This is a genomic window from Streptomyces sp. NPDC050658, assembly GCF_044457025.1.
In the GTDB taxonomy this organism is placed as follows: domain Bacteria; phylum Actinomycetota; class Actinomycetes; order Streptomycetales; family Streptomycetaceae; genus Streptomyces.
Window position 1 is genome coordinate 226564 of sequence record NZ_JBITGM010000006.1, and the last position, 56539, is coordinate 283102.

Annotated in this window: 53 protein-coding genes and 3 tRNA genes (2 of these 56 running past the window's edge); 32 read left to right on the forward strand and 24 right to left on the reverse strand. The window is 69.1% G+C overall.

Going from position 1 to position 56539, the window contains the following annotated elements; genetic code table 11:
- Window positions 1–217: the 5' portion of a ribonuclease P protein component gene (gene rnpA / locus ACIBKX_RS22310; RefSeq protein WP_363270316.1), read on the reverse strand. Its footprint begins 155 nt before the window's first position; 217 of the gene's 372 nt are visible here — the first part of the coding sequence; the start codon lies at window positions 215–217; the stop codon falls past the left edge of the window.
- A 21-nt stretch (window positions 218–238) separates the two neighbouring features.
- A complete protein-coding gene (gene rpmH / locus ACIBKX_RS22315) occupies window positions 239–376 on the reverse strand; it encodes a 50S ribosomal protein L34 (RefSeq protein ID WP_003949374.1) in 138 nt (45 codons plus the stop codon).
- Between the two features lie 367 nt (window positions 377–743).
- On the opposite strand from rpmH, the gene dnaA reads away from it, so the two are divergent.
- The 11 genes from dnaA (at window position 744) to ACIBKX_RS22370 (ending at window position 14304) form a co-directional block, all read left to right on the forward strand.
- Window positions 744–2627: a chromosomal replication initiator protein DnaA gene (gene dnaA, locus ACIBKX_RS22320; RefSeq protein ID WP_363270315.1), complete on the forward strand. Its 1884-nt coding sequence runs from the start codon at window positions 744–746 to the stop codon at window positions 2625–2627.
- Window positions 2628–3511: 884 nt separating this feature from the next.
- The gene (dnaN, locus tag ACIBKX_RS22325) at window positions 3512–4642 is read left to right on the forward strand and encodes a DNA polymerase III subunit beta (protein ID WP_363270314.1); all 1131 of its coding nucleotides are present in this window, start codon (window positions 3512–3514) and stop codon (window positions 4640–4642) included.
- Between the two features lie 89 nt (window positions 4643–4731).
- The gene (gene gnd / locus ACIBKX_RS22330) at window positions 4732–5607 is read left to right on the forward strand and encodes a phosphogluconate dehydrogenase (NAD(+)-dependent, decarboxylating) (RefSeq protein ID WP_363270313.1); all 876 of its coding nucleotides are present in this window, start codon (window positions 4732–4734) and stop codon (window positions 5605–5607) included.
- Between the two features lie 52 nt (window positions 5608–5659).
- Window positions 5660–6781 carry a DNA replication/repair protein RecF gene (gene recF / locus ACIBKX_RS22335; RefSeq protein WP_363270312.1) on the forward strand — a complete coding sequence of 374 codons (1122 nt, stop codon included), beginning with the start codon at window positions 5660–5662 and terminating at the stop codon, window positions 6779–6781.
- A 25-nt stretch (window positions 6782–6806) separates the two neighbouring features.
- Entirely contained in the window at window positions 6807–7379 is a 573-nt protein-coding gene (locus ACIBKX_RS22340; protein ID WP_363270311.1) for a DciA family protein, read from the forward strand.
- A gap of 265 nt (window positions 7380–7644) precedes the next feature.
- Window positions 7645–9714, forward strand: coding sequence for a DNA topoisomerase (ATP-hydrolyzing) subunit B (gene gyrB, locus ACIBKX_RS22345; protein WP_363270310.1), 2070 nt, complete (start codon window positions 7645–7647; stop codon window positions 9712–9714).
- 42 nt (window positions 9715–9756) lie between these two features.
- The gene (gene gyrA / locus ACIBKX_RS22350; protein WP_363270308.1) at window positions 9757–12357 is read left to right on the forward strand and encodes a DNA gyrase subunit A; all 2601 of its coding nucleotides are present in this window, start codon (window positions 9757–9759) and stop codon (window positions 12355–12357) included.
- A gap of 18 nt (window positions 12358–12375) precedes the next feature.
- The gene (locus ACIBKX_RS22355) at window positions 12376–13068 is read left to right on the forward strand and encodes a DUF3566 domain-containing protein (RefSeq protein WP_363270306.1); all 693 of its coding nucleotides are present in this window, start codon (window positions 12376–12378) and stop codon (window positions 13066–13068) included.
- A 106-nt stretch (window positions 13069–13174) separates the two neighbouring features.
- Window positions 13175–13248 (forward strand) — tRNA-Ile (locus ACIBKX_RS22360).
- Between the two features lie 109 nt (window positions 13249–13357).
- A complete protein-coding gene (locus tag ACIBKX_RS22365; RefSeq protein WP_363270305.1) occupies window positions 13358–13825 on the forward strand; it encodes a hypothetical protein in 468 nt (155 codons plus the stop codon).
- A 113-nt stretch (window positions 13826–13938) separates the two neighbouring features.
- A complete protein-coding gene (locus ACIBKX_RS22370; protein WP_363270303.1) occupies window positions 13939–14304 on the forward strand; it encodes a cupin domain-containing protein in 366 nt (121 codons plus the stop codon).
- 171 nt (window positions 14305–14475) lie between these two features.
- Here ACIBKX_RS22370 and ACIBKX_RS22375 read toward each other — a convergent pair whose 3' ends face one another.
- Window positions 14476–14817 carry a DUF6344 domain-containing protein gene (locus tag ACIBKX_RS22375; RefSeq protein WP_363270302.1) on the reverse strand — a complete coding sequence of 114 codons (342 nt, stop codon included), beginning with the start codon at window positions 14815–14817 and terminating at the stop codon, window positions 14476–14478.
- A gap of 337 nt (window positions 14818–15154) precedes the next feature.
- Here ACIBKX_RS22375 and ACIBKX_RS22380 point away from each other — a divergent pair, with 337 nt between their 5' ends.
- Both ACIBKX_RS22380 and ACIBKX_RS22385 read left to right on the forward strand, forming a co-directional pair.
- Window positions 15155–15283, forward strand: coding sequence for a DLW-39 family protein (locus ACIBKX_RS22380; protein WP_003999697.1), 129 nt, complete (start codon window positions 15155–15157; stop codon window positions 15281–15283).
- A 199-nt stretch (window positions 15284–15482) separates the two neighbouring features.
- Window positions 15483–16817, forward strand: a complete 1335-nt coding sequence (locus tag ACIBKX_RS22385) for a hypothetical protein (RefSeq protein WP_363270301.1) — start codon at window positions 15483–15485, stop codon at window positions 16815–16817.
- Here the strand turns inward: ACIBKX_RS22385 and ACIBKX_RS22390 are convergent.
- Together ACIBKX_RS22390 and ACIBKX_RS22395 are read right to left on the reverse strand one after the other, a co-directional pair.
- Window positions 16804–18291: a serine/threonine-protein kinase gene (locus ACIBKX_RS22390; protein ID WP_363270300.1), complete on the reverse strand. Its 1488-nt coding sequence runs from the start codon at window positions 18289–18291 to the stop codon at window positions 16804–16806. The genes ACIBKX_RS22385 and ACIBKX_RS22390 overlap by 14 nt on opposite strands.
- Window positions 18292–18340: 49 nt before the next feature.
- Complete coding sequence (locus ACIBKX_RS22395; RefSeq protein ID WP_360775623.1) at window positions 18341–18889, reverse strand: DNA-binding protein; 549 nt, start codon at window positions 18887–18889, stop codon at window positions 18341–18343.
- Between the two features lie 182 nt (window positions 18890–19071).
- Here ACIBKX_RS22395 and ACIBKX_RS22400 point away from each other — a divergent pair.
- Window positions 19072–19144: transfer RNA gene (locus ACIBKX_RS22400), tRNA-Ala, on the forward strand.
- Window positions 19145–19266: 122 nt separating this feature from the next.
- Here the strand turns inward: ACIBKX_RS22400 and ACIBKX_RS22405 are convergent.
- Complete coding sequence (locus ACIBKX_RS22405; RefSeq protein ID WP_363270299.1) at window positions 19267–20001, reverse strand: DUF5324 family protein; 735 nt, start codon at window positions 19999–20001, stop codon at window positions 19267–19269.
- A 250-nt stretch (window positions 20002–20251) separates the two neighbouring features.
- On the opposite strand from ACIBKX_RS22405, the gene ACIBKX_RS22410 reads away from it, so the two are divergent.
- Together ACIBKX_RS22410 and ACIBKX_RS22415 are read left to right on the forward strand one after the other, a co-directional pair.
- Entirely contained in the window at window positions 20252–20785 is a 534-nt protein-coding gene (locus ACIBKX_RS22410) for a peptidylprolyl isomerase (protein ID WP_363270298.1), read from the forward strand.
- A 156-nt stretch (window positions 20786–20941) separates the two neighbouring features.
- Window positions 20942–21838: a rhomboid family intramembrane serine protease gene (locus ACIBKX_RS22415; protein ID WP_363270297.1), complete on the forward strand. Its 897-nt coding sequence runs from the start codon at window positions 20942–20944 to the stop codon at window positions 21836–21838.
- Window positions 21839–22083: 245 nt separating this feature from the next.
- Here the strand turns inward: ACIBKX_RS22415 and crgA are convergent, their stop codons facing one another.
- Window positions 22084–22341 (reverse strand): cell division protein CrgA, encoded by a 258-nt coding sequence (crgA, locus tag ACIBKX_RS22420; RefSeq protein WP_135332242.1) that lies wholly within the window; start codon window positions 22339–22341, stop codon window positions 22084–22086.
- Between the two features lie 92 nt (window positions 22342–22433).
- Between crgA and ACIBKX_RS22425 the strand changes: the two genes are divergently transcribed.
- The 6 genes from ACIBKX_RS22425 (at window position 22434) to ACIBKX_RS22450 (ending at window position 26921) form a co-directional block, all read left to right on the forward strand.
- On the forward strand, window positions 22434–23204 hold the full coding sequence (locus ACIBKX_RS22425) for a DUF881 domain-containing protein (RefSeq protein WP_363270296.1): 771 nt from the start codon (window positions 22434–22436) through the stop codon (window positions 23202–23204).
- Between the two features lie 40 nt (window positions 23205–23244).
- Window positions 23245–23943 carry a class E sortase gene (locus ACIBKX_RS22430; protein WP_363270295.1) on the forward strand — a complete coding sequence of 233 codons (699 nt, stop codon included), beginning with the start codon at window positions 23245–23247 and terminating at the stop codon, window positions 23941–23943.
- On the forward strand, window positions 23894–24136 hold the full coding sequence (locus ACIBKX_RS22435) for a hypothetical protein (protein WP_363270294.1): 243 nt from the start codon (window positions 23894–23896) through the stop codon (window positions 24134–24136). The genes ACIBKX_RS22430 and ACIBKX_RS22435 overlap by 50 nt, the downstream gene beginning before the upstream one ends.
- 2 nt (window positions 24137–24138) lie before the next feature.
- A complete protein-coding gene (locus ACIBKX_RS22440; protein WP_363270509.1) occupies window positions 24139–24786 on the forward strand; it encodes an aminodeoxychorismate/anthranilate synthase component II in 648 nt (215 codons plus the stop codon).
- Between the two features lie 200 nt (window positions 24787–24986).
- Window positions 24987–26153, forward strand: a complete 1167-nt coding sequence (locus ACIBKX_RS22445) for a class E sortase (RefSeq protein ID WP_363270508.1) — start codon at window positions 24987–24989, stop codon at window positions 26151–26153.
- 24 nt (window positions 26154–26177) lie between these two features.
- Window positions 26178–26921, forward strand: a complete 744-nt coding sequence (locus ACIBKX_RS22450) for a class E sortase (RefSeq protein WP_363270293.1) — start codon at window positions 26178–26180, stop codon at window positions 26919–26921.
- An 82-nt stretch (window positions 26922–27003) separates the two neighbouring features.
- Here ACIBKX_RS22450 and ACIBKX_RS22455 read toward each other — a convergent pair whose 3' ends face one another.
- From ACIBKX_RS22455 to ACIBKX_RS22490, 8 genes are all read right to left on the reverse strand, one after another.
- Window positions 27004–28044: a restriction endonuclease gene (locus ACIBKX_RS22455; RefSeq protein WP_363270292.1), complete on the reverse strand. Its 1041-nt coding sequence runs from the start codon at window positions 28042–28044 to the stop codon at window positions 27004–27006.
- A gap of 421 nt (window positions 28045–28465) precedes the next feature.
- Window positions 28466–28693, reverse strand: a complete 228-nt coding sequence (locus tag ACIBKX_RS22460; protein ID WP_363270291.1) for a hypothetical protein — start codon at window positions 28691–28693, stop codon at window positions 28466–28468.
- Between the two features lie 941 nt (window positions 28694–29634).
- Complete coding sequence (gene pknB / locus ACIBKX_RS22465; RefSeq protein WP_363270290.1) at window positions 29635–31635, reverse strand: Stk1 family PASTA domain-containing Ser/Thr kinase; 2001 nt, start codon at window positions 31633–31635, stop codon at window positions 29635–29637.
- Between the two features lie 168 nt (window positions 31636–31803).
- Entirely contained in the window at window positions 31804–33267 is a 1464-nt protein-coding gene (locus tag ACIBKX_RS22470; RefSeq protein ID WP_363270289.1) for a penicillin-binding protein 2, read from the reverse strand.
- A complete protein-coding gene (locus ACIBKX_RS22475) occupies window positions 33264–34685 on the reverse strand; it encodes an FtsW/RodA/SpoVE family cell cycle protein (RefSeq protein WP_363270288.1) in 1422 nt (473 codons plus the stop codon). Before ACIBKX_RS22475 ends, ACIBKX_RS22470 begins: the two co-directional genes overlap by 4 nt.
- A gap of 26 nt (window positions 34686–34711) precedes the next feature.
- Window positions 34712–36322 (reverse strand): Stp1/IreP family PP2C-type Ser/Thr phosphatase, encoded by a 1611-nt coding sequence (locus ACIBKX_RS22480; RefSeq protein ID WP_363270287.1) that lies wholly within the window; start codon window positions 36320–36322, stop codon window positions 34712–34714.
- Between the two features lie 120 nt (window positions 36323–36442).
- A complete protein-coding gene (locus tag ACIBKX_RS22485; RefSeq protein WP_363270286.1) occupies window positions 36443–36964 on the reverse strand; it encodes an FHA domain-containing protein in 522 nt (173 codons plus the stop codon).
- A gap of 10 nt (window positions 36965–36974) precedes the next feature.
- Window positions 36975–37838 carry a DUF3662 and FHA domain-containing protein gene (locus tag ACIBKX_RS22490; protein ID WP_363270285.1) on the reverse strand — a complete coding sequence of 288 codons (864 nt, stop codon included), beginning with the start codon at window positions 37836–37838 and terminating at the stop codon, window positions 36975–36977.
- 398 nt (window positions 37839–38236) lie between these two features.
- On the opposite strand from ACIBKX_RS22490, the gene ACIBKX_RS22495 reads away from it, so the two are divergent.
- A tRNA-Leu gene (locus ACIBKX_RS22495) sits at window positions 38237–38323 on the forward strand.
- 180 nt (window positions 38324–38503) lie between these two features.
- Here the strand turns inward: ACIBKX_RS22495 and ACIBKX_RS22500 are convergent.
- Both ACIBKX_RS22500 and ACIBKX_RS22505 read right to left on the reverse strand, forming a co-directional pair.
- Entirely contained in the window at window positions 38504–39919 is a 1416-nt protein-coding gene (locus ACIBKX_RS22500) for an MFS transporter (RefSeq protein WP_363270284.1), read from the reverse strand.
- Between the two features lie 279 nt (window positions 39920–40198).
- Window positions 40199–40792, reverse strand: a complete 594-nt coding sequence (locus ACIBKX_RS22505; RefSeq protein ID WP_363270283.1) for a malonic semialdehyde reductase — start codon at window positions 40790–40792, stop codon at window positions 40199–40201.
- A gap of 251 nt (window positions 40793–41043) precedes the next feature.
- On the opposite strand from ACIBKX_RS22505, the gene ACIBKX_RS22510 reads away from it, so the two are divergent.
- The 4 genes from ACIBKX_RS22510 to ACIBKX_RS22525 all read left to right on the forward strand — a co-directional run bounded on the left by ACIBKX_RS22510 (window position 41044) and on the right by ACIBKX_RS22525 (window position 44750).
- Complete coding sequence (locus ACIBKX_RS22510) at window positions 41044–41550, forward strand: MarR family transcriptional regulator (protein ID WP_363270282.1); 507 nt, start codon at window positions 41044–41046, stop codon at window positions 41548–41550.
- 193 nt (window positions 41551–41743) lie between these two features.
- Window positions 41744–43222, forward strand: coding sequence for a DUF2252 domain-containing protein (locus ACIBKX_RS22515; protein WP_363270281.1), 1479 nt, complete (start codon window positions 41744–41746; stop codon window positions 43220–43222).
- Window positions 43223–43351: 129 nt separating this feature from the next.
- Entirely contained in the window at window positions 43352–44206 is an 855-nt protein-coding gene (locus ACIBKX_RS22520; protein ID WP_363270280.1) for a J domain-containing protein, read from the forward strand.
- Between the two features lie 214 nt (window positions 44207–44420).
- Entirely contained in the window at window positions 44421–44750 is a 330-nt protein-coding gene (locus ACIBKX_RS22525) for a rhodanese-like domain-containing protein (protein ID WP_363270507.1), read from the forward strand.
- A gap of 30 nt (window positions 44751–44780) precedes the next feature.
- Here the strand turns inward: ACIBKX_RS22525 and ACIBKX_RS22530 are convergent, their stop codons facing one another.
- The 6 genes from ACIBKX_RS22530 to paaA all read right to left on the reverse strand — a co-directional run bounded on the left by ACIBKX_RS22530 (window position 44781) and on the right by paaA (window position 49677).
- The gene (locus ACIBKX_RS22530; protein ID WP_363270279.1) at window positions 44781–45914 is read right to left on the reverse strand and encodes an acyl-CoA dehydrogenase family protein; all 1134 of its coding nucleotides are present in this window, start codon (window positions 45912–45914) and stop codon (window positions 44781–44783) included.
- A gap of 161 nt (window positions 45915–46075) precedes the next feature.
- The gene (locus ACIBKX_RS22535; RefSeq protein ID WP_363270278.1) at window positions 46076–47146 is read right to left on the reverse strand and encodes a 2Fe-2S iron-sulfur cluster-binding protein; all 1071 of its coding nucleotides are present in this window, start codon (window positions 47144–47146) and stop codon (window positions 46076–46078) included.
- A complete protein-coding gene (gene paaD / locus ACIBKX_RS22540) occupies window positions 47146–47661 on the reverse strand; it encodes a 1,2-phenylacetyl-CoA epoxidase subunit PaaD (RefSeq protein WP_363270277.1) in 516 nt (171 codons plus the stop codon). The genes ACIBKX_RS22535 and paaD overlap by 1 nt, the downstream gene beginning before the upstream one ends.
- On the reverse strand, window positions 47655–48395 hold the full coding sequence (paaC, locus tag ACIBKX_RS22545) for a 1,2-phenylacetyl-CoA epoxidase subunit PaaC (RefSeq protein WP_363270276.1): 741 nt from the start codon (window positions 48393–48395) through the stop codon (window positions 47655–47657). The genes paaD and paaC overlap by 7 nt, the downstream gene beginning before the upstream one ends.
- Window positions 48392–48682, reverse strand: a complete 291-nt coding sequence (gene paaB, locus ACIBKX_RS22550) for a 1,2-phenylacetyl-CoA epoxidase subunit PaaB (RefSeq protein WP_363270275.1) — start codon at window positions 48680–48682, stop codon at window positions 48392–48394. The genes paaC and paaB overlap by 4 nt, the downstream gene beginning before the upstream one ends.
- Window positions 48679–49677: a 1,2-phenylacetyl-CoA epoxidase subunit PaaA gene (gene paaA / locus ACIBKX_RS22555; RefSeq protein ID WP_363270274.1), complete on the reverse strand. Its 999-nt coding sequence runs from the start codon at window positions 49675–49677 to the stop codon at window positions 48679–48681. The genes paaB and paaA overlap by 4 nt, the downstream gene beginning before the upstream one ends.
- A 225-nt stretch (window positions 49678–49902) precedes the next feature.
- Between paaA and ACIBKX_RS22560 the strand changes: the two genes are divergently transcribed.
- From ACIBKX_RS22560 to ACIBKX_RS22570, 3 genes are read left to right on the forward strand one after another with little or no spacing between them, the layout of a single operon-like run.
- Window positions 49903–50688 carry a DUF5819 family protein gene (locus ACIBKX_RS22560; RefSeq protein WP_363270273.1) on the forward strand — a complete coding sequence of 262 codons (786 nt, stop codon included), beginning with the start codon at window positions 49903–49905 and terminating at the stop codon, window positions 50686–50688.
- Window positions 50685–51905: an HTTM domain-containing protein gene (locus ACIBKX_RS22565; RefSeq protein WP_363270271.1), complete on the forward strand. Its 1221-nt coding sequence runs from the start codon at window positions 50685–50687 to the stop codon at window positions 51903–51905. Before ACIBKX_RS22560 ends, ACIBKX_RS22565 begins: the two co-directional genes overlap by 4 nt.
- Window positions 51902–52690, forward strand: coding sequence for a TrmH family RNA methyltransferase (locus ACIBKX_RS22570; RefSeq protein WP_363270270.1), 789 nt, complete (start codon window positions 51902–51904; stop codon window positions 52688–52690). The genes ACIBKX_RS22565 and ACIBKX_RS22570 overlap by 4 nt, the downstream gene beginning before the upstream one ends.
- A 15-nt stretch (window positions 52691–52705) precedes the next feature.
- On the opposite strand, the gene paaN is transcribed toward ACIBKX_RS22570, so the two are convergent.
- Window positions 52706–54397: a phenylacetic acid degradation protein PaaN gene (paaN, locus tag ACIBKX_RS22575; RefSeq protein ID WP_363270269.1), complete on the reverse strand. Its 1692-nt coding sequence runs from the start codon at window positions 54395–54397 to the stop codon at window positions 52706–52708.
- Between the two features lie 195 nt (window positions 54398–54592).
- On the opposite strand from paaN, the gene ACIBKX_RS22580 reads away from it, so the two are divergent.
- A complete protein-coding gene (locus tag ACIBKX_RS22580; protein ID WP_363270268.1) occupies window positions 54593–56104 on the forward strand; it encodes a 3-hydroxyacyl-CoA dehydrogenase in 1512 nt (503 codons plus the stop codon).
- On the forward strand, window positions 56101–56539 hold the 5' portion of the coding sequence (locus ACIBKX_RS22585) for a TetR/AcrR family transcriptional regulator (RefSeq protein ID WP_363270267.1). Its footprint extends 149 nt past the window's final position; 439 of the gene's 588 nt are visible here — the first part of the coding sequence; its start codon is at window positions 56101–56103; its stop codon lies off the right edge, out of view. The genes ACIBKX_RS22580 and ACIBKX_RS22585 overlap by 4 nt, the downstream gene beginning before the upstream one ends.

Consider the following 56539-nt stretch of genomic DNA (forward strand, 5'->3'; position numbering starts at 1 on the left):
GCCTGCGCTTCACCGCGTTGCGTACGACCGCTCCGCCCACGGCCTTGCTCACGACGAAACCCGCACGCGTCGGGGAAACGCTCTCCCCAGGCGCGTGCGGGTCCGTTGCACCGCTACGTAGATGGACGACGAGAAGCGGGCGTCCGGCCCGGCGTCCTCGGCGTACCGCGGTCGCGAAGTCTTCGCGCCGCCTCAGCCGATGCTCGGTAGGCAGCACGACGTCATGACCTGACTGCGATCAGGCGGACAGGCGGGCGCGACCCTTGCCACGGCGGGACGCGAGAATCGCGCGGCCGGCACGGGTGCGCATGCGCAGCCGGAAGCCGTGGGTCTTGGCGCGACGACGGTTGTTCGGCTGGAAGGTGCGCTTGCTCACTCGGGGGCTCCAGAAATGATCGTGTAGTGGCGGGACATCGCCTGGCTGTCACCGTGCGCCCACGAGAAGCTCGCGAATACGCACCGAGTGCACCGCTTCACAATCACTGATCGTGATCTTTGCCCATCGGAGGCAGGCGGCAGCAGCCATCGACAACTCGACCTGGTCACGGTACGCGGGGCTACGCCATCCGGTCAAACCGGCCGTCAGGGAGAGACACTGTGCACAGCCTGTGGACAACAACTTGAACCGCAGCCGTTGCCCTGACTACCGTGGCTGAACTCCGATTCATTCCCTTCTCCCTGCCGATCCCGATTTCGGTCCCCAGAACCACACCTTCGTGGGACCCCGTGAGAGAGCGTGCCCTGTGGCTGACGTACCTGCCGATCTTGCCGCAGTGTGGCCACGAGTGCTGGAACAGCTGCTGGGTGAGGGGCGTGGGAACGGTGTGGAGGCGAAGGACGAGCGCTGGATCAAGCGCTGCCAGCCGCTGGCGCTGGTCGCCGACACCGCACTGCTCGCCGTGCCGAACGAGTTTGCCAAGGGTGTGCTCGAGGGGCGACTCGCCCCCATCGTCAGCGAGTCGCTGAGCCGCGAGTGCGGCCGCCCGATCCGCATCGCCATCACGGTCGACGACTCCGTGGGCGAGCCCGTGGGCCCGCCGGCACCGCCGGTCCAGCAGCAGCCCGGACAGCAGCAGCCCCAGCAGCAGCGCTACGAGGACGAGCCGCACCCCGGCTCCGGTCAGGGACATGAGTCGTACGACGGCTACGGCCGCCGTGGCCCGGAGGACCACTCCCAGGGCTCCCGGCCCGACCAGCTGCCGACCGCCCGTCCCGCGTACCCGGAGTACCAGCGCCCCGCACCGGGCGCCTGGCCGCAGCCGCCCCAGCAGGACGACTACGGCTGGCAGCAGCCCCGCCTCGGCTTCCCCGAGCGCGACCCGTACGCGACGCCCGTGCAGCAGCCCCAGCACGACTACCGGACGCAGCCGCCGCAGAGCCACTCCCCGTACGAGCAGCACCGCTCCGACCACCAGGACCAGCAGGAGCGCCACGACCGGCGTGAGCGGCACGAGCTTCCCGAGCCGTCCGCCCCCGGCTCCGGCGGCCACTCCGGCCCCCGAGGCGGCGGCCACAGCAACGGCCACGGCGTGCATGGCGGCGCCCCCGGCCCGCTGGCCGCGCAGCCGGCGCCCGCGTCGGCGCCCGGCGAGCCCACCGCGCGCCTCAACCCCAAGTACCTCTTCGACACGTTCGTCATCGGCGCCTCGAACCGCTTCGCGCACGCGGCCGCGGTCGCCGTCGCCGAGGCACCGGCCAAGGCGTACAACCCCCTCTTCATCTATGGGGAGTCGGGGCTTGGCAAAACGCATCTGCTGCACGCGATCGGGCACTACGCCCGCAGCCTCTACCCCGGTACGCGCGTGCGGTACGTGAGCTCCGAGGAGTTCACCAACGAGTTCATCAACTCCATCCGCGACGGCAAGGGCGACACCTTCCGCAAGCGCTACCGCGAGATGGACATCCTCCTTGTCGACGACATCCAGTTCCTCGCGAGCAAGGAGTCGACGCAGGAGGAGTTCTTCCACACCTTCAATACACTCCACAACGCGAACAAGCAGATCGTGCTCTCCAGCGACCGGCCGCCCAAGCAGCTGGTGACCCTGGAGGACCGGCTGCGCAACCGCTTCGAGTGGGGACTGATCACCGACGTCCAGCCGCCAGAGCTGGAGACGCGTATCGCCATCCTTCGTAAGAAGGCGGTGCAGGAGCAGCTGAACGCTCCTCCGGAGGTCCTGGAGTTCATCGCGTCCCGCATCTCGCGCAACATCCGCGAGCTCGAGGGCGCGCTGATCCGGGTCACGGCCTTCGCCTCGCTCAATCGACAGCCTGTGGACCTCGGTCTGACGGAGATCGTCCTCAAGGACCTGATCCCGGGCGGCGAGGACGCGGCTCCGGAGATCACGGCGACGGCCATCATGGCGGCGACGGCGGACTACTTCGGTCTGACGGTGGACGACCTGTGCGGATCGTCGCGCAGCCGCGTCCTGGTGACGGCCCGGCAGATCGCGATGTACCTCTGCCGTGAGCTGACGGACCTCTCGCTGCCCAAGATCGGTGCGCAGTTCGGCGGCCGCGACCATACGACGGTGATGCACGCCGACCGCAAGATCCGCGCGCTGATGGCGGAGCGCCGCTCCATCTACAACCAGGTCACCGAGCTGACCAACCGCATCAAGAACGGCTGAGGACTTCTCCCAACTCTCCCGGTCCCCTTCAGCTCTCCCAGCTCTCCCAGTTCCCTCAGACGCGCTCAGCGCCACTGAGGCATGCCTCCTAAGGGCGCCCCGGAACGACTTCCGGGGCGCCCTTCGCCGTTCCGGAAGCCTCTCCACGCGCGCGTGAGCAGTGCCCGCTGTTCGATTTCCGCAGCTGAGCGGCCTGTTCTCCACAGATCTGCGGACTTTTCCCCTTCCACACCCTGGGGACCGGGAAGTTGTCCAGACGCTGTCCACAGGGGAACCTGCTGAGGGATCATCAAGCCAGGTCAGGTGGTTGTGGATTCGTGGATGAACGATCTCCACACCCTGTGGATGAAAATCTCGTCCACAGGGTGTGCATGACGTTGTCCACCGGCAACCCACAGACTCAGGCCGGTTGTCCCCAGCTTTCCCCAGCTTCTCCACACCGCTGTCCACTGTTCGGCAACGCAACGCGCCCTCTCACCGGGTCGAGTGAAAGCCGTCACACCAAGGGGGTCGGTTGGCCTGTGGGGAAGGTGGGTAAAGCTGGGGACAGGGCTGGGGAGAAGTACCCCTCTCCTGTGCATCGGGTGTGTGTAACTTCCGCCCGTCCACAGAAACCCCCGGTTGTCCACCGGTCCCGCCCACAGGCGCAGTGGATAAAAAACCGGGCCTGACCTGCGCATTCGCGGTTATCCACGGTATCCACAGGCCCTACTACTACTCCCACTTAGAGTCACCGGGGAATTCGCTTGGAAGGGGGGCCTGTGCACAACTCGCTCTCCGGTCGCCGACCGCCGCTCGTCACGACTTGACCCCGAGAGGCACCCACTGTCAGTGCGGTGCGTCAGACTGGTCCCCAGTGCCAGCAACAGCAGGAGGGCGGCTAAGTGAAGATCCGGGTGGAACGCGACGTACTCGCGGAGGCAGTGGCGTGGGCGGCACGCAGCCTCCCGGCCCGGCCGCCGGCTCCTGTCCTCGCGGGCCTGCTGCTGAAGGCCGAGGAAGGCGCACTGAGCCTGTCCAGCTTCGACTACGAGGTCTCGGCGCGGGTCTCCGTCGACGCGGAGGTCGACGAGGAGGGCACGGTGCTCGTCTCCGGCCGCCTGCTCGCCGACATCTGCCGCGCCCTGCCGAACCGTCCGGTGGAGATCTCCACAGACGGTGTGCGCGCCACAGTGGTCTGCGGCTCCTCACGATTCACACTCCACACACTGCCTGTGGAGGAGTACCCCGCGCTGCCGCAGATGCCCACCGCCACGGGCACCGTCCCCGGTGAGGTCTTCGCCGCCGCCGCCAACCAGGTGGCCATCGCGGCCGGCCGCGACGACACGCTGCCCGTGCTGACCGGCGTACGCATCGAGATCGAGGGCGACACGGTCACCCTGGCCTCGACCGACCGCTACCGCTTCGCGGTCCGTGAGTTCCTGTGGAAGCCGGAGGACCCCGAGGCGTCCGCGGTCGCCCTGGTGCCCGCCAAGACGCTCCAGGACACCGCCAAGGCGCTCACGAGCGGCGACACGGTGACGATCGCGCTCTCGGGCTCCGGTGCCGGTGAGGGCCTGATCGGCTTCGAGGGCGCGGGACGTCGTACGACGACGCGACTGCTCGAGGGCGACCTGCCGAAGTACCGCACGCTGTTCCCGACGGAGTTCAACTCCATCGCCGTCATCGAGACCGCCCCCTTCGTGGAGGCCGTCAAGCGCGTCGCGCTCGTGGCCGAGCGGAACACCCCGGTGCGGCTCAGCTTCGAGCAGGGCGTGCTCATTCTCGAAGCCGGTTCCAGCGACGACGCACAGGCTGTGGAGAGGGTCGACGCCCAGCTCGACGGGGACGACATCTCGATCGCCTTCAACCCGACGTTCCTGCTCGACGGCCTGAGCGCGATCGACTCCCCGGTCGCCCAGCTGTCGTTCACGACGTCGACGAAGCCCGCGCTCCTGAGCGGCAAGCCCGCCCTGGATGCCGAGGCGGACGAGGCGTACAAGTACCTGATCATGCCCGTACGTCTGAGCGGCTGAGCCCACAGGTGTGTGCGAGGGTCCGGGCGTAGGCTCGGACGCGGGTACGAAGGTGCCTCCACGCCACATCGCTACTTAAGGAACCACTGATGGAGCTCGGTCTCGTCGGCCTCGGCAAGATGGGCGGCAACATGCGCGAGCGCATCCGCCGCGCAGGCCACACCGTCATCGGATACGACCGCAACCCGGACATCGCGGATGTCCACAGCCTCGAAGAGCTTGTGGGCAAGCTCAAGGGCCCGCGCGTCGTATGGGTGATGGTCCCGGCCGGGGCCGCGACCCAGTCGACCGTCGACGAGCTGGCCGAGCTGCTGCAGCCGGGCGATGTCGTCGTGGACGGCGGAAACTCCCGCTGGACGGACGACGAGAAGCACGCCGAGGAGCTCGCGGCCAAGGGCATCGGCTTCGTGGACTGCGGTGTCTCCGGTGGCGTCTGGGGCCTGGAGAACGGCTACGCGCTGATGTACGGCGGCGACACCGAGAACATCGCGAAGGTCCAGCCGGTCTTCGACGCCCTCAAGCCCGAGGGCGAGTTCGGCTCGGTCCACGCGGGCAAGGTCGGCGCGGGCCACTTCTCCAAGATGGTCCACAACGGCATCGAGTACGCGATGATGCAGGCCTACGCCGAGGGCTGGGAGCTCCTGGAGGCGGTGGACTCGGTCACCGACGTCCGCGAGGTCTTCCGCTCCTGGCAGGAGGGCACGGTCATCCGCTCCTGGCTGCTCGACCTCGCGGTCAACGCCCTCGACGAGGACGAGCACCTGGACAAGCTGCGCGGCTACGCACAGGACTCCGGCGAGGGCCGGTGGACCGTGGAGGCCGCCATCGACAACGCCGTGCCGCTGCCCGCGATCACCGCGTCGCTCTTCGCGCGCTTCGCCTCGCGGCAGGACGACTCGCCGCAGATGAAGATGATCGCGGCGCTGCGCAACCAGTTCGGCGGTCACGCCGTGGAGAAGAAGTAATCCACAGCCTGTGCGTTGAGCACGGGCTTGCCGGGGGAGGTCGGCGCCAACCATGCACGTCACGCATCTGTCGCTGGCCGACTTCCGCTCGTACGCCCGGGTCGAGGTCCCTCTCGATCCGGGCGTCACCGCGTTCGTGGGGCCCAACGGCCAGGGCAAGACGAACCTCGTCGAGGCGGTCGGCTATCTCGCCACCCTCGGCAGCCACCGGGTCTCGTCGGACGCCCCGCTGGTGCGGATGGGCGCCGAGCGTGCCGTCATCAGGGCCGCGGTCCGGCAGGGCGAGCGACAGCAGCTCGTCGAGCTCGAACTCAACCCGGGGAAGTCGAACCGCGCCCGTATCAACAGGTCCTCGCAGGTCAGACCGCGTGACGTACTCGGAATCGTCCGTACGGTGCTGTTCGCGCCCGAGGACCTGGCGCTGATCAAGGGCGACCCCGGAGAGCGCCGCCGCTTCCTCGACGAGCTGATCACGGCCCGCTCCCCGCGCATGGCGGGCGTGCGCTCCGACTACGACCGCGTACTGAAGCAGCGCAACACCCTCCTGAAGTCGGCGGCCCTCGCACGGCGGCACGGCGGCCGTTCCATGGACCTGTCGACGCTCGACGTCTGGGACCAGCACCTCGCGCGCGCGGGCGCGGAACTGCTCGCGCAGCGGCTCGACCTGATCGCCACGCTGCAGCCGCTGGCCGACAAGGCGTACGAGCAGCTGGCACCCGGAGGCGGCCCGGTCACGCTGGAGTACAAGCCGTCGGCGCCGGGCGAAGGGCACACCCGCGAGGCCCTGTACGAGCAGCTGATCGCCGCCCTCGAAGACGTGCGCAAGCAGGAGATCGAGCGGGGCGTGACGCTGGTCGGCCCGCACCGCGACGACCTGCTCCTGAAGCTGGGCCAGCTCCCCGCGAAGGGGTACGCGAGCCACGGCGAGTCCTGGTCGTACGCCCTGGCGCTGCGGCTCGCCTCGTACGACCTGCTGCGCGCCGAGGGCAACGAACCGGTGCTCGTCCTGGACGACGTGTTCGCCGAGCTGGACGCGCGGCGCAGGGAGCGCCTCGCCGAGCTGGTGGCCCCCGGCGAGCAGGTCCTGGTCACCGCCGCCGTGGACGACGACGTACCGGATGTGCTCGTCGGCACGCGGTACACGGTGTCGGACGGCACGGTGGAGCGGGCATGAGCGCCCAGGAAGCAGTGGAGCGGGCATGAGCACCGAAGAGCCCGCCAAGGGCACCCCCGACAGCCCCGGCAACACCTCGAAGGACACTCCGAAGACGCCCGAGCCGTCCGGCGTCGACCTCGCGCGGGTCGCCCTGCGCGCCGCCAAGGAACAGGCACGCGCGCGTGGCGACGCCGCGCAGCAGAAGAAGCAGGCCCGGCGCGGCGGACTGCGCTCCGGCGCGCGCGCCGACGGACGCGACCCGCTGCCCCTGGGCTCCGCGATCAACCGGCTGATCACCGAGCGCGGCTGGGAGACGCCGGCCGCGGTGGGCGGTGTGATGGGCCGCTGGCCGCAGATCGTCGGCGACGACCTGGCCAAGCACTGCGTCCCGCAGCGGTACGACGAGGGCGAGCGGGTCCTGACCGTCCAGTGCGACTCCACGGCCTGGGCGACGAACCTGCGGCTCCTCGCGCCGCAGCTGGTCGCGCGCCTCAACGAGGACCTGGGCCACGGCACCGTACGCCTCATCAAAGTCCTCGGTCCCACGGGCCCCGCGCACCGCTTCGGACCCCTGCGCGCACCGGGCAGCACGGGCCCCGGCGACACCTACGGCTGAGGCCGCCCGCGGCGGTAGCTCAAGGTTGACACCTCGAAGCGCTGAGTGCCGCTGTGAGCCTCTTAGAGCCCCGTTCCGCATATGGGGAGTCGGCCGAGGCCGGTTCAGGACGGCACATGCGGACTCAGGTACCGGCAAACCCCCATCACTGTCGGCGCTACCGGTAGACTGGAAGCTAATCCCGCCCCACTTGTGGGACGCACCGAGCAACGCTGACTATCGCTGAACGACGCAGCCGCTCCGGCCACTGCCGGGTGCTTGGCTTGTGCTGTGCCAGAAAGGGCGCTTCGTGGCCGATTCCGGCAACCCCAACGAGAACATCCCGTCCACCGCCGCCGGCGAGAACGGCGAGGTCACCGCCTCGTACGACGCCAGCGCCATCACCGTCCTCGAGGGTCTGGACGCGGTCCGCAAGCGACCCGGCATGTACATCGGCTCGACCGGTGAGCGAGGCCTGCACCACATGGTGCAGGAGGTCGTGGACAACTCTGTCGACGAGGCACTGGCCGGCCACGCGGACACCATCGACGTCACGATCCTCCCCGACGGCGGCGTGCGCGTCATCGACAACGGCCGTGGCATCCCGGTGGGCATCCACCCCGTCGAGAAGAAGCCGGCCGTCGAGGTCGTGCTCACCGTGCTGCACGCGGGCGGCAAGTTCGGCGGCGGCGGCTACGCCGTCTCCGGTGGTCTGCACGGCGTCGGTGTCTCCGTGGTGAACGCGCTCTCCACGAAGCTCTCCGTAGAGATCAAGACGGACGGCTACCGCTGGACGCAGGACTACAAGGGCGGTGCCCCGACCGCGCCCCTGGAGCGGCACGAAGCCACCGACGAGACCGGCACGACGGTCACCTTCTGGGCCGACCCGGACATCTTCGAGACGACCGAGTACTCCTTCGAGACGCTCTCGCGGCGCTTCCAGGAGATGGCGTTCCTCAACAAGGGTTTGACTATCAAACTCACTGATGAGCGCGAGTCGGCGAAGGCGACCGCGGGTGCGGACTCGGCCGAGGCGAGCGACGACGCGGCCCCCGCGGCGCGCACGGTGACGTACCACTACGAAGGCGGCATCGTCGACTTCGTGAAGTACCTCAACTCCCGCAAGGGCGAGGTCATTCACCCGACCGTCATCGACGTCGAGGCCGAGGACAAGGAGCGCCTGCTCTCGGCCGAGATCGCGATGCAGTGGAACTCGCAGTACACGGAGGGCGTGTACTCCTTCGCGAACACGATCCACACGCACGAGGGCGGTACGCACGAAGAGGGCTTCAGGGCCGCGCTGACGGGCCTGGTCAACCGCTACGCGCGCGACAAGAAGCTGCTCCGCGAGAAGGACGACAACCTCACGGGTGAGGACATCCGCGAGGGTCTGACCGCGATCATCTCGGTGAAGCTGGGCGAGCCGCAGTTCGAGGGCCAGACCAAGACCAAGCTGGGCAACACCGAGGCGAAGACCTTCGTACAGAAGGTCGTGCACGAGCACCTCACGGACTGGTTCGACCGGAACCCCAACGAGGCCGCGGACATCATCCGCAAGGGCATCCAGGCCGCCACCGCGCGCGTGGCCGCCCGCAAGGCGCGTGACCTCACCCGCCGCAAGGGCCTCCTGGAGACGGCGTCCCTGCCGGGCAAGCTCTCCGACTGCCAGTCGAACGACCCGACGAAGTGCGAGATCTTCATCGTCGAGGGTGACTCCGCCGGTGGTTCGGCGAAGTCAGGGCGTGACCCGATGTACCAGGCGATCCTGCCGATCCGAGGCAAGATCCTGAACGTCGAGAAGGCGCGCATCGACAAGATCCTGCACAACCAGGAGGTCCAGGCGCTGATCTCGGCGTTCGGCACCGGTGTGCACGAGGACTTCGACATCGAGAAGCTTCGCTACCACAAGATCATCTTGATGGCGGACGCCGACGTCGACGGCCAGCACATCAACACGCTGCTCCTGACCTTCCTGTTCCGCTTCATGCGGCCGCTGGTCGAGGCCGGGCACGTCTACCTGTCCCGTCCCCCGCTGTTCAAGATCAAGTGGTCCCGTGACGACTTCGAGTACGCGTACTCGGACCGCGAGCGCGACGCTCTGATCGAGATCGGCCGGCAGGCCGGCAAGCGCGTCAGGGACGACTCGGTCCAGCGCTTCAAGGGCCTCGGCGAGATGAACGCCGAGGAGCTGCGCGTCACGACGATGGACCAGGAACACCGCGTGCTCGGCCAGGTCACCCTGGACGACGCGGCGCAGGCCGACGACCTGTTCTCGGTGCTGATGGGCGAGGACGTCGAGGCGCGGCGCTCGTTCATCCAGCGCAATGCCAAGGACGTTCGCTTCCTCGACATCTGAGTCGGCCGTACAAGCCGCACCTCGAAAGGACTTTGACCAGCAATGGCCGACGAGAACACCCCTGTGACGCCCGAAGAGGAACCCGCCGTTCCTGGCGTGGGCATGCGTGTCGAGCCCGTCGGGCTCGAGACGGAGATGCAGCGCTCCTACCTCGACTACGCGATGTCCGTCATCGTGTCCCGCGCGCTGCCCGACGTACGCGACGGTCTGAAGCCCGTCCACCGCCGCGTCCTGTACGCGATGTACGACGGCGGCTACCGCCCCGAGAAGGGCTTCTACAAGTGCGCCCGCGTCGTCGGCGACGTCATGGGTACGTACCACCCGCACGGCGACTCCTCCATCTACGACGCCCTGGTGCGCCTCGCCCAGCCGTGGTCGATGCGGATGCCGCTGGTGGACTCCAACGGCAACTTCGGCTCTCCGGGCAATGACCCGGCGGCCGCCATGCGCTACACCGAGTGCAAGATGGCGCCGCTGGCCATGGAGATGGTCCGTGACATCGACGAGGAGACCGTCGACTTCACGGACAACTACGACGGCCGCAACCAGGAGCCGACGGTCCTGCCGGCGCGCTTCCCGAACCTGCTGATCAACGGCTCGGCGGGCATCGCGGTCGGCATGGCCACCAACATCCCGCCGCACAACCTCCGCGAGGTCGCGGCGGGCGCGCAGTGGGCGCTCGAGCACCCCGAGGCCTCGCACGAGGAGCTGCTCGACGCGCTCGTCGAGCGCATCAAGGGCCCCGACTTCCCGACCGGTGCCCTCGTGGTGGGCCGCAAGGGCATCGAGGAGGCCTACCGCACGGGCCGCGGCTCCATCACGATGCGTGCGGTCGTCGCGGTCGAGGAGATCCAGAACCGCCAGTGCCTGGTGGTCACGGAGCTGCCCTACCAGACCAACCCCGACAACCTCGCGCAGAAGATCGCCGACCTGGTCAAGGACGGCAAGGTCGGCGGCATCGCCGACGTCCGCGACGAGTCGTCGTCGCGCACCGGTCGCCGCCTGGTCATCGTCCTGAAGCGGGACGCGGTCGCCAAGGTCGTGCTGAACAACCTCTACAAGCACACCGACCTGCAGTCGAACTTCAGCGCCAACATGCTGGCGCTGGTCGACGGTGTGCCGCGCACGCTCTCGCTGGACGCGTTCATCCGCCACTGGGTGACGCACCAGATCGAGGTCATCGTCCGGCGTACGAAGTTCCGTCTTCGCAAGGCCGAGGAGCGGGCGCACATCCTGCGCGGCCTCCTGAAGGCCCTGGACGCCATCGACGAGGTCATCGCGCTCATCCGCGGCAGCCAGACCGTCGACATCGCCCGTGAGGGCCTGATGGGCCTCCTGTCGATCGACGAGATCCAGGCCAACGCGATCCTCGAGATGCAGCTGCGCCGGCTCGCGGCCCTGGAGCGCCAGAAGATCGTCGCCGAGCACGACGAACTCCAGGCGAAGATCAACGAGTACAACGCGATCCTGGCCTCGCCCCAGCTGCAGCGGCAGATCATCAGCGAGGAGCTCGCGGCGATCGTCGACAAGTTCGGCGAGGACCGGCGCTCGGCGCTGGTGCCCTTCGACGGCGACATGTCCATCGAGGACCTGATCGCCGAGGAGGACATCGTCGTCACGATCACGCGCGGCGGTTACGTCAAGCGGACCAAGACGGACGACTACCGCTCGCAGAAGCGCGGCGGCAAGGGCGTGCGCGGCACGAAGCTCAAGGAAGACGACATCGTCGACCACTTCTTCGTGTCGACGACCCACCACTGGCTGCTGTTCTTCACGAACAAGGGCCGCGTCTACCGGGCGAAGGCGTACGAACTGCCGGACGCCGGCCGGGACGCCCGCGGCCAGCACGTCGCGAACCTGCTGGCCTTCCAGCCGGACGAGCAGATCGCCGAGATCCTCGCGATCCGTGACTACGAAGCGGCGCCTTATCTGGTGCTCGCCACAAAGGGCGGCCTCGTAAAGAAGACGTCGCTCAAGGACTACGACTCGCCTCGCTCCGGTGGTGTCATCGCCATCAACCTCCGCGAGACGGACGATGGTTCGGACGACGAACTGATCGGAGCCGAGCTCGTTTCGGCCGAGGACGATCTGCTGCTGATCAGCAAGAAGGCCCAGTCGATCAGGTTCACCGCAACGGACGATGCGCTGCGTCCCATGGGCCGCGCGACCTCGGGCGTCAAGGGAATGAGTTTCCGTGACGGCGACCAGCTCCTCTCGATGAATGTCGTCAGGCCCGGTACGTTCGTGTTCACCGCAACCGACGGCGGGTACGCGAAGCGCACCAACGTCGACGAGTACCGCGTCCAGGGCCGCGGCGGCCTCGGCATCAAGGCCGCCAAGATCGTGGAGGACCGCGGCGAACTCGTGGGCGCCCTGGTGGTGGAGGAGACCGACGAGATCCTCGCCATCACGCTGTCCGGCGGTGTGATTCGTACGCGAGTCAACGAGGTCAGGGAGACGGGCCGTGACACCATGGGCGTCCAACTGATCAACCTGGGCAAGCGCGATGCCGTGGTCGGTATCGCTCGTAACGCCGAGGCCGGGCGCGAGGCGGAGGAGGTCGACGGTGAAGCCGTCGACGAATCGGCCGAGGGCGAGCAGGCCGTCGGTACGGACGAGGGCACGGAGTCCGCGGCCGAGTAGCGCGAGGAGAGAGTCATCGTGAGTGGAGCCACGGGCGCCGGAGCGAGTGGAACCGGCTCGGCCGGTACAGACGGTGTCCGTGGCTCCGCCACTGATTCTCACGACTCAGACGAGTCCCATGGATCCCAGGGGGGAACGGTGACGGACACCCGAGGGCCGAAGCCTGCTCAGTACGACGGTTCTTACCCGGCCGGTGCGCAGGGAGCGGCGGGTGCGCTGCCCGGGGAGCGTCAGCCCCAGCAGCAGCCTTCCGGGCCCTATCACCCGCCGCAGGCGTACCAGCAGGGCTCCCAGACGGGTACGGTGCGCCGGCCCCGCACGGGGGCGCGTACGACGCCTCGTACGCGCAAGGCGCGGCTGCGGGTGGCCAAGGCCGACCCGTGGTCGGTGATGAAGGTCAGCTTCCTGCTCTCCATCGCGCTCGGCATCTGCACGATCGTCGCGGCGGCCGTCCTGTGGATGGTCATGGACGCGATGGGCGTCTTCTCGACGGTGGGCGGCACGATCTCCGAGGCGACGGGCTCGAACGAGTCCAACGGTTTCGACCTGCAGTCGTTCCTCTCGCTGCCGCGGGTCCTGATGTTCACCTCGATCATCGCGGTCATCGACGTCGTCCTGGCCACGGCCCTGGCGACGCTCGGCGCGTTCATCTACAACCTCTCCGCGGGCTTCGTGGGCGGCGTCGAGCTGACCCTCGCCGAGGACGAGTAGCCCTGCGGCACGGCCTTGCCGGGCCCCCAGGGGTATCGATTTTGGGACTGGCCCGGACGTGCGCTAATCTTCAGAGGTCAGCGCGCGGGACACACCGAAGCGCGGCGGGGCTATAGCTCAGTTGGTTAGAGCGCATCCCTGATAAGGATGAGGCCACAGGTTCAAATCCTGTTAGCCCCACAGATGCAGTACGTGGAGAGAGGGCGTTTCCCCTAAGGGAGACGCCCTCTCTTCGTTTTTCGCATTCGTGCTGGCGCCGGGTGGGCGCCACTGCGTTCAGGAGGACGTCATGAGCCGCCGTACTTCCGCTTCGGCTGCCGTACTCATGGCGCTGCTCGCTGCGGGGTGTTCAGCAGGGGAGAGCCGTTCCCGCGCGGACACGGCGTCGAAGCAGGACCAGCCCTCGGACACCGCGTCGGCGGAGCAGAGCGAGAAGGCCGATGAGTCCAATGCGCTGCGACTGCCCGACCATCCCGACTTCCTGGTCAGGGTGCGTGCCGGGGCCGGAGCCGAGTCCTTGCCGGACTTCAGGCCGAGCGGGGATGTGTACACGGTGCACCTCAAGTGCTCGGGAGCCAAGAGCCTGAGGATCGTCGTCAGGGACGACCCGAAGCTCGATCCGACCACCGTTCAGTGCGACTCACCGGTGACCGTCGGCCGGATCTACGCCGATCCGGGCAGGCAGAAGCTGGCGATCAAGGCCGACGACGGCGCCCGCTGGACGCTGGCCATCGTCGACGGGAAGTACGCGATCTGAGGGTGGAAGGTCGCTGACGTTGTCTGCCGCTCCTCCGTTCCGTCCCCCAGATGGCGTCCCCAGGTGGACAGGCAGACCATGGAGTGGAGGGGCTGGTCAGAACGGAGGCCGTCATGATCGAGGTCAAGGCCGTCGAGAAGCCGGATGAGCGGCGTGATTTTCCCCGCGGGCACCTCGAAGCCGTCCACCTCACTGGGCTTGATTTCGCTGTGGGCACTTTTGAGCCCGGCTGGCGCTGGTCCGACTCCGTGGCTCCGATCGTGGGCACCGAGAGCTGCCAGATCCACCACAACGGATATGTGGTCCAGGGGCGGATGCACATCCGCATGGACGACGGGGGCGAGTCGGAGGTCGGGCCCGGCGATGTCTTCGTGTGTCCGGCCGGGCATGACGCCTGGGTCGTGGGCGAGGAGCAGGTCGTCGTGTACGACTTCGCCGGTGGCATGGCCCAGGAGTATGCGAAGGCTGCGGAGGGATAGCCGGAGGGGGCCTGGAGGTCCGCCCGGAGTTCTGAAGTTCTGAAGTTTCTGGAGATCTGAAGTTCTGGAGATCTTGAGGAGCGTCGAAGGCCCCCAGCCGGTACGGGGTGGGGGCCTTCGGTGGTGCGGTGTGTGGGCGGAGGTGGCTCCGTCGTGTCTGCCCCGTCGTGTCTACGGTTCTGCTGCCACGTTGCCTGGATGTCCGTCGGCCTCGAGCTCAGTTTCTGTGTCCGTCGAGGGCAGGTGCCGGCAGCTTGGTGATGATCCGTGTGCCTCGGCCCGGATGCGTTGCTTCATCGTGGGCGGCAGGGACCGTTCGTACGCGGCTTGCCAGTAGGCCGCCAGTGGTGCGGGGAGCGTCGTGGCGCTCTCGCAGGATTCCGTGGCCGGCTGCGCCGGCTTCGTGGCCGTCGTTGCCGCCGTGGCCGTCGTCGTGAATCCCAGCGCGGCGAAGAGCGCGAGGAAGGCGGTGATGAGGGTGGTCCACAGCTTCATGGCCTTGGTGCCGGTCACGGCGTCTCACTTTCGGGTTGGGCGATTTGCGTACTTTCCTCATGATGTGTATGCGGCGCCGAGAGTGGTGGACCGACGCTCGTGGCGCGTCGATGTTCTGATGAACACCACTCGGATGGCCGAAAAGGGCCTGAAAGGGGCCCGCAGAGGGCCTGAAGGAGCGGTGGGAGCGGTGAATGTCACAGCGGGGGCGGGAGGTCGCCGGAGCGGCGGGATCCGTTTCTACTGCTGTGTTCGGGGCGGCAGTTGGGGTGGATCCAGGTCACCGATCGGTATCGATCGGTGTGTATAGTCGGGCGCCAGAGGTCCCTTACGTCAAGAAAGACGAGGTCGCGCGGTGAAGAAGCTTCTCCTGGTCGCACTGGCCGCCATCGGCGGACTCCTCGTGTACCGCCAGATCCAGGCGGATCGCGCCGAGCAGGATCTGTGGACGGAGGCGACTGACTCCGTGCCCACGGGTTCGTGAGTATCGACAACAGTCTCTTCACAAGGCCCCGGCCGCTGACGCGGTCGGGGCCTTGTGCTGTCCGGATTCCATGAGTCCGGACTCCTTAAGTGCCTGATTGCTTTCGCAAGGCATTTCCTTGCGCGAGCAAAGATTGGCGTGGTCTCGCGCGGGCAGGAGTCGGCGGGACGGCTGGGTCTCCGGGGAGGGGTGGCACCAAATGGGGCGGGTGGGCAGAGGCCGGGCGGCATCGGCCGCGGTCCTTGCGCTGTGCGTGGTGGCGGCGCTGCCGGGACAGGCCTCGGCGGGCACGCCCGTTCCGTACGCCTACGCCGAAGGGGCCCAGGCGGTCGACGGCTCTACGAGCAGCACCGGCAGTGCGCGGCTCACTCCGGGATCGACGTACAAGAGCACGCTGCCGCGCGGGGGCAAGGCCTACTACCAGCTCGAACTCGGCGCCACGGAGAGCGTGTACGTCTCGGCCACCGCGGTCCCCGAGGCCGGCTCCACCGTCGCCTACGGAGACGGCATCGAGGTGTCCCTCCAGGACGCGGACGGCAATGACTGCGACTCCGGAGACACGCGTTTCGGTACGTCGCAGAGCCCGCGGCCCCTCACGGCCTGGGCGGTAAGGGCGATCGGCCCCGCCGAGAACCGGTGCAAGGCGGCAGGCACGTACTACGTAGTGGTCGAGCGGAACAGCGACCCCGCGTCCTCCATGGAGAGCTGGGACACGGAGCTCCGCGTCGTCTCGGAGCCCGGCGTGGCCAAGGGCGCTTCCACGACACCGCCCGATGCCTGGGACTCGGCCTCGCCGGTGCCGCCGGGCGGCGAGCGGCAGCGGCGCGCGGGCGGCACGAGCTTCAACGACGCCAGGGCTTTGCGGGCAGGCGTCTGGGGCGATCGGATCAAGCCGGGGCAGACGCTCTTCTACCGTGTGCCGGTCGACTGGGGGCAGCAGGTCTCCGCCGGTGTGGAGCTGGGCGGTTCGAGCGAGGGCCGGGGCGATTTCGTCACGTCGGCGCTCGTGATGTCCCTGTCCAATCCGGTGCGGGCCCGCGTCGACGAGGCGGACACGGCGTACGACGGCGAGCAGAAGACCACCGCGCTGGATGCGCTGGCCCCTGTCGCGTACGAGAACCGCTACTCGCCCGACGACGGCGTGGCCGGCATGCGGTTCGCCGGCTGGTACTACCTCGCGGTCCATCTCAATCCGAAGGTCGCCAAGCAGTTCGGCGAGGGGGCGCTGGACCTGACGCTGCGGGTGGGCGTCGAGGGCGCGGCCAAGGCCGGGCCCCAGTACGCCGGATCGGCGCGGCCCGGCGACGAGTTCAGCGTCTCGGGCCGGGACGAGGAGGCCGCGGCGAGCGGCAGGACGGCCGATGGCGACGGCGGTGGCGACGGGGCTGGTGACGGAACCGGCGACGGGATGAAGCTGGTCGCCGCCGGGGGGTTCGGCGGCGGGTTCGTCCTGCTCGGGGTCCTCGGCGTGTGGACGCTGGTCGCCCGGCGGAAGACCGGGACCGGCGCCCATGCCCGGGTCACGTCTGGCTGAGAGCCCAGAAACCCACGGCGAAGCACGCCAGCGCGGCGAGCAGCATCGGGATCGCCACCTTCGCGGGTGGTCCCGGCCGCCTGCGTGGAATTGGCCGGCGCTGAAGCGGAACCTGCGGGCCGTGGGCGGTGTATGGATGAGTAGGGGCGTACGAGTGGTGCACGGCCGGCGGAACGGCTTGTGGAGGCTCGTGAGCCGCGTCCTGACGGGGGGAGGCATCGTGCGGGTAAAGAGCGGCGTGGGCGGGCTGGGCGGGCTGAGCTGGAGCCGGCTGCGGGGGCGGCTGGGGAGCCTGAGCGGGCTGAGCGGGCTGAGCGGGCGTGACAGCGGGAGTAGGAGTGGGCGCGGGCGTGGGCGCGGGCTGAACGGGGCGCGCGGGAGGCGGAGTTGGCGTGGGCTGTTGCGGAGGAGGTGCCTGGGCGGGCTGTTGAGGGGGAGCCTGCGGGGGCGCGGCCTGTGGCGGTGGCGTGGGGGCGTGCGGAGGCGGCGTAGGGGCCTGGGGCGGTGGGGGCAGGCGGAAGCTTCCGGACTCCGGCGAGGGAGCGTAGGGAGGCGGTGTGGGAGACGGGGCGACCTGCAGCTGCGGACTGGTCGTCAGCGGGCCCTCGGGGCCGAACCCCTGCGGAAGCGGACCGAGTTGGTCGAAGATCTCCACCAGCTCGTCGTCGGGACCCGGCTCGGGCAGCAGCTCGGCGGCCGAGACCAATGCCTTGCGCGCGCCGGTGGCGGTGCGGAACCGCGCCTGCGGGTCCGGCTGCAGCAGCGTGGCGACGACCTGCCACAGCGGCTCCGGCACGCCCTGCGGTGCGCCCGGGGTGCCGTGCGCGGCGAACCGCTCGATCAGCGCCTTGGAGTCCGGCTTGGCCCCCTGGAGCAGATACAGGGCCACGAGGCCGACGGCGAAGAGATCGGCGGTGAAGTCGGGCTCGGCGCCCAGCATCTGCTCGGGAGCGAAGTAACCGGGCGTTCCCACCACATAGTTGGTCTCGGTCAGCCGTGGCTCGCCCAGGCGCATCGAGATGCCGAAATCGGAGAGCCGCAGATGCGGGCGCCCGATTCCGGTCGACTCGAGCAGGATGTTGGCGGGCTTGATGTCCCGGTGTACGACGCCTTCCGCGTGCACGGCGGCGAGGCCCGCGAGCAGCTGGTCGAGCAGGGTGCAGGCCAGGTGGGGCGGCAGCGGGCCGTAGTCGCCGACCAGGTGGGCCAGCGAGCCGCCGGCGACCAGGGCCATGGTGAACAGGACCTTGTCGTCGTCGGCGGCCCAGCTGGCGGGCGCGAGCACATGGGGGTGGTCGATCCGGAGCGCCTGTTCCCGCACGAAGCGCAGCAGCGTGTGCGCGTCGCTCTGTTGCAGGACCTTGGCGGCCACATATCTGCGCCGCCGGTGGTCCCAGGCGCGCCAGACGGCTCCGGCTCCCCCGCGTCCTACCGGGTCGACCAGTTCGTAGCGGCCGGCGAAGACCTCACCCATGGTCGTGCATCGCTCCCCCTCCGGGCCGCCCGGTGGCCCGGCCGGCGGCTCAGTTCTGGTGCGCCTCGTAGTGGGCGACCGCGTCCGCGGTGCGTCCGGCGCCGTATACCCGGAGGAACTCTGCCAGTTCCGGGTGGGTCGGGGCGAGGGCGTCCGCCGCATCGATGATGTCGCCGGCTGCGGCCACGGAGCGCAGCAGTGACTGGATCTCGCGCACCACGCGTTTCACGGTGGGAGCGCCCGAACTCGTCGTCGACTGGGAGGTGTTGGTCAGTACGGAGCCGCCCTGGGACTTCTTGATCTCGTCCATGCGGTCGGTGGCCTCGGCGGCGCTCACGCTGCCGTCGGCGACCTGGCCCGCGAGCTCCTGGAGCAGCTGGACGCGCTGGACGACCGCGGGGTTGCCGATCTTGGCGCGCTGGCCGCTCATCAGCTGGGACAGCATGGGCGCCGACAGACCGAGGACGCCGGCGAGGCGTGCCTGGTTGAGGCCCAGATCATCGATGAGACGGCGGAAGAGCGCCCCCAGCGGCTCTCCGTACCAGTTCCGCTGGAGCTCTCGTGCTCTCGCGGTCGTCTCTTGTTGTGCGGCGTCCATTGCGTCTCCCCATCGCTTCCCCAAAAACCGCGGTTCGCTGCCGCGAACCACGCCGAGCATCTTACGGAGCGTGGTCGTTCACCGGGACCCCCAATCCTTTTGCGAGATCCGGGGGGAGACCCGGTACTCTGGTCTGCGTTGCCCCACCGGAGCGTGGTTCTTCCGGCGGGCGCATCGTTGTCGGGGCCTTAGCTCAGTTGGTAGAGCGCTGCCTTTGCAAGGCAGATGTCAGGAGTTCGAATCTCCTAGGCTCCACAGATGAACGCCGTAGGGCGGAACCCCATCCGGGGTTCCGCCCTACGGCGTTCTTGCTGGTCTTGCTGTTCTTTCCGGCCTTGCGGGCCCTGCGGGTCCTGCGGGTCCTGCCGGTCCGGCTGTCAGCGCTGCTCGTCGCGCTCCGCGGCCTCCGCCTCGGCCTGCTTGGCCTGCACCTCGGGGTCGAGGGACTGCTGGCCGGTGCCGTCGACCGCGGTCAGCGACGTGCTGTCCGGGACCTCCGTGGCGGCCGGCGGCTCGACGAGCCAGTCCGGGTTGGCCTGCTTGTCCCACCACTTCCAGGCGGCGACCGCACAGCCGGCGAGGAGGCCGAGGACGAGGGCACCCTTGGCGATGCGGCGGGCGCGGGCCCGGCGGGCGTGCTTGCGGGTGAGCCGCTGGATCTCCTTGGGCGTCACGTCACCGCGCAGCGCGGCGATCGCCGCGGCACCGCGGGAAGCGGCCTCGTCGCGGACGGGCTGCGCCGCGGCCACGGCGTGCTCGATCCGGGGCTTCGAGTACTCGGCTGCCTGCCGCGCGGCCTTGCGCGTCTGCTCGGCGGCGCGGCGGGTGCGGACGGCGGCCTCGTGCGCGGCCTGGTCGACCTTCGGCGGGACGTGCGTACGCGCCTGTTCGACGCGGGGGGCGACGTGGGCGCCGTACTGCACACGGGCCTGTTCCGCGGCCTGGTGCGCGGCCTGCGACACCTTGGGCGCCAGCCTTACGCGCACATCGTTGGCGTAGTGAGCGGCCTGGTCCTTGGCCGTGCCGGCATAGGGGGCCACCGCCTCCGCGGCGTGCCGGACGCTGTCCTTTGCCGAGCCGGTCGCGGCGCGCACGCTGTCGATGCGGGTCACGGGATCCTCCTCCTCGGTGGCGTATAGGTATGTCACCTTTCCACCCTTTCAGGGATCATGCCTTCCGGATTGCTCCGACGAGCATCGCTGAACGGTGATCAACTCGATCAAACTGATCAAAACGTGACAAGAAGAGTTCTTCGCCGACAATGCCACGGATCGCTTCGGCGCGCGCCCACTCGGCGGCTACTCGTCGCAATCCGGTCCGTGCGAGGATCGGAGCGTCACAGAAGACAACGGAAGGCAGATCGTGGCTGAGCAGCTCTACGCCACCCTGAAGACCAACCGCGGCGACATCGAGGTGCTTCTGCACCCGAACCACGCGCCGAAGACGGTCAAGAACTTTGTCGAACTCGCCCAGGGCGAGCGCGAGTGGGTCCACCCGGCCACCGGCAAGAAGACCTCGGACCGGCTCTACGACGGCACGATCTTCCACCGAGTGATCAGCGGCTTCATGATCCAGGGCGGCGACCCGCTGGGGAACGGCACGGGCGGTCCGGGCTACGAGTTCGCGGACGAGTTCCACCCCGACCTCGCCTTCGACAAGCCGTACCTGCTCGCCATGGCCAACGCGGGCCCCGGCACCAACGGCTCGCAGTTCTTCGTGACGGTCTCGCCGACCGCCTGGCTGACCCGCAAGCACACCATCTTCGGTGAGGTCACCGGCGACGCGAGCAAGAAGGTCGTCGACGAGATCGCGGGCATGCAGACGAACCCGCGCACCGACCGCCCGGTCACCGACGTGGTCATCGAGTCCGTGGTGATCGAGACCCGCGGCGCCTGACCCGGCGTACCCGCGAGGGAACCGGCGTACCCGTAAGGGAACCGAGGCATACCGCGAGGGAACCAAACCGCCCCGCCCATCCGTAAGGAAGGGCGGGGCGGCGCGTTCGCACGCGTGGGCGCGGCTGTGCCTTCGTACGGAGATTGAGGGGACCCCATGGATCAGGCGCCAGGCACCCCGCAGGGGCCACAGGACGCACAGCACCTGCCCGGCTGCTATCGGCACCCGGACCGCGAGACCGGCATCAGCTGCACCCGCTGCGAGCGGCCCATCTGCCCGGAGTGCATGATCAGCGCTTCGGTCGGCTTCCAGTGCCCGGAATGTGTGCGCGAGGGCTCGGGGACGGGGCACGCGCCGACGGCGAATCAGCCGCGGACGATCGCGGGCGGCTCGATCACCGCCGATCCGCGGCTCGTCACCAAGATCCTGCTCGGGCTCAACGTGGCGGTGTTCGTCGCGGTCCTCGCCATGGGCGACCGGCTGGTGAACGAGCTGGTGCTGATCGGCGAGTGGCCGCCGTACCCCTATGTCCCGGAGGACGGCGTCGCCGAGGGCCAGTGGTACCGCCTGGTCACGTCGATGTTCACGCACCAGGAGATCTGGCACATCGCCTTCAACATGCTGGGCCTGTGGTGGCTCGGGGCTCCCCTGGAAGCGGCGCTCGGCCGGGCCCGCTATCTCGCGCTCTATCTGCTCTCCGGTCTGGCCGGCAGCGCGCTCACCTATGTCGTGGCGGACGCGAGCGAGGCCTCGCTCGGCGCCTCCGGTGCGATCTTCGGTCTGCTCGGCGCGACCGCCGTCCTGATGCGGCGCCTGAACTACGACATGCGCCCCGTCATCGCGCTGCTCGCGCTGAACATGCTCTTCACCTTCACCTGGAGCGGCATCGCCTGGGAGGCGCACGTCGGCGGTCTGGTCGCCGGTGTCGCAATCGCCTACGGGATGGTGCACGCGCCCCGCGAGCGGCGGGCGCTCGTGCAGTGGGGAACCTGTGCGGTCGTGCTGCTCGTGATCCTGGCCGCGGTGATCGTCAGGACCGCTCAGCTGGTCTGAGGCTCACCGTTGTCCACAGCCTGTGCCGGATCTTGTGCATGCTGTGGGGAACAGCAGTGCCCCTTGTCGCTGACCTGGGTTTTCCCAGGAAGGACAAGGGGCCTGCGGTGGCTTGCATGGCGATCGGGCAGTCACACCGGCGTCAACACCGAGTGGGTTATCCACAGATCGTCTTTCTTTTCCCCAGTTCGGTCCCCAGTGTGGATAGCGCTGTGGATAACTCAGGGCAAGGCTTGTGTTCGCCGCTACTTCCACTGCGTGGAGACGCCGAACCCCGCAGCGATGAAGCCGAAGCCGACCACGATGTTCCAGTTGCCCAGCGGGTCGATCGGCAGCTTGCCGTCCGTGACGTAGAAGACAACGATCCAGGCGAGTCCGATGAGGAACATCGCCAGCATCACCGGGGCCACCCAGCTGCGGCTGGTCAGCTTGATGTTCGTCGCCTTCTTCGCCGCGGGCGGCGTGTAATCGTCGGCCTTCTTGCGGATCCGTGACTTCGGCACGAGGGTCTCTCCTGTCGATACGGGGAGCTGAGCCCTCCCCCGGGCGTCCGTTAGCGTAGTGCTTCCGCGGCGCTGAAGGAGATAAGGGTACGTTGAGCAATTCTGCCGACTCCCCCACAGGTCAGGGTCGCCGCCTCCGCTGGCGGCCGGTCCGGTTGCTGACGGCTGCCGTCTTTGCCCTCGCGGGCCTCATCTTCTTCACCAGCTTCAATACAGCCAAGGGTACGAACATCCGTACCGACGCGTCACTGCTCAAGCTCTCCGATCTCATCCAGGAGCGCAGCCACAAGAACGGCGAGCTGGACGAGTCCAACGGTTCACTGCGGGACGAGGTCGAGTCGCTCGCCGAGCGGGACAACGGCGGCACGGACGCCGACGACGCCCGGCTCAAGGCCCTGGAGAAGAACGCCGGCACCAAGAAGGTCAGCGGCGAGGCCGTCTCCGTCACCCTCACCGACGCCCCGCCGGGCGCCACGGCGAAGCTCCCCGGCTACCCCGAGCCCCAGCCCAACGACCTGGTCATCCACCAGCAGGATCTCCAGGCCGTGGTGAACGCGCTGTGGCAGGGCGGCGCCAAGGGCATCAAGGTCATGGACCAGCGGCTCATCTCCACCAGCGCCGTCCGCTGCGTGGGCAACACCCTGATCCTCCAGGGCCGCGTCTACTCACCCCCGTACAAGGTGACCGCGGTCGGCGACCCGGAGAAGCTCAAGACCGCGCTCGCGGCGTCCCCGGAGATCCAGAACTACATGCTGTACGTCAACGCCTACGGACTCGGCTGGAAAGTCGACGACGACGGGGCGGTGACTCTTCCCGGCTACTCGGGCACAGTGGATCTCCACTACGCGAAGCCCGTGGAGTAAGCGGAGTAGGCGGAGCAAGCCGCTGGGGGAGCCTGTGTCGGTGCGAGTGCTGTTGAGGACGTTCAGCGAACTGTGCATCACCGTCGGCACCCTGATCGTGCTCTTCGTCGTGTACGTCCTGTTCTGGACCGGCGTGAAGGCCGACAACGCCATGGACGGCCAGATCGACAAGCTCCAGGACCGGTGGGCGCAGGGCGCGATGTCCACGGGCACGGACGACAAGCCCGCCGGCGGCTCCCAGGAGAGCCCGCCGAAGCCGGAGCCCTACGAGGACGGCGAAGCCTTCGCCGTGATGTACATCCCCCGGCTTGGTTTCACGTGGAACAAGCCCGTGCTCCAGGGCACCGGCACCGACGTACTCAAAAAGGGGCTCGGTCACTACGCAGACACCGCGCAGCTCGGGCAGAAGGGCAACTTCTCCGTGGCGGGGCACCGGCGCACCTACGGAGACCCCTTCAAGGACTTCCCCAAGCTGCGCCCGGACGACGCCGTGGTGCTGACCGACGGCACGACCTGGTTCACGTACCGCATCGACAACAAGCCCTTCAAGACGCTGCCCGCCGACATCGGCGTCATCGACCCCGTTCCGCGCAAATCCGGATTCAAGGGGCCGGGCCGTTACCTCACTCTTACGACCTGTGAGCCAGAGTGGGGCCACAGCCACCGCTTGATCGTCTGGGCCCACCTCGATGAGACCCAGCCCGTCGAGGCCGGGAAACCGGAGGCACTGCGCCGTTAGTCTGGTGCCGTACGGCGACGGAAGGGACGGCATGTACGGCTGGATCTGGCGGCATCTGCCGGGAAACGCATGGGTAAAGGCACTGCTCTCGCTGGTGCTCGTCTTCGCGGTGGTCTACGTGCTCTTCCAGTACGTCTTCCCCTGGGCCGAACCCCTGCTTCCCTTCAACGACGTGACGGTGGACGGCCAGTGAGCATCGAAGGACGCCCCGCCCGCATTCTCGTCGTCGACAACTACGACAGCTTCGTCTTCAACCTCGTCCAGTACCTGTACCAGCTGGGTGCCGAGTGCGAGGTCCTGCGCAACGACGAGGTCGAGCTGCGCCACGCGCAGGACGGCTTCGACGGCGTCCTCCTGTCGCCGGGCCCCGGCACTCCGGAGCAGGCCGGCGTCTGCGTCGACATGGTGCGGCACTGCGCCGACACCGGTGTGCCCGTCTTCGGCGTCTGCCTCGGCATGCAGTCGATGGCCGTCGCGTACGGCGGAGTCGTGGACCGCGCGCCGGAGTTGCTGCACGGCAAGACCTCCCCGGTGACGCACGAGGGCAAGGGCGTCTTCGCCGGACTGCCCTCCCCGTTCACCGCGACGCGCTACCACTCGCTCGCCGCCGAGCCGGCCACCGTGCCCGCCGAGCTCGAGGTCACCGCGCGGACGGAGGACGGCATCATCATGGGCCTGCGCCACCGTGAACTGCCCGTCGAGGGCGTGCAGTTCCACCCCGAGTCGGTGCTCACCGAGCACGGCCACCTGATGCTCGCCAACTGGCTGGTGGAGTGCGGGGACACCGGGGCGGTCGGAAGGTCGAGCGGACTTGCCCCGGTGGTGGGCAGGGCCACGGCGTGACCGCGGTGCGCCCCGAGCGCGATTCCTCCGGAGTTCCGTACGACGAGCACTACGCGGCGTACGGGGAGCAGGGGGCGTTCGATGAGCCCGGGGCGTATGAGGCAGCTGGTCCTTATGAGGCGGCTGGTTCGTATGAGGCAGCTGGTTCGTATGAAGCGGCCGGTTCTTACGAGGCGGCCGCCGACCATCTCGCGGATCCGCTGACGGATCCGCTGCCGGGGCAGCATCCCTCGCCATGGTTCCGCAGCGGGCCGCAGGTAGAGGAGCAGCCGGCCGTCCAGCCGCAGGAGAGCGTCCGGCCCCAGGAGCAGGAGTGGTATGACCCTCAGGGGTACGTCCGGGACTGGTACGGGGAGCAGCAGCGGCCGGAACCGACGTACCAGGAGCTGTACGGCGGGTACGCGCCCGAGCGTTCGGCGCCCGCTCCTGAGCCCGCGTACGAGCCGATACGTGAGTTCACACAGCCACAGCCTCCCCCGGTCGACGACGAGACCGTGGGCCTGCGGACGTCGGACACCCGGCGAATAGTCGAGACGGAGAGCGGCGCGGGCCCGGATCCGGAGCCCGAGCGTCCCACAGAGGGCCGCGCGGCGCGTCGTAAGGCCGCCAAGAAGGGCGGAGCCCCCCGGCCCGCGACGGAGTCCGCCGCCCCCCTCTCCCGCGTCGAGGCCCGCCGCGCCGAGCGCGCCCGGAAGCCCTCCGCGGGCACGGTGATCAGCCGGGGGATCGGCGAGGTGTTCATCACCGTCGGCGTCCTGATGCTGCTCTTCGTGACGTACCAGCTGTGGTGGACGAACATCCGCGCCCAGCAGCAGGCCAACGGCGCCGCCAACGACCTCCAGGAGGAGTGGGCGAAGGGCAAGGGCAAGCCGGGCACCTTCGAGCCGGGGCAGGGCTTCGCGCTGCTGCACATCCCGCGCCTCGACGTGGTCGTGCCGATCGCCGAGGGCATCGACAAGTCGGGCGTACTCGACCGCGGGATGGTCGGCCACTACAACGAGGGCCGCACGAAGACCCCGATGCCGGAAGCGAAGCAGGGCAACTTCGCGATCGCCGGGCACCGCAACACTCACGGTGAGCCGTTCCGGTACATCAATCAGCTCGAACCGGGCGATCCCATCGTCGTGGAGACACAGGACAAGTACTTCGTCTACAAGATGGCGAGCATCCTGCCGCAGACGAGTCCCGGCAACATCGCGGTGATCGACCCGATCCCCGCGGGCTCGGGCTTCACCAAAGCGGGCCGCTACATCACACTGACCACTTGTACCCCGGAGTTCACGAGTAAGTATCGAATGATCGTCTGGGGCAAGATGGTCGAGGAACGACCGCGCGGCAAGGGAAAACCGAGCGCGCTCGTCAATTAGCACGGTGAGAACGGGGCAGATCCAGTGGCAGCCACGACCGACCACGACGAGGAGCAGGCAGCCGAGACGCCCGCAGCGGCACCGGCACCGCGACCGCGGGGCCGCGGCCCGATCGCCACGGCGGTCAGCGTCTTCGGTGAACTCCTCATCACCGCGGGCCTGGTGCTCGGCCTCTTCGTCGTCTACTCCCTGTGGTGGACCAACGTCGTCGCGGACCGCGAGGCGCACAAGCAGGGGGACCGGGTCCGCGACCGCTGGGCGGGCGGTCCGGGGAGCCTGAACACCAAGGACGGCGTCGGCTTCCTGCACGTCCCCGCGATGAGCGGCGGCGAGATCCTGGTCAAGAAGGGCACCAGCAACAAGATCCTCAACGACGGCGTGGCGGGCTACTACGAGGACCCGATCAAGTCGGCGCTTCCGGAGGACAAGGAAGGCAACTTCACTCTGGCGGCGCACCGCGACGGGCACGGCGCGAAGTTCCACAAGATCGACAAGATCAAGAAGGGCGACGCGATCGTCTACGAGTCCCGGGACAAGTGGTACGTCTACAAGGTCTACGCGACCCTCCCGGAGACCTCGAAGTACAACGTGAAGGTCCTGAACCCGGTCCCCAAGGAATCGGGCGCGAAGAAGCCGGGCCGCTACATCACCCTGACGACGTGCACGCCGGTCTACACGTCCAACTACCGCTACATCGTCTGGGGCGAGCTGGAACGGATCGAGAAGGTCGACAACAAGCGGACGCCGCCGGCGGAGCTCGCGGACTAGCTGCCGGGCTGACACTATGAGCTGGGCCCGAAGCCGCAACTTCCTATTGCGGCTTCGGGCCCCTTCCGCTGACGCCGTGAACTTACAACAGCGCCTTGAGCCGAACGCCGGCGCTCCATGCCTCCAGCTGGTCACGGTTCACTGTGACGATGCAGCTCAGGTCGGCGAGCGCTTTCGCGTCCTGGGAGAATTCGCCCACGGCGACGAACAAGGCCACATCGACAGGGTGGATGGTTCGTGCGGCACCAACGAACTTCTGCATGTCGGCACTGGGAACGGACCAGCGGCCGCTGCGGTGTTTGCACTGAACGGCAATGGTGCGTCCGTCGGCAGTGCGTGCGGTGATGTCGATGCCTCGGTCGGTACGAGCCTTGCGTACGACAACCTCCGTGCAGCCGTCACGGCGGAGCAGGTCGGCGACGTGCCGCTCGAAGGCCTGCCAGGTCATGGCCTTGATAGATGCCCTGACTTCGTTGTCCGGCGCCTCCCCTTCCAGACCGCTGATCCGGCTGTGGTGCCAGCACAACTGGCGCTCGACGTTCTCGATGTCCTCGCGGAGCGAGATGAGTTCGCGGCGGTGTTCGCCAGAGGTCTCGATGAGGGCGTTGAACATGGGGACGACGGTCTTGCCGAGGATGTGGGTGATGCGTTGGTCGATGCGGCCGTCGAGGTCGTCCACAGGTGCGGGCGAGGGGGCCTTGCCAGGTTGGGTGCGGGCCAGGTACTCCATGTCGAGGAGGTAGGTGCGTACCTGGCGGGCGACATCGCTGTCACGCAGGAGCATGGCCACGTTGAGGACTGCCCGGCGAGAGTAGAGCGTGAGACTCGAACGAGGCTGTGGATAACTTCCTGAGTAGCGTGACAAGACGTCACGCTTAAATTCCGCGAGCTCAGGGCCTTGGAGCGTCACCATTCCGTTGCCCGACAACTCGTCGAGATGTCGTGCCTTGAGCTGCCGGATCGCCTCGCGGGTGACGCCAAAGTACGTCGCCACCATCGCCGTGGTCACATGCATGCCGTCCGGCAGCAGTGACAGTGCCTTGACTCGGTCGAGGACTTCCGTTCGTTCCAGCACAGTGTTCCGCAGGGTCTTCGACTCCAGCAGTGCCGTCTCGTTGATCACGTCGGCGCCTTCCGCTCTCATGGATGCTGCCTCGGCGGGGCGGAGTTCTGAGTCGCCACCCCACTCGATCAACGAGTCATGACATATGAAGATACCGGCGACCTTCGCACGCTCATGTGGGTTCTGCCTGAGCGTGGGAGGGCCCGGGACGCCGCCTCGGGCCCTCCCCGTTCATGCCTCACCTACCGCCGAACCTGAGGCGGATGCCTGCGCTCCATGCCTCCAGCTGGTCACGGTTCACGGCGGTGACGCCGCTCAGATCGGCGAGTGCTTTCGCGTCCAGCGAGAATTCGCCCACGGCTACGAAGAGCGCTAGGTCCACGGGGCTAACGGCCCGCGAGGTCCGGCCAATTTCTGCATGCTGGCGCTTGGAGCAGTCCCGTGGTCGCCGAGGTGCTTGCACTGCACGGCGACGTGCTGCTCAAAGGCTGGCCATGTCATGGCGTTGATCGACGCACTCATTTTGTTCGGTTGGCGCGTCCCCTTCCCAGCCGCTGATTCGGCTGTGGTGCCAGCACAGCTGGCGTTCGACGTTCTCGATGTCCTCGCGGAGCGAGATGGGTTCGCGGCGGTGTTCGCTGGACGTCTCGACGAAGGCGTTGCACTGGCGACGGCGGTCTTTCCGGAGAAGCATGGCGATGTTGAGCATGGCCCGATGCGTATAGGGCGAGGGCCTGTGACCGTGACTGGATCCCACTGACCTCCTCAAAGGAGGTCAGTTCTGTACCTGTTCAGGAACGTGAAGCCGGATCAAACTCCTGGATCAGGTCGAGCCCGAGACCACTTCCCTGGACTCAACCCCACTTGAAGGGCTGGGGCGTGTGCTCGTTGATGCTTGCCGGCCCGAGAGGGGGGCAGTATAAATCACTGTCCACTCGTAAAGCTGATGCCCCATATGCGTGCAATTTCGTTGCCGGCCTCAAGTGCAGACGTCGAATTCACGCCAGAGTTTCAGAGCGGCTTGCGGAGGGTCCCCATTGGGAAAAATCTTCCACTAAGATAAGTGGCATGTTCATGGAATGATTCGAGTCGTCTTTTTCTGAAGGGGATTTATGCGCAAGGGGAGTCGCGTCGCCTTCACTGTGGCGGCGGCCACGATGGTTGTCACGGCAAATTTCACCAGCACTGCTTATGCTGCAGCCCCATCGTGCGGTTCTAATATGTGCTTTTATCACAAAACTAAATACAGGGGCCAGGTGACGACTTCAGGAGTAGGTCGAGGGACGTGCTACTACGATACGGGATATATAGAGTCGGCGACCATTAAATTCAATTCAAAGGTTCGATTCTATAGTGCAAAGAATTGTCGTGGAGCAAAAAAGGTCGTAGGTAAGGGGTCATTCTCCAATGCGACGTCAAAAATCGGCTGGATACCTCGCTCCTTTAAAAGGGCGTAGATCTCTTCCGGAGGGCGCCTAGTTGGCCAGGCAGCAAGTGAGCCAACTTGTCCGGCAACAAGCGACCGTTCTTGTAGCAAAGTGCGATCGCAGGTGTCAGCTTGACCGTCGCGTACACGCACGAAAGAGCCCCGGATGTCTCTGAGAGACATCCGGGGCTCTTCTCTGTCTACCTGCTGTACGGGAGGGCCGGTCAGTCCTCGTTGCGGGAGAAGCCCGAGCCGCCTCCGAAGAGGCCGCCTCCGCCGTCTTCCCCGCCGTTGCCGCCGTTGTTGCCCTGGTCGCCGCCCGCCGTCGTCAGGTTGATCGCCGTACCCGGCGGGACCTGCTCGTTGGCGCCGGGCTGCGAGAGGACCACGAGGGCGTCGTCGTCCTGCGGGCCCGTGATGGTGCCGACCGCCAGATCGGCGTCCTCGATGGCCTTGCGGGCGTCCTTGAGCTTCTGGCCGGTGAGGGCCGGGACGGTGGCCTGCTCGGCCTTCTTGGCCACCTGGACGGTGACGGTCGAGTTGGGGTCGACCTGCGTGTTGGCCGCCGGGGAGGTCTGGATGACCTTGCCCTCCTCGACGCTGTCGCTGGCGACGTCCTGACGCGTGGCGGTGAGGCCGCTGTCCTCGATCTGCTTCTTCGCGGCTTCCCAGGTCTGGCCGGTTACGTCGGGGACCTGGATTTGCTGCTTCTCCTGGGCGACGGTCAGGGTGATGGTGTCGCCCTTCGCTGCCTCGGTATCGCCCTTCGGGTCCTGCTCGATGACCGTGCCGGGGGTCTGCTCGGACTCCTCGTTCTCCCTCTGGACGTCCGTGAAGCCCTTGTCGTTGAGCAGCTTCTCGGCCTTTGCGTAGCTCAGGCCCTGCACATCCGGAACGAGAATCTTGGGGGCGCCCGTGGACACGACCACGTTGATGGTCGAGTTCTTCTCGACCTCGGTGTCGGCCTTGGGGTCCTGGCTGCAGATCTTGCCCTTGCTCTGGGCGGCGCACTCCTTGCGCTCCGAGACCGCGATCTTCAGATCGACGTTCCCGGCCTGCTCCTTCGCTTCGTTGAGCTCCTCGCCCACGAAGTTGGGAGCCTTGATCGAATCGCTGCCCCCACCGCCCCCGGTGAACGCCCACTTGCCGATCAGGATCGCGCCCACCAGGACCAGCAGGCCCGCGAGGACCAGCAGGATCGTGGACGTGTTGCTCTTCTTCTGGCGGCGGCGCGAGTGGTCGTCGTAGCCGTCGTCCGGGCCGACCGGCGGCATCATCGACGTCTGGCCGCCGCCGGCCTGCGGGCGGAGCATCGCCGTCTGCTGGTCGTCGGGGTGGCCGCCGCCGTAGCCGACCACGCCCATGGCGGCGGTGGCCGCGACGGGCTGGCCGTCGAGGCAGGCCTCGATGTCGGCGCGCATCTCGTCGGCCGACTGGTAGCGGTAGTCCGGGTCCTTGGTGAGGGCCTTCAGGACGATCGCGTCCATCTCCGGCGTGATCTCGCCGTCGAAGACGCTGGGGGCCTGCGGCTCCTCGCGGACGTGCTGGTAGGCCACGGCCACCGGGGAGTCGCCCACGAAGGGCGGGCGGACCGTCAGGAGCTCGTAGAGGAGGCAGCCGGTCGAGTAGAGGTCGCTTCGCGCGTCTACCTGCTCGCCCTTCGCCTGCTCCGGCGAGAGGTACTGCGCGGTGCCGATGACGGCGGCCGTCTGCGTCATCGTCATCCCGGAGTCGCCCATGGCGCGGGCGATGCCGAAGTCCATGACCTTGACCTGGCCGTTGCGCGTCAGCATGACGTTCGCGGGCTTGATGTCACGGTGCACGATGCCGTTGCGGTGCGAGTACTCCAGCGCCTGGAGGATGCCGATCGTCATCTCCATGGCGCGCTCGGGCAGCAGCTTGCGCCCGGAGTGCAGCAGCTCACGCAGGGTGGAGCCGTCGACGTACTCCATCACGATGTACGGGATCGAGACCCCGTCCACGTAGTCCTCGCCGGTGTCGTAGACCGCGACGATCGCAGGATGGTTGAGCGAGGCGGCCGACTGGGCCTCGCGGCGGAACCGGGCCTGGAATGACGGGTCGCGCGCGAGGTCGACGCGCAGCGTCTTCACCGCCACGGTGCGTCCGAGGCGGGTGTCGTGCGCGAGGTATACCTCCGCCATCCCGCCTCGGCCGAGCACCTGGCCCAGCTCATACCGCCCGCCGAGGCGACGCGGCTCTTCCATAGCTAATCCAGCCCTCTCCGTCAGTCCCGACCGCACCCTTGTGTGGTCCGGCGGTGTGCTGTCCGGGCATACCGTACCCGGCTCGCCTTACGTGACCCGGCCGCGACCGTCACCCGATACAGGACCGGTATCGCAACGTGCACTGATGTGAAGAGGCCGTGACGGGGGTCACTTCTTGCTGTCGAGAACCGCCTGCATCACGTCCTTGGCGATGGGGGCGGCCAGGCCACCACCGGAGATGTCGTCGCGGCTCGCGTCGCTGTCCTCGACGACCACGGCGACGGCCACCGGCGAACCGGAGTCGGTCTTGGCGTAGCTGATGAACCACGCGTAGGGGTTCTCGCTGTTCGCGACGCCGTGCTGGGCCGTACCCGTCTTGCCGCCGACGGTGACGCCGGGGATCTTGGCGTTGCTGCCGGTGCCTTCGTTGACGACCGTCTGCATCATGTCCTGGAGCTTCTGCGCGTTCTCCTCGGACAGCGGACGGCTCATCTCCTTGGGCGAGTGCTTCTCGATCACGTCGAGGTTCGGCGCCTGCAGCTCGCTGACCATGTACGGCTCCATCAGCTTGCCGTCGTTGGCGATGGCCGAGGCGACCATGGCCATCTGCAGCGGCGTCGCGGCCGTCTCGAACTGGCCGATGGAGGAGAGCGCGGTCTGCGGCTTGTCCATCTCCTTGGGGAAGACGGAGGCGTTCGAGCGGACCGGGGTGAACTGCTCGGAGTTGAAGCCGAACTTCTCGGCCGTCTCCCGCATGTCGTCCTTGCCGAGGTCCGAGCCGATCTTGCCGAAGACGGTGTTGCAGGACACCCGCAGCGCCTCACGCAGGGAGGCGTTCTTGCAGGGGATGTTGCCCTCGTTCTTCAGCTCGGTCTGCGTATTGGGCATCGTCCAGGGCAGCGGGGACTTGGTCGGGGCGTCGATGTCGTCGTACAGACCGTGCTCCAGGGCGGCGGCCGCGGTGACCGCCTTGAAGGTGGAGCCGGGCGGGTACGTCTCGCGCAGCGCGCGGTTGAGCATCGGCTGGTCTTTGTCCTTGTCCAGCTTCTGGAAGAGCTCGGCCTCCTTGTTCGTGTTGCCCGCGAAGTCCGAGGGGTCGTACGAAGGAGCGGAGGCCAGGGCCAGGATCGCGCCCGTGGACGGGTCGATCGCGGCGACGGCACCCTTGCCGCGGCCCTTCAGACCGTCGTACGCGGCCTTCTGCGCGGCGGCGTTGAGGGTCGTGACGGCGTTGCCGCCCTCCTTCTTCTTGCCCGTGATCATGTCCAGGCTGCGGGTGAAGAAGAGCCGGTCGTCGTTGCCGGTGAGGATGCCGTCCTCGAGGGACTCGATCTGCGTGGCACCGATGCGCTGCGAGGCGAAGCCGGTGACGGGGGACCACATGGGCCCGTTCTTGTACGTCCTCTTGTACTTGAAGTCGTCGCCGTTGGTCTCCTTGGACCCGGTGATCGCCTTGCCGTCGACGATGATGTCGCCGCGCGGCTGGGCGTACCGCTCGATGGGGACGCGGCGGTTCAGCTCGTGCTCGGCCAGGGAGTTGGCCTGCACGTACTGGAGCCAGTTGTCCCGGGCGAGCAGGGCGAGGATGAGAAGCCCGCAGAAGATCGCGATCCGGCGCAGGGGCTTGTTCACGGTCGGACCACCTGCGTCATCTCGGCGTCGGGGTTGGGGGCGGGCGCCGGCGCGGGGCGTCGTGCGGTGTCGCTGATGCGGATCAGGATGCCGACGAGGGCCCAGTTGGCGATCACGGAGGAACCGCCGTTCGCGAGGAACGGCATGGTCATACCGGTCAGCGGGATCAGGCCCATGACGCCGCCGGAGACCACGAACACCTGGATGGCGAAGGCGCCGGACAGGCCGATCGCCAGGAGCTTGCCGAACGGGTCACGGGCGGCGAGGGCGGTGCGCACACCGCGCTCCACGATCAGACCGTAGATCAGCAGGATCGCCATGACGCCGGCGAGACCCAGCTCCTCGCCGAAGGTGGCGAGGATGAAGTCGGAGTTGGCGGCGAAGCCGATCAGGTCGGAGTGACCCTGGCCGAGGCCGGTGCCGAGCACACCGCCGGAGCCGAACGCCATCATCGACTGGGCGATCTGGTCGCTCTGTGCGAGGACGGTGTCGGAGAACGGGTTCAGCCAGCCGTCGACGCGCTGCTTCACGTGCGGCTCGAAGGTGGCCACACCCACGGCACCCACGGAGGACATCAGGAGACCGAAGACGATCCAGCTGGTGCGCTCGGTGGCGACGTACAGCATCACGACGAACATGCCGAAGAACAGCAGCGACGTACCGAGGTCGGTCTCGAAGATCAGGATGAGGATCGACATCGCCCAGACCACGACGATCGGACCGAGGTCACGGCCGCGCGGCAGGTAGAGGCCCATGAAGCGGCGGCTGGCCAGCGCGAGCGCGTCGCGCTTCACCATCAGATAGCCGGCGAAGAAGATCGCGATGACGATCTTCGCGAACTCACCGGGCTGGATGGAGAACCCGCCGACGGAGATCCAGATCTTGGCGCCGAAGACGTTCATGCCGAGGCCCGGCACGAGCGGCAGCAGCAGCAGGACCAGCGAGACCACCATGGAGATGTACGTGTAGCGCTGCAGGACGCGGTGGTCCTTCAGCACGAGCAGTACGGCGACAAGCAGCGCGATGCCGATGGCCGAATACATCAGCTGCTTGGGCGCGGAGGGGTTGAACGTGCCGGTCGCGGCCTTCGCCAGCTGCTGCAGCTTCTCCGACTGGTCAAGGCGCCAGATGACGACGAGACCGAGGCCGTTGAGCAGCGTCGCGAGCGGCAGCAGCAGCGGGTCCGCGTACGGGGCGAACCTGCGCACCACGATGTGGCCGACCGCCGCGAGCAGGCCGAGACCGCAGCCGTACCCGAGCATGCCGGAGGGCAGTTCGCCGTCGATCGCCAGGCCTACGTTGATGTAGGCGAACAGCGGAATGACGACGGCGAACGCGAGGAGCGCGAGCTCGGTGTTGCGCCTGCTCGGCGCACCGATCGCGCCGATGGTCGACGTGTGTGTAGTGCTACTGCTCATGGTGTGCAAAGGCCCCCAACGGCTGCTTACTGCTTACCGCACAGCGGGACCAGCTTCTGCTCATCCTCGGAGAGGCTGGGGCCGGGTGTGGGAGTCGGTGCGGTCTTGGACTTGTTCTTGTCGGTCGAGTCGTTCTTGTCGTTCTTGTCGGTCGAACCAGTCGATCCGGTCGATCCGGTCGATCCGGTCGATCCGGTCGTGCCGTTCTTGTCCGCCGGGTCGGTCGGGTCGGCGGTGGGAGCGGTGGTCGCCTTGGCGGCCAGGCCGGTCGCGCCGCCCGCCTCGCCCTCGCCCGGCTTGGCGTTCTCCCGCTCGGCCTCGCGGCGCTTGGCGTCCTTCTCGCACGCGGAGGCCTGCAGGCCCAGCTCCTCGATCTTGCTCTGGGCGTCGTCGAGGTTGCCCTCGGCGATGGTCGCCTCGACCTGCTTGCGCTGGTACGGCGGCAGGTACTTGAGTTCGATCTCGGGGTGGTCCTTCTCGACCTTCGACAGGCTGACCCAGGCCAGGTCCTGGTCGATGCCGCGGTAGAGCGCGACGTGCTCGTCCTTGGTGCCTACGTAGTACTGCGTCTGCGTCCATCGATAGCCTCCGTAGAGGCCGCCTCCGATGACCGCGAGCGCGAGTGCCGTGTAGAGGGATCTCTTGAGCCACTTGCGGCCGCCGCCGGGCTTCACGAAGTCCTCGTCGCTGAAAGCGCCGAAGTTCCCTTCGGGAACGTAACCCGTCGTGTCACCGCTCCCGGGCGGCCCGAAGCCGCCTCCGGAGGGCTGCGGCGGCACCGGACGGCCGAGGCCGGACGCGCGGCCCGCAGGCGTCTGCATGGCGTCGCCGTCCTGGGCCTGCAGCTGGTTCTCGGCGACGGCGCCGACGACCACGGGGGTGTCGGAGAGCTGTCCCGCGAGGGTGTCGCCGCTGTCGATGTCCAGGACGTCGGCGACGATCACCGTGATGTTGTCGGGGCCGCCGCCGCGCAGCGCGAGCTGGATCAGCTCCTGCACGGTCTCCTGGGGGCCCTGGTAGGAGGCGAGAGTGTCCTCCATGGTCTGGTGCGAGACGACTCCGGAGAGACCGTCCGAACAGATCAAGTACCGGTCGCCGGCGCGGACTTCCCGGATGGAGAGGTCCGGTTCGACGTGCTCACCACTGCCAAGCGCGCGCATCAGCAAGGAGCGCTGCGGGTGGGTGGTGGCCTCCTCTTCGGTGATCCGGCCCTCGTCGACAAGACGCTGCACCCAGGTGTGGTCCTGCGTGATCTGCGTGAGGACGCCGTCCCGGAGGAGGTACGCCCGTGAGTCACCGACGTGCACGAGGCCGAGGCGCTGCCCCGTCCACAGCAGGGCGGTCAGGGTCGTCCCCATGCCCTCGAGCTGGGGGTCCTCCTCGACCATCAGGCGCAACTGGTCGTTGGCGCGCTGCACGGCCGTGCCGAGCGACGTCAGGATGTCCGATCCCGGTACGTCGTCGTCGAGGGTGACGAGCGTCGAGATCACCTCGGAGCTCGCGACCTCGCCCGCGGCCTGACCCCCCATGCCGTCGGCGATCGCGAGGAGACGCGGACCGGCGTAACCGGAGTCCTCGTTCCCCTCCCGGATCATGCCTTTGTGCGATCCGGCGGCGAAGCGCAAAGACAGACTCATGCGCACCTCGCCCGTCGGCTCCGGGTACATCCGCACGGTGCCCACCCTCCGGTCGGGAGCGCGCTGGCGTCCAGTGTGTGGACCGCGTCGGCTCGCTCGCTCCGCTCGCTCATTGTCGTACTACTTCCGCAGCTCGATGACGGTCTTGCCGATGCGGATCGGCGCGCCCAGCGGAACGGGCGTCGGGGTGGTGAGTCGGGTCCGGTCGAGATACGTGCCGTTGGTGGACCCGAGATCCTCGACGATCCACTGGCCGTCACGGTCCGGGTAGATCCTGGCATGCCTGCTGGAGGCGTAGTCGTCGTCCAGGACGATCGTCGAATCGTGCGCCCGGCCCAGCGTGATCGTCTGGCCCTGCAGGGCGACCGTCGTGCCCGCCAGGATGCCTTCGGAGACGACCAGCTTGCTGGGGGCGCCACGGCGCTGCCTGCCACCGCCCTGCTGCTGGCGCTGGGCGGGCGGCGTGGCCTGCTGTTGCTGGCGTGCGGCCTGCTGGGACCGCCCGCTCTCACGGCGCGAGCCACGCTGGGTGACGCGCGTACCGAACAGGTCGCTGCGGATGACCTGGACGGCCACGATCACGAACAGCCACAGAACGGCTAGGAAACCCAGCCGCATGACCGTCAGGGTCAGCTCTGACATTGCCCCCGCTTCACCCTTCGGCTTGCCGGTAAACGATGGTGGTTTGGCCCACGACGATCCGCGAGCCGTCGCGGAGCGTAGCGCGGGTGGTGTGCTGCCCGTCTACCACGATGCCGTTGGTAGACCCGAGATCCTGGATCGTCGAGGGCGTTCCGGTCCGGATCTCACAGTGCCGGCGCGATACGCCGGGGTCGTCGATCCGCACATCGGCGTCGGTGCTGCGACCCAGCACCAGCGTCGGGCGGGAGATCTGATGGCGATTGCCGTTGATCTCGATCCAGCGCCGCACCTGCGCACCCGGAAGCGGTCCGGCACCGGGCCCCTGCGGGCGGTTCGGTACCGGCGCGGGCCCGCCGGGACGGCCGCCGGGGGGCGGCGCCGCGGGCATGGGGGGTGCGCTGGAGGGCTGCTGCGGGTAGCCGTAGCCACCGCCTGCCGGGGGTCTGCGGTCCGCGGGCGCGGCGGGCGCGGCGGGAGCACGCTCGGGGGTCTGCGACGTGCTGGACGCGAGTGTGCGGCTGCGCACTCGGTACAGACCCGTGTCGAGGTCTTCCGCCTTCTCCAGGTGGACCTTGATGGGGCCCATGAAGCTGTAGCGCTGCTGCTTGGCGTACTCGCGCACCATGCCGGAGAGCTCGTCGCCGAGCTGCCCGGAGTAGGGGCTCAGGCGCTCGAAGTCGGGCGCGCTGAGCTCCACGATGAAGTCATTGGGGACGACCGTCCGCTCGCGGTTCCAGATCGTCGCGTTGTTGTCGCACTCGCGCTGCAGGGCGCCGGCGATCTCGACGGGCTGGACCTCGGACTTGAACACCTTGGCGAAGGTGCCGTTGACCAGACCTTCGAGTCGCTGCTCGAACTTCTTCATGACTCCCATGGGGCACCTCCTCCGTCGTAGTCATCCTGGTACTGCTTACTGATCGTATCCACGCGCCGGGAAATCGGCTGGTTCCCCCTGTCCGCCCTGACGACGAGTGTCGCCTCTCACAAGACATGCCCGCACCAGGGTCCAGCGATCCTTCCGGACCCCTTGTCGAGATCCTTCCGGACCCCTCTGCCAGGGATCGTAGAGGGGGCCTCAAACCAGTGTCCCGCACCCGGCCGCGGACCATGTCCGGGTCCGGCGGAAGTCGGACCGCCGGGCGGCGGTCCTCCGGACCACCAGGGCAGGTGCCCCCGAATACGGATGTGAATCCACCCTCCGCAGCGTGCTAATCTTCTGGATGTCGGCAGGCGCTCGCACCACACAGTGAGAGACCCAAAGACAACACCCATGCGCGGGTGGCGGAATAGGCAGACGCGCTGGATTCAGGTTCCAGTGCCCGAAAGGGCGTGGGGGTTCAACTCCCCCCTCGCGCACCATGTGGAGCGGGTCTCCATCAGGACGAAAGTTCTGGTGGGGGCCCGCTTCTCGTATGTGGGGCGGCAGGCGGTCGAGCTGTCTCACGAGGAGCAGGGCCCTGGCAGTGAGCTATCTCACGGCTGGGGCCCTGTCGCTGTGATGACTGTCGTTCGGAGGGGGCGGGGGGATCGGGTCGTCGATCATCCGCCCAGTGCGATCGTGGCCGCAATGGCCGGGCCGAAGGCGCCGCCGAGCTGGTAGCAGAGGTTGAACAGGCCGATCGCGGTGGCGCGTTGTGCGGCCGGTGCGGCCGCGGTCGCGTAGACGGCGAGCGTCGCCTGGCCTGCGCTGGTGGCGACGCCGGCCAGCGTCGAGACCAGCAGGAGCAGCGGCGCCCACGGGGTGAGCAGGGCGGTCAGCGGGGCGAGGGCGCCGACGGTGAGCAGGATCGTCAGGACTCGGGGGCGGGTCATGCGGGCCGCGGCCGCGGCCAGCGCCATGGAGAGCGCCGAGCCGGCGAGGAGAGCGACCAGCTGGCCGGTGCCGATCGTTCCGGACGACCAGTCGGTGCGGTCCCGCAGCAGCTGCGGGACCGTGAAGAGCAGGGTGAAGTATGAGGTGGCGAGGGCGCAGGCGAGCGCGGCCGAGAGGACGAACGCGCGGGTGCGCAGCAGCGCCGCCGGGACGAAGCCGGTGGGGTGGGACCGGCTGTGCAGGGCCAGCAGAGTGGCCGTCACCAGCGCGGCGAGCACCGCCGGGAGCGGGTAGCGCGGGATGAGCACCAGGGCTGTCGCGGTCAGGACGAGGAGAGTGGCGCCTCGGGTGTCGAAGGGGGTGCTTTGGCGGGGTGTGGTTGGGGTGCTGGGGTGTGGTGCGGTTGGGGTGTTCTGGGTGTTCTGGGTGGCTGGGGTGTTCGGGGTGTTCCGGGTGGCTGAGGTGGCTGAGGTGGCCTGGGTGGTCGGGGTGGTCGGGGTGGTCGGGTGTGGTGCGGTCACGTCGGCTCTGCGCATGACCGCGGGCACGGCGAGCAGGGCGACCGCGCCGACCGCCAGGGACACCCGCCAGGAGGCGACGCCCGCGATCGCCGAGCCGAGCAGCGGGCCGAGCGCCCCCAGCGTTCCGAAGCCGGCGGTGATCACGCCCATCCGGCGGACCGAGCCCGCCAGGCTCATCGCCGCGGTGATCAGACCCGCGCCGCCCACGGCCTGCGCCGCGCGCCCCGCCATGGCCAGGGGCAGCCAGGGCGCGGCGGCGAGCACCGCGGTGCCGGCCACGATCAGGCCGGCGCTCAGCCTGAGCGTGCTGCCCAGGCCGCGGTGGCGCAGCAACTGAGCCATCAGCGGGGTGCCGACGGCCATGGCCCAGGCGAAGACCGTGACGAGCCAGGTCGCGGTGGCCGTACTGACGCCGAGTGAGCCGGCCATCCCGGGAAGGATCAGGACGGGGCTGTTGGCGCTGGCGGCGACCGGGGTGGCCAGCAGCGCCAGCCAGGCGGCGGGGACTTGGCGCCGGGGGGTGGGGGTGGGGGTGGGGGCCGTGGAGGGAGCGGGGGGTGGTGCGGTCGGCTGCGCCGGGCGGGAGCGGGGGCGGGAGCGGGTCTGGGCGTGCGGAGACATGCTGGCGGCTCCGGGGGTGAGGCGGGCGGCGGTGGGCGCTTGAGCCGGGGCGGGCTTGGGGCCGGGGAGGCTCTGGAGCGGGGCGGGCTCGGGGCCGTATGGGCGCTGAAGCCGGGGTGGGCTCGGAGCCAGAGGGCTGGAGGTGGGCGGGCCCGGAGCTGGGGGGCTCTGGAGACGGGCGGGCTGGGAGCCGGGGCTCTGGCGGTGGGCGGGTCGGCCGCGTGGGCAAGGCCGAGTGGGGCAGTCGGGTGGGTCAGCCGGGTGGGTCAGTCGGGTGGATCAGATGGTGGTGACGACCTGCTCGTAGGCGAGCCGCGGGGAGCGCGGGAACCAGGCGTCGGGGCCCGGGCGGCCTATGTTCACGACCATCAGCGGGGTGTGGTCGTCGTCGAGGAACTCCTTCTGTACGCCGGGGAAGTCGAAGCCGGTCATCGGGCCTGCGGCCAGCCCCGCCGCGCGTACGCCGAGGATGAAGTAGGCGGCCTGAAGTGCCGCGTTGAGCTGTGCGGACTCTTCCCGGACCGTCCGGTCGGCGAAGAAGAGGTCCTTGGCCTGGGGGAAGTGCGGGAGCAGCGAGGGGAGTTCCTCGTGGAACTCGTTGTCCGCGGCGAGGATCGCGACCAGCGGGGCCGTCGAGGTCTTGGGCCGGTTGCCCTCGGCCATGAGGTCCACGAGCCGCTCGCGGGCATCGGCGGAGCGGACCAGGACCACCCGCAGCGGGGACTGGTTGTACGCGGTGGGCGCGTACTTGACCAGGTCGTAGACCGCCTGGAGCTGCTCATCGGTCACGGGCTCGGTGGTGAACGTGTTGGCGGTGCGGGCCTCGCGGAAGAGGAGGTCCTGGGCGGCGGGGTGCAGGGTCAGCGCGGACATCGGGTGCTCCTGTCGTTCAGTTCCGGCAATCTCGATAGTGAGATAAGACCATCCGACTCTCCCAGAGTCAAGTATCTCGAATCTAAGAGAATCAATGTTGGTAGAGTCTCTGCCGAGAGAACCTGTGTACGGAGGGTGCGCATCGAGGGTGCGCATCGAGAACGCGTACTGAGAGCGCGTACTGAGAGCGCGTACTGAGAGCGCGTACCGAGAATGCGTATCGAGAGTGCGTATCGAGAGGAGTGCCGGCGATGAGCGATGCCGTGGACGCGATCATCGGCCAGTGGGTCAAGGAACGCCCCGACGTGGCGGACGACCTCTGGCCGGTGCAGCTCTTCGGGCGCATCCAGCGCCTGGCCGTGATGGTCGAGAAGAGCGTCAAGGCAACGGCCGCCGGGCACGGCCTGGACACAGGTGAGTTCGACGTCCTCACCACGCTGCAGCGCTCAGGTCCCCCCTACGCCCTCACCGCCGGAACCTTCCTCAAGGCGTCGATGGTGTCCTCGGGCACCATCACCAACCGCATCGACAAGATGGAGGCCAAGGGGCTGGTGGAGCGGGTGCGCGACGGGGCGGACCGGCGCACCGTCAAGATCCACCTCACCGAGCACGGGCACGAGGTCACCCGCGCCGTCTTCGCCGACCATCTGGCGAACTACGCGCGACTGCTCGCGGACGTGGACCGCGAGCTGATCGAGAAGTCCGCCGAGGGGCTCCGGCCGGTGCTGGAGGCTCTGGGGGACACGTCCATCAAGTGAGGGGCGCGGTCGCGTTCGCGGTCGCGGTCGTGTTCGTGTTCGCGGTCGCGTTCGCGGGAGTGGCTCTGGTGATCCTTCGTAGTTATCCACAGGCTCTGACGCCGATCGGCGGGCGGCGGTAACGTCTTGGCCAGGCGATGTCCGTGGGGGCGGCGCCTGGGACATGGGGCATGGGCTTGCGGGGGCGATGACGATGGCGTTGGGCTTGGACTTGGGCGTTGGCTCGGGCTTGGACTCGGGCTCGGGCTTGGACTCGGGCTTGGCGGAGAGCGGCGCGGTGCGGCTGCCGTACGTCGAGGGCTTCGCCCGGTGGCCTTCGCGGGACTCGCCCAAGCAGGCGGGCAAGGCGCTGCGGGAGCGGGTGAGCCGGGCCTCGCACCGGGAGTTCGCCGTGGACGACGGGCGGCCCGACCCGGTCGCCGCCGTGGAGGAGTCCAACCGCAGCCGGCTGCCCGAGCTGACGCCCATCCGGATCGGCAGGATGGCCGCGACGCCTTTCGCCTTTCTGCGCGGCTCCGCGGGACTCATGGCCTACGACCTCGCACGCACCCCGTCGACCGGGGCCGGCGCCCAGATATGCGGGGACGCGCACGCGGCCAACTTCGGTCTGTACGGGGACGCGCGCGGCGGACTCGTCATCGACCTGAACGACTTCGACGAGACGGGCCACGGCCCCTGGGAGTGGGACGTCAAGCGGCTCGCTGCCTCCCTCGTGCTCGCGGGGCGCGAGGCGGGTGCGAGCGAGGACGCCTGCGAGGAGGCGGCCTTCGGCGCGGTGGGGGCCTACCGCCGCACGATGCGGCTGCTGGCGAAGCTGCCGTCCCTCGACGCGTGGAACGCCATCGCGGACGAGGAACTCGTCTCCCACACGGACGCGCGGGACCTGCTCGGCACCCTGGAGCGGGTCTCCGAGAAGGCCCGGCAGAACACGAGCGCCAGGTTCGCCGCGAAGTCGACGGAGCGGGTCGAGGACGGAAGCGGCGTCGCGGGGCGGCGCTTCGTCGACGCTCCTCCGGTGCTGCGCCGGATACCCGACGCGGAGGCCGCCGAGGTGGCGTCCGCGCTCGGCGGCTATCTGGGCACGCTGGCGGAGGACCGGCTGCCGCTGCTCGCGCGGTACGCGATCCAGGACGTGGCGTTCCGCGTCGTGGGCACGGGCAGCGTGGGCCTGCGGTCGTATGTGGTGCTGCTGCTCGACCACCGGGGCGAGCCGCTGGTGCTCCAGGTCAAGGAGGCGCGCCCGTCCGCGCTGCTCCCGCATCTGGCCACCGCGGGCTTCGAGGCGCCCGCGGTGGAGCACGAGGGGCGCAGGGTGGTGCTCGGACAGAAGCGGATGCAGGTGGTCAGCGACTTCCTGCTCGGCTGGACGACGGTGGCCGGGCGGCCTTTCCAGGTACGGCAGTTCAGGAACCGCAAGGGCAGCGTGGACCCGGCGGCGCTGGCCGCCGACCAGCTGGACGACTACGGCCGGATGACCGGGGCGCTGCTCGCCCGCGCCCACGCGCACAGCGCCGACCCGAGGCTGATCGCCGGGTACGCCGGCAAGAACGACGAGCTGGACGAGGCGATGGCCGGCTTCGCGGCGGCGTACGCGGACCGGACGGAGGCGGACCACGCGGAGCTGGTGCGTGCGGTGAAGGAGGGGCGGGTGGCGGCGGAGGCTGGGGTTTGAGGGGTGGGGTGTGATCTTGGGGGTGGGGCGGGGAGGGGGAGGGAGGGGGGAGGCCCCCCGGAGTGGCCGGATGACGGTGGCCGTCGCCGCCTGGCCAGGTCCCGCCGACCCGTGGCCTAGGCTGGTCGGGTGACGACCCCGGAAACCGAGCCGACGCAGCCCGAGACGCCCGCCCCCGCGACACCCGAGGGGGCGTCGGAGCAGGCCGGCGGGCGGCCCGAGGACCGGCTCGAGAAGGCGGTCCGGGTGGCCGAGCAGGCGCTGATCGAGTACGAGATCGCCGTCGAGACGTTCCGGGTCGAGGTGGAGAACTTCTCCCGCCTCCACCACCAGAAGCTCGGTCCGATGTACGCCCGGCTCGACGAGCTGGACGCGGAGATCGCCGAGGCGCAGGCGGCCCGCAGCGGTGACCCCGAGGACCGGCGCAGGGCCGAGGAGGCGCGGGCGCGGGTCATGCCGATGCCGGGCGTCGAGGAACTGTTCCACGGCTGGATGGACGGTGAGGGGCTCTACCCGGAGGCCGCCGCGATGCTGACCGATCAGTCGGTGCGGCCCCCGCAGCGGGTGCGGCCCAGCGACGAGGCCCGCAAGCTCTACCGCGAGCTGGCCCGCAAGGCCCACCCCGACCTGGCCCAGGACGACCAGGAGCGCAGTCGGCGCGACGAGTTCATCACGCGGGTGAACGCCGCGTACGCCCGTGGTGACGAGGCTCTGCTGCGGGAGCTCTCCGAGGAGTGGGCCGCCGGGCCCGTCCCCGAGGAGCGGGCGCCGAGCCCCAGTGAGGTGCTCTACGCGCGGCTCGAGTGGCTGGCCCAGCGCAAGGAGCTGCTCGCCGTGGTGGCCCGGGAGCTGGAGGAGGGCGCGATCGGCTCGATGCTGCGGATGGCGCCGGACGACCCGGACCGGCTGCTCGACGAGATCGCCGAGCAGCTGCTCGCGCAGGTCGCCGAGCGCGAGGCAGAGCTGGCACGGCTCACCGCGTAGGCGGTCGAGCGCCCGGGCTTAGAGTCTGCGGTGCTTTGAGCGTGCCGGGCTTTGGGTGTGCGGAGCTTTGAGTGCGCCGGGCTTAGAGCGTCCCGAGCTTTGAGCGTGCCGCGCTGAGAGCTTGCGGGGCTTTGAGTGCGTCGGCTTTGAGCCTGCGGAGCTTTGGGCGTGCCGGGCTTCGGGTAGCGTCGGGGGCATGGTTTTCGGTTCTCAGGTGCCCACCGTCGTCGTCGACGATCTCGCGAGCGGTGACTTTCTGCTGGATGTCCGCGAGGACGAGGAGTGGCAGGCGGGTCACGCCGCCGGTGCGCTGCACATCCCGATGAGCGAGTTCGTCTCCCGCTACGGCGAGTTGACCGAGGCCGCGCCGCAGGACGGCAAGGTCAACGTCATCTGCCGGTCCGGCGGACGCTCGGCGCGGGTCGCCATGTACCTCGTGGAGCAGGGCATCGACGCGGTGAACGTCGACGGCGGCATGCAGGTCTGGGAGGCCCTGGGCCGGCCCGTCGTGGACGGGAAGGGTCAGCCGGGCACCGTGATCTAGCCCTCCGGGGGTAGCCGGGAGGGGCGGGTCTCAGCCCAGGGGGTGTGCGGCCAGCAGGTCGCCCAGCGCTTCCTCGTGCGCCGCGGCCGGGCCGAGCGACAGCTCCAGCTGCTTGGCCCAGGCGTGGTAGCGGTGCAGGGGGTAGTCGGTGTCGGAGCCGAAGCCGCCGTGCAGATGCTGTGCCGTCTGCACCACCCTCCGTACGCCGTCGGAGGCCCAGATCTTCGCCACGGCCACGTCCCCCGCGGCGGGCAGGGCGCCGCTCGCGCCGGTGCTGATGCGCCAGGCGGCCTGCCAGAGGGTGACCTCCATCGCGCGCAGGTCGATGTACCGGTCGGCCGCCTGCACCGCCACCGCCTGGAAGGTGGCCACGGGGAACCCGAACTGCTCGCGCTTGCTGGTGTATTCGCCGGTCATCCGCAGTACGCCTTCGCCGAGGCCGAGCGCCAGGGCGCAGGTCCCGGTGGCGAGCAGATCGCGCAGCCCGTCCCAGGCGCCCGCCGCCTCGATCACATCGGCGGCGCCGATCCGTAGGGAGTCCAGGCGGAGCTCGCCGAGCCGCTCCCCGCTGGTGGAGAACTGCTCGCCGAGGGTGAGGCCCTCGTGCGTGCGCGGGACCAGGGCGAGGACGGAGCTGCCGTCGGGCGTGTGGGCGGGCACCACCAGCAGGTCCGCGTTCTGCGCCCAGGGCACGGCCGTCTGGGTGCCGTCGAGCAGCCAGGCCGCGCCGTCCCGCCGTGCGGTGACGGCGAGTTCGGCCGGGTCGTGGCCCGTGCGGCCGTTCGCCGCGACGGTCAGGACGAGCTCACCGCGGGCGGCAGGGGTGAGCACGCGCTGCCTCAACTCCTCGCTGCCATAAGCCTGTACGGCGTACGCGGCCGCGCTGCTCTCCAGGAGCGGGACGCGGGCCAGCACCTTCGCCGACTCGCGAAGGACCAGGCAGAGCGCGATGGCGTCGAGGCCCGCACCGCCGTACTCCGGGTCGAGGAGCAGGCTCAGCAGGTCGGCGTCGGCGAGCTTGGCCCATAGCGCGCGGTCGAAGTCCTCGGCGACGGCTCCCGGTGTGAGGGCCGGGCTGGGCACTCCGTCCGGCGTGACGGAGGCGAAGATCGCCTTGGCCGCCTCGACGGCCGCCTGCTGTTCCTCGGTGAAGGTGAAGTCCACTGCTCGTCCCTCCGCGCACCGGCCCGTTCGACCCGCCGTCGATTCTGGCGGCGACCTGCCTCGGTCGTTTCTGACGGGTCGTCAAGATAGAACAGGTTCTATGGGAAGGGAACAGCGGCGGACCACCCGGCGGACACCCGGCGGCCGACTCCGCGGCCCACTCAGCGGTCGAAGTCCAACTCCACCGTGTCCGTGGCCGGATGGGACTGGCAGGCCAGGACATAGCCCGCCTCCGTCTCCTCCGGCTCCAGCGCGAAGTTGCGGTCCATCCGCACCTCGCCCGAGACCCGGAAGGCCCGGCAGGTACCGCACACCCCGCCCTTGCAGGCGTACGGCGCGTCCGCGCGGTTGCGCAGCACGGTGTCCAGGAGGGACTCCCCGTCCCGCACCGGCCAGGTGCCGGAACGGCCGTCGAGCGTGACCGTCACCGTGCTGTGCGAGGGGGCGGTGGCCGGGACGGCCGGTGCCGCGAGGCCGTCGTCCACGTGGAATATCTCCTCGTGGATGCGCTGGCGGGTCACACCGAGTCCCCGCAGGGTCTTCTCCGCGCCCTGCACCAGACCAAGCGGGCCGCACAGGAACCAGCCCGCGACGTCCGCGACGGGCAGCAGCGCGGGCAGCAGCCGGGCGAGCCGCTCCTCGTCGAGCCGACCGGAGTCGAGCCCTGACTGCTGCTCCTCCCGGGAGAGCACCGTGACCAGCTGGAACCGGTCCGGCCAGCGGTCCTTGAGGTCGGCCGTCTCCTCCAGGAACATCGTCGACGCGGCGGTCCGGTCGCTCCGGATGAGGCAGAACGTGGCCTCCGGTTCGCGCGCGAGGAGCGTCGTGACGATGGAGAGCACGGGGGTGATGCCGCTGCCGCCCACCACCGCGGCGTACCGCCCGGGTGCCGGGTCGAGGGTGAAGCGGCCGGCCGGTGTCATCACCTCCAGCTCGTCGCCCACGGCCACTTCCTTCAGGGCGTACGTCGAGAAGGCGCCGCCCTCCACGAGCCGGACCCCGACGCGCAGGGTCCGGGGGCCTTCGGGGGACTCGGGGTCCGGTGCCGGGGCGCAGATCGAGTACGTACGCCGGATTTCCTCGCCGTCGGCGAAGCGGCGCACGGCCAGGTGCTGACCCGCCGCGAAGCGGTACTCCTCGCGCAGGTCCTGCGGCACGTCGAAGGTCAGGGCCACGGAGTCGTCGGTGAGCGGGTCGACCGCCGCTACCCGGAGCTGGTGGAAGCGCGCCATCACAACTCCTTGAAGTGGTCGAACGGTTCACGGCAGGTGACGCACCGGCGCAGGGCCTTGCAGGCGGTCGACGAGAAGCGGCTGAGCAGTTCGGTGTCGGTCGAGCCGCAGTGCGGGCAGCGGACGGAGAGGGTGAGCGGGACCGGGCCGCCGGTGCTGTGCGGGCGGGGCGGCGCGATGCCGAACTCGGCCAGTTTGCGGCGGCCTTCGGCGCTGATGTCGTCCGTCGACCAGGCGGGCGAGAGGACGGTGCGCACCGAGACCTCCACCATGCCGTGGTCGTGGAGGACCTGCTCGATGTCGGCGGTCATGGTCTCTATGGCCGGGCAGCCGGTGTAGGTGGGGGTGAGCTCCACGTCGACCGTGCCCGGTGCGCGGACATGGACGGATCGGAGCACGCCGAGCTCCGCAAGGGAGAGGACGGGCAGCTCCGGGTCGGGCACCGAACCCGCGAGGGCGAGGAGTTCTTCCTCCAGGGCGGTGGGTGCCCCCGGCGCCGTGGGTGTGCTCACCATGACGCCCCCGGGTGGCTGCGGTGCAGGTGCTGCATCTCGGCGAGCATCCGTCCGAAGGACTCGGTGTGCAGGCCTTCGCGGCCGGCGCCCGCCGTCCAGGCACCCTGCTGGGGCCCGGCGGGCACGGTCAGTGTCGCCTTCTCGATGACGGCGGTCACGGATTCGGTCCAACTGGCCCGCATCGCCTGCCAGTCGACGCCGTCGGCCCCGTCGAGGCCTTCCACCGGCTTGAACATCTCCCCGGTGAACCGCCAGAGGGCGTCAAGGCCGCGCTGCATGCGCTCATGGCTCTCGGCCGTCCCGTCACCGAGCCGCAGGGTCCACTGCTCCGCGTGGTCCTGGTGGTAGGCGACCTCCTTGACGGCTTTCGCCGCCAGCGGGGCGAACTCGCCGCTGCCGGCCGCCAACTGGCTGTACAACAGGGACTGGTAGGTGGAGAAGTAGAGCTGGCGGGCGATCGTGTGGGCGAAGTCGCCGTTCGGCTGCTCCACCAGCTGGAGGTTGCGGAAGGCGCGCTCCTCGCGGAGGTACGCCAGCTCGTCCTCGTCGCCGGCCAGGGAGAGCAGGACGCGGGCCTGGCCGAGCAGGTCGAGGGCGATGTTCGCCAGGGCCACCTCCTCCTCCAGGACGGGGGCGTGGCCCGCCCATTCGCCGAGGCGGTGCGAGAGCACCAGCGCGTCGTCGCCCAGGGCGAGTGCCGTGGCGCCGGCCGGGGTGGAAACGGGCGCGGTCACAGGTGCTTCACCCCCTCCGGGATGTCGTAGAAGGTCGGGTGGCGGTAGGGCTTGTCGCCCGCGGGCTCGAAGAACGAGTCCTTCTCGTCGGGCGAGGAGGCCGTGATCTCCGTGGAGGGCACGACCCATATCGAGACGCCCTCGCTTCTGCGGGTGTACAGATCCCGCGCGTTGCGCAGGGCCATTTCCGCGTCCGGTGCGTGCAGGCTGCCCGCGTGGGTGTGGGAGAGCCCGCGGCGGGAGCGCACGAACACCTCCCACAGCGGCCATTCGGTCGAGCTGCTCATGCCTTCGCCTCCCCGTGCTTGGCGGCGAACGCCGCTGCTGCCTCACGCACCCACGCGCCCTCGTCGTGGGCGCTCTTGCGCTGGGTGATCCGCTGTTCGTTGCAAGGGCCGTTGCCCTTCAGGACCGCCCAGAACTCCGTCCAGTCGATCGGGCCGAAGTCGTGGTGGCCCCGCTCCTCGTTCCAGGACAGGTCCGGGTCGGGCAGGGTGAGTCCGAGCGACTCCGCCTGGGGGACGCAGATGTCCACGAAGCGCTGGCGCAGCTCGTCGTTCGAGTGGCGCTTGATCTTCCAGGTCATCGACTGCTCCGAGTGCGACGACTCGTCGTCGGGCGGGCCGAACATCATCAGGGACGGCCACCACCAGCGGTTCACCGCGTCCTGCGCCATCTCGTGCTGGGCCTCGGTGCCGCGGCTGAGGGCGAGCAAAGACTCGTAACCCTGGCGCTGGTGGAACGACTCCTCCTTGCAGATGCGCACCATGGCGCGGGCATAGGGGCCGTACGAACAGCGGCACAGGGGGACTTGGTTGGTGATCGCGGCGCCGTCCACCAGCCAGCCGATCGCGCCCACGTCGGCCCAGGTCAGCGTCGGGTAGTTGAAGATCGACGAGTACTTCTGGCGGCCCGAGTGCAGCTTGTCCAGGAGCTCGTCCCTGCTCGTCCCGAGCGTTTCCGCCGCGCTGTACAGATACAGGCCGTGGCCCGCCTCGTCCTGCACCTTGGCCATCAGGATCGCCTTGCGCCGCAGGGACGGGGCGCGCGTGATCCAGTTGGCTTCGGGCTGCATGCCGATGATCTCGGAGTGCGCGTGCTGCGCGATCTGCCTGACCAGCGATGCGCGATAGGCGTCGGGCATCCAGTCGCGGGGCTCGATCCGCTCGTCCGCGGCCACCGCGGCGTCGAACGCGGATTCGTACGCCGCGGTGCTCGCGGCGTCCGTCCCGCCTTGGTCCGGCTCGGACCGGGCCGTCTGGTGCTCGGCTGCTGTCGCCATCGCAGTCCCCCTAGACCTTTGGCACGCTACCGACCGATCGTTCGGTTCGTTGAATTCAATGGTGCGGCTCGGCGCCATAGGGTGTCAACCCTGTGGATAACTTCACGGACGCTGTGCCCGGCGGGCAGGCGTGAGTACCGTTCCGGTGCGGAGCGGGCGGTAGGGAGCCGTGGGACGGGCGGACCAGCGGGCGCATCACGGTGCGGGATCAGGAGTCGGGGCCACATGGACGCGAACGACAACAGCGCGGGCGAGCCGTCGACCCCACCGCCCGTCGACGCGACGGCCCCCACAGTCCCCCCACCCTCACCCCCACCGCCGGCCCAGGCCCAGGCCCCGGCCCCGCCCCGCGTAGGCATCGCCGCACTCTCCCCCCGCTCTCAGCTCGCCGCCGTGCTCGCGCTGGTGGTCGTCGCGGTCGCCGCCTGCGTCCACGTCGGGGTGCTGTTCCTGCATGTCGCCCCCGCGAACACCATGACCAAGCAGCACGGCGAGTTCATCGACGACTGGGTCTACCCCGAGTTCGAGCAGAACTGGAAGCTCTTCGCGCCCAACCCGATGCAGCAGAACATCGCGGTGCAGGCCCGCGCCGAGATCCGCGGCGCCGACGGGACCACCCGCACCACCCGCTGGCACGACCTCTCCGCGCAGGACAGCGCCGCCATCGACGGCAATCTGCTGCCCAGCCACACCCAGCAGAACGAGCTGCGCAGGGCCTGGGACTTCTACCTCGGGTCGCACGACGCGCAGAATCGTCCCAGCGGACTGCGCGGCCAGCTCTCCGAGCGGTACATCCACCGCATCGCCCTGCTGCGCGTCGACCGGGCCGAATCTCCGGGCAAGGGCGAGACCATCGAGCGCGTCCAGCTCCGCTCCCGGACCACCAATGTGCCGGCCCCGGAGTGGAGCGACGAGAAGGTCGACGCCAAGCCCGTGTTCCGCCGGCTCCCGTGGGCGTCCGTGATCTCCGAGGACATGCCGTTGGCCGATGACCCGGAGGACGCCCGATGAATCGCTTCGGCTCATTGCTCTCGCGCGGCGTCACCCACGTGACGGGATCGGCGCTCGGTCCCTACCAGACCGCCGTGATCCGCATCGGATTCGCCGCCACCTGGCTGCTCTTCCTGCTGCGCGAATTCCCGCACCGGCACGAGCTGTACGGGCCCGACGGCCCGTGGAACTGGGACATGGCCCAGCAGCTCATCACGGACAACGAGGCCTTCACGGCCCTGATGTGGTCCGACGGCCAGGTCTGGTTCGAGATCGTCTACGCCGTCGCCGTCCTCAGCAGCGCCCTGCTGCTGCTCGGCTGGCGCACCCGCACGATGTCCGTGCTCTTCATGATCGGCGTGCTCTCGCTGCAGAACCGCTCCATCTTCATGGGCGACGGCGGCGACAACGTCATCCATCTGATGGCGACTTATCTGGTCTTCACGCGCTGCGGCCAGGTCTGGTCCCTGGACGCGCGGCGCACGGCACGCGCGCGTGCCGGTGTTCTGGAGGAGAGCGCGCCCGCCGTCGACCGGGTCGGCCCCGTGCTCTGGTGGGTCCTGGGGCTCGGCCTCTCCGTGGTGACGTTCATGGGGGAGCTCGAGGGCTACTGGCCGCTGGTCTTCTGGGGGCTGTGGCTGACCCACGGCCTGTGGTGGGCCGCCGGGCGGCGCGCCCCCGAGGGCGAGGCGCGGCAACTGCTCGACGTCATCGCCAAGATCACGCACAACGCCGCACTCCTCGTGATCATGGTCGAGGCGTGTCTGATCTACGCCACGGCGGGCTGGTACAAGATCCAGGGCAGCCGCTGGCAGGACGGCACGGCCGTCTACTACCCGCTGCGCCTCGACTCCTTCTCCCCCTGGCCCGCGCTGTCCGATCTGCTCGCCTCGCACGGCCTCGCGATCATGCTGGTGACATACGGGACCGTCGCCGTGCAGGTGGCCTTCCCCTTCACCCTCTTCAACCGGCGGGTCAAGAACGTACTGCTGGCCGCCATGATCTGCGAGCACGCGGTCATCGCGGTCATCCTCGGCCTGCCGTTCTTCTCGCTCGCGATGATCGCGGCCGACGCCGTCTTCCTGCCGACGTCGTTCCTCAAGCGCCTCGGCGGCTGGGCGGCACGCGCGCGTGGAGCCGTTTTCTCCCGTGGCGGCACGGTCCCCGCGCAGCGCGAGGCGGCCGAGGCGGCGGCCCCGGAATCCACCGAGCACGCGCGCGTAGGCTTCCCTTCATGACAGGGACGTACGCGGATGACGCGGGCGAAGCGAGCGGTGCCGTAGGCGTCTGGCGGGGCCTCGCCGACGCGTCCGTGCTCCTGGACGGCTTCCATGCGATCAAGCACGCGCTGCGCTTCGGCGCGCGCGTTCCGGCGGCCCTGACCAGCGACAAGGACGCCGTCCTCGCCCTCGCCGACGAGCTGGCCCCAGATGTGCGGGAGGCCCTCGACGGACTGCTCGTGGCCGTTCCCGACGACACTCTGCGGGCGCTCGTGCCGCGCCTGCACCCGACCGGTGTGGCCGCGCTCGCCGAACGGCCGTCCCGCGCGGCCAACTTGGCGGCGCTCGCCCGGACGCCGAGGACCGCGCCCGTCGTCGTACTCGACGATCCGCGCAATCTGGGCAACGCCGGTGCGGTGATCCGGCTCGCCGCCGGGTTCGGGGCGACGGGGGTCGTCACGACCGGGACGCTCGACCCCTGGCACCCCACTGTCGTCCGCGGCGGTGCCGGCCTGCACTTCGCGACGGCCGTCGAGAGGGTGGACGTGGCCGAACTGCCCGCCGGGCCGCTGTTCGCGCTCGACGCGGAGGGCGAGGACATCCGGGGGCTGAAGCTGCCGGACGACGCCGTGCTGGCGTTCGGGTCCGAGCGCAGCGGCCTGTCGGCGGAGCTGCGCTCCCGCGCGGACCATCTGGTGTCCCTGCCGATGCGGCCGCAGGTCTCCAGCTACAACCTCGCCACCAGCGTCGGCATGACGCTCTTCCACTGGTCGGCGGGCAGGCCTCCGGGCGCGGAGGCCTGAACCCGCCGGGAGCCGTCAGGCGTCCCTGCGCACCTCCACCACACGGAAGCGGTTGGCCACGAACGCGCCGTCGCACAGCGCCGAGTTCGCCGCCGGGTTGCCGCCCGAGCCGTGGAAGTCCGAGAACGCCGCCGTCTGGTTCACATAGACGCCGCCCGTGAGGTTCAAGGAGAGCTGCGCGCACTCCTCCAGGCAGGTCTCCTCCACGGCCTCGGACACATCGCCCGACGTCGTGTACGCCCCGACCGTCATCGCTCCCTTGTCGCGCACCGTGCGGCGCAGCAGCTGCACGGCGTCCGCCGCGGAGTCGACGGCGACGGCGAAGGAGACGGGGCCGAAGCACTCGCTCAGGTAGGCCGCCTCGGCGTCCGGCTTCGCGCCGTCCAGCTTCACGATCACGGGCGTGCGCACCACGGCGTCCGGGAACTCCGGGTTGGCGATCTCCTTCGACGCGAGGGCGACTTCACCGATCCCGGAGGCCGCCTCCAGGCGGGCCTTCACGTCGGGGTTGACCAGGGCGCCCAGGATGCCGTTCGCCCGGGCGTCGTCGCCGAGCAGGCCGCTCACGGAGGCGGCCAGGTCGGACACCACGTCGTCGTACGACTTGGGGCCCGCGTCCGTCGCGATGCCGTCGCGCGGGATGAGCAGGTTCTGCGGGGTCGTGCACATCTGGCCGCTGTACAGGGAGAGCGAGAAGGCCAGGTTGGCCAGCATTCCCTTGTAGTTGTCGGTCGACTCGATGACGACCGTGTTGACCCCGGCCTTCTCCGTGTAGACCTGAGCCTGGCGGGCGTTGGTCTCCAGCCAGTCGCCGAAGGCCGTCGATCCCGTGTAATCGATGATCTTGATCTCGGGGCGGACCGCGAGGGTCTTGGCGATGCCCTCGCCGGGCCGCTCGGCGGCAAGGCAGACCAGGTTCGGGTCGAAGCCCGCCTCCGTGAGGACCTCGCGGGCGATCTTGACGGTCAGGGCGAGCGGAAGCACCGCGCGCGGGTGGGGCTTCACCAGGACCGGGTTGCCGGTGGCCAGGGAGGCGAAGAGGCCCGGATAGCCGTTCCACGTCGGGAACGTGTTGCAGCCGATCAGGAGGGCGATGCCGCGGCCCACGGGCGTGAAGCGCTTGTCCAGGGCGATCGGGTCGCGCTTGCCCTGGGGCTTGGTCCACTCGGCGACGTCGGGGGTGCGCGACTGCTCCACGTACGCGTACGCCACCGCTTCCAGGCCGCGGTCCTGCGCGTGCGGGCCGCCCGCCTGGAAGGCCATCATGAAGGCCTGGCCGCTGGTGTGCATGACCGCGTGCGCCATCTCGTGCGTGCGCGCGCTGATGCGCCCCAGGATCTCCAGGCAGACCATCGCGCGCACTTCCGCGCCCGCGTCGCGCCAGGCACGCATCCCGGCCTTCATCGCGGGCAGCAGCGCCTCGATGTCGGGGTGGGGGTAGGTGATGCCCAACTCCGGCCCGAACGGCGACACTTCCCCGCCCACCCAGTCGTCCGTGCCCGGCTGGTCGAGGTCGAAGCGGGTGCCCATGAGGGCGTCGAAGGCGGACTTGCCCTCCGGCAGGCTCAGACTGCCGTTCTCTCCATAGGCCTTGGGGTGCTCGGGGTGCGGCGACCAGTACGCGCGCGTGCGGATCGTCTCCAGCGCCTGGTCGAGCGTGGGCCGGTGGGTGGCGATCAGCTGGTGCGCGGTGAGTTCGGCGGCCATATCGGACCAACTCCTCGTCGAGCCGGCTCTTCGTCGAGCCGGCGAGCCGGGCAGGGCAGTGGGCAGGAACAGACAGTCAGAGCTAGAGTAACCGAACGATCGGTCGGGGCAAGGGGGTCCGCCGTACCTGTGGACAAGTTCCCGCCGGGCACCCCGCACCCGCCGGCGGACACCTCGTGCGGGAGGATCGCGAGCATGACAGCACTCGAGCCCAGCAGCCCGGTGGCCGTGGTCGGCACCGGAACGATGGGGCAGGGCATCGCCCAGGTGGCCCTGCTCGCCGGTCACCCCGTGCGGCTGTACGACGCCGTCCGGGGCCAGGCGGAGAAAGCGGCCGGCACGATCGCCGCCCGCCTCGACCGGCTGGTCGAGAAGGGCAGGCTCACGGCCGAGGCCCGCGCCGCCGCCGGTGACCGCCTCACGCCCGTCGAGAGCCTCGCGGAACTGGCCGGATGCGGACTCGTCATCGAGGCGATCCTGGAACAACTGGACGTCAAGCAGCGTCTCTTCGAAGAACTCGAAGGAGTCGTCGCCGAGGACTGCCTCCTCGCCACCAACACGTCGTCCCTGTCCGTCACCGCCATCGCGGGCACCCTCGACAAGCCCGGCCGCTTCGTCGGGCTGCACTTCTTCAACCCCGCGCCCCTGCTCCCCCTCGTCGAGGTCGTCAGCGGCTTCGCGACCGAGGAAACGGCCGCCACGCGCGCGTACGAGACGGCGAAGGCCTGGGGCAAGACCCCCGTGCGCAGCGCGGACACCCCCGGCTTCATCGTCAACCGCATCGCGCGCCCCTTCTACGCCGAGGCGCTGCGGCTGTACGAGGAGCGGGTCGCCGACCCGGCCACCATCGACGCCGTGCTGCGCGAGTGCGGCGGCTTCAAGATGGGTCCCTTCGAACTCACCGACCTCATCGGCCAGGACGTGAACGAGGCGGTCACCCGCTCCGTGTGGGAGTCCTTCTTCCAGGACCCCAAGTTCACGCCGTCGCTCGCCCAGCGCCGCCTCGTCGAATCGCGCCGCCTCGGCCGCAAGTCGGGGCAGGGCTGGTACGCCTACGGAGACGACGCCCCGCGCCCGGAACCGCACACGGCGGGGCCCGAGGCCGCTCCGGAGTCCGTCACCGTCCACGGGGACCTCTTCCCGGCGGACGCGCTGCTCGACCTGATCGGGCAGGCGGGCATCCGGATCGCGCGGGGACAGGGTGCCCCGAACTCCCCCGGCCTCATCGAGCTGCCCAACGGCACACGGCTCGCCCTGGCCGACGGCATGGCTGCCGACGCGGCGGCCGACCCCACGGTCCACTTCGACCTCGCACTCGACTACCGGGCCGCGACACGCATCGCCCTGTCCCCGTCGAGCAGGGTCGGCGAGCAGGGACTGCGCGAGGCGGTCGGCCTCTTCCAGGCGCTCGGCAAGAAGGTCAGCGTCATCGGGCACACCCCGGGGATGATCGTCGCCCGCACGGTGTGGATGCTCGTGGACTTCGCCCTCGACGCCGTGGGGCGCGAGGTGGCGGACGCCGATGACGTCGACACCGCCATGAAGCTCGGCGTCAACTACCCGCTCGGACCGGTCGAATGGGGCCGCCGCCTCACCGCGTACCGGGTGGTCGAGGCGCTCGACCTGCTGAGCGACGAGTACCCCACCGGGCGGTACGCGCCGTCCCAGGCCCTGCGGCGCCAGGCCGTGCGAGAGGAGTACTCATGACCACCGCCAGGCGGGACACGTACACCCCGGAGACGCTGCTTTCGGTGGCCGTCCGGGTCTTCAACGAGCGCGGCTACGACGGCACCTCCATGGAGCACCTCTCCAAGGCGGCCGGCATCTCCAAGTCGTCGATCTACCACCACGTCGCGGGCAAGGAGGAGCTGCTGCGCCGCGCGGTGAGCCGGGCGCTCGACGGGCTCTTCGGGATCCTCGGCGAGGAGCACGCGCGCGTGGGCAGCGCCGTCCAGCGCCTGGAGCACGTCACGCGCCGCACCGTCGAGGTGCTGATCGCCGAACTTCCCTATGTGACGCTGCTGCTGCGCGTGCGCGGCAACACGGACACCGAGCGGTGGGCCATGGAGCGGCGCAGGGAGTTCGACCAGCAGGTCGCCGAGCTGCTCAAGGAAGCCGTCGCGGACGGCGACCTGCGCTCGG

Bases quoted from the DNA above. Each gene is read 5' to 3' on its own strand.
- gnd (WP_363270313.1), top strand. From the start codon at position 4,732: ATGGAGCTCGGTCTCGTCGGCCTCGGCAAGATGGGCGGCAACATGCGC.
- recF (WP_363270312.1), top strand. From the start codon at position 5,660: ATGCACGTCACGCATCTGTCGCTGGCCGACTTCCGCTCGTACGCCCGG.
- ACIBKX_RS22340 (WP_363270311.1), top strand. From the start codon at position 6,807: ATGAGCACCGAAGAGCCCGCCAAGGGCACCCCCGACAGCCCCGGCAAC.
- gyrA (WP_363270308.1), top strand. From the start codon at position 9,757: ATGGCCGACGAGAACACCCCTGTGACGCCCGAAGAGGAACCCGCCGTT.
- ACIBKX_RS22365 (WP_363270305.1), top strand. From the start codon at position 13,358: ATGAGCCGCCGTACTTCCGCTTCGGCTGCCGTACTCATGGCGCTGCTC.
- ACIBKX_RS22370 (WP_363270303.1), top strand. From the start codon at position 13,939: ATGATCGAGGTCAAGGCCGTCGAGAAGCCGGATGAGCGGCGTGATTTT.
- ACIBKX_RS22385 (WP_363270301.1), top strand. From the start codon at position 15,483: ATGGGGCGGGTGGGCAGAGGCCGGGCGGCATCGGCCGCGGTCCTTGCG.
- ACIBKX_RS22390 (WP_363270300.1), bottom strand. From the start codon at position 18,291: ATGGGTGAGGTCTTCGCCGGCCGCTACGAACTGGTCGACCCGGTAGGA.
- ACIBKX_RS22395 (WP_360775623.1), bottom strand. From the start codon at position 18,889: ATGGACGCCGCACAACAAGAGACGACCGCGAGAGCACGAGAGCTCCAG.
- ACIBKX_RS22415 (WP_363270297.1), top strand. From the start codon at position 20,942: ATGGATCAGGCGCCAGGCACCCCGCAGGGGCCACAGGACGCACAGCAC.
- ACIBKX_RS22435 (WP_363270294.1), top strand. From the start codon at position 23,894: ATGAGACCCAGCCCGTCGAGGCCGGGAAACCGGAGGCACTGCGCCGTT.
- ACIBKX_RS22460 (WP_363270291.1), bottom strand. From the start codon at position 28,693: ATGCTCAACATCGCCATGCTTCTCCGGAAAGACCGCCGTCGCCAGTGC.
- pknB (WP_363270290.1), bottom strand. From the start codon at position 31,635: ATGGAAGAGCCGCGTCGCCTCGGCGGGCGGTATGAGCTGGGCCAGGTG.
- ACIBKX_RS22475 (WP_363270288.1), bottom strand. From the start codon at position 34,685: ATGAGCAGTAGCACTACACACACGTCGACCATCGGCGCGATCGGTGCG.
- ACIBKX_RS22480 (WP_363270287.1), bottom strand. From the start codon at position 36,322: ATGAGTCTGTCTTTGCGCTTCGCCGCCGGATCGCACAAAGGCATGATC.
- ACIBKX_RS22485 (WP_363270286.1), bottom strand. From the start codon at position 36,964: ATGTCAGAGCTGACCCTGACGGTCATGCGGCTGGGTTTCCTAGCCGTT.
- ACIBKX_RS22490 (WP_363270285.1), bottom strand. From the start codon at position 37,838: ATGGGAGTCATGAAGAAGTTCGAGCAGCGACTCGAAGGTCTGGTCAAC.
- ACIBKX_RS22500 (WP_363270284.1), bottom strand. From the start codon at position 39,919: ATGTCTCCGCACGCCCAGACCCGCTCCCGCCCCCGCTCCCGCCCGGCG.
- ACIBKX_RS22505 (WP_363270283.1), bottom strand. From the start codon at position 40,792: ATGTCCGCGCTGACCCTGCACCCCGCCGCCCAGGACCTCCTCTTCCGC.
- ACIBKX_RS22510 (WP_363270282.1), top strand. From the start codon at position 41,044: ATGAGCGATGCCGTGGACGCGATCATCGGCCAGTGGGTCAAGGAACGC.
- ACIBKX_RS22515 (WP_363270281.1), top strand. From the start codon at position 41,744: ATGGCGTTGGGCTTGGACTTGGGCGTTGGCTCGGGCTTGGACTCGGGC.
- ACIBKX_RS22535 (WP_363270278.1), bottom strand. From the start codon at position 47,146: ATGGCGCGCTTCCACCAGCTCCGGGTAGCGGCGGTCGACCCGCTCACC.
- paaD (WP_363270277.1), bottom strand. From the start codon at position 47,661: ATGGTGAGCACACCCACGGCGCCGGGGGCACCCACCGCCCTGGAGGAA.
- paaB (WP_363270275.1), bottom strand. From the start codon at position 48,682: ATGAGCAGCTCGACCGAATGGCCGCTGTGGGAGGTGTTCGTGCGCTCC.
- paaA (WP_363270274.1), bottom strand. From the start codon at position 49,677: ATGGCGACAGCAGCCGAGCACCAGACGGCCCGGTCCGAGCCGGACCAA.
- ACIBKX_RS22560 (WP_363270273.1), top strand. From the start codon at position 49,903: ATGGACGCGAACGACAACAGCGCGGGCGAGCCGTCGACCCCACCGCCC.
- ACIBKX_RS22565 (WP_363270271.1), top strand. From the start codon at position 50,685: ATGAATCGCTTCGGCTCATTGCTCTCGCGCGGCGTCACCCACGTGACG.
- ACIBKX_RS22570 (WP_363270270.1), top strand. From the start codon at position 51,902: ATGACAGGGACGTACGCGGATGACGCGGGCGAAGCGAGCGGTGCCGTA.
- paaN (WP_363270269.1), bottom strand. From the start codon at position 54,397: ATGGCCGCCGAACTCACCGCGCACCAGCTGATCGCCACCCACCGGCCC.
- ACIBKX_RS22580 (WP_363270268.1), top strand. From the start codon at position 54,593: ATGACAGCACTCGAGCCCAGCAGCCCGGTGGCCGTGGTCGGCACCGGA.